This is a genomic window from Bradyrhizobium sp. USDA 4504, from assembly GCF_054063995.1.
Genome location: NZ_JBSSGV010000001.1, coordinates 5521943 through 5578586, shown reverse-complemented (window position 1 = coordinate 5578586; position 56644 = coordinate 5521943). Strand labels below are relative to the sequence as shown.

51 protein-coding genes and 1 pseudogene (1 of these 52 only partly in view) are annotated in these 56644 nt (G+C 64.8%); 27 read left to right on the top strand and 25 right to left on the bottom strand.

Going from position 1 to position 56644, the window contains the following annotated elements; translation table 11 throughout:
* The first annotated feature begins 46 nt into the window (after window positions 1-46).
* Together ACVMB1_RS26225 and ACVMB1_RS26220 are read left to right on the top strand one after the other, a co-directional pair.
* The gene (locus tag ACVMB1_RS26225) at window positions 47-1312 is read left to right on the top strand and encodes an ROK family protein (RefSeq protein WP_141340366.1); all 1266 of its coding nucleotides are present in this window, start codon (window positions 47-49) and stop codon (window positions 1310-1312) included.
* 80 nt (window positions 1313-1392) lie between these two features.
* Window positions 1393-2151 (top strand): SDR family NAD(P)-dependent oxidoreductase, encoded by a 759-nt coding sequence (locus ACVMB1_RS26220; protein ID WP_141340367.1) that lies wholly within the window; start codon window positions 1393-1395, stop codon window positions 2149-2151.
* Here the strand turns inward: ACVMB1_RS26220 and ACVMB1_RS26215 are convergent.
* From ACVMB1_RS26215 to ACVMB1_RS26205, 3 genes are all read right to left on the bottom strand, one after another.
* Window positions 2148-2969, bottom strand: a complete 822-nt coding sequence (locus tag ACVMB1_RS26215) for a MetQ/NlpA family ABC transporter substrate-binding protein (protein ID WP_141340368.1) — start codon at window positions 2967-2969, stop codon at window positions 2148-2150. The genes ACVMB1_RS26220 and ACVMB1_RS26215 overlap by 4 nt on opposite strands.
* 71 nt (window positions 2970-3040) lie before the next feature.
* Window positions 3041-4381, bottom strand: a complete 1341-nt coding sequence (locus ACVMB1_RS26210; protein WP_253638781.1) for an LLM class flavin-dependent oxidoreductase — start codon at window positions 4379-4381, stop codon at window positions 3041-3043.
* A 27-nt stretch (window positions 4382-4408) separates the two neighbouring features.
* Window positions 4409-5233 (bottom strand): class I SAM-dependent methyltransferase, encoded by an 825-nt coding sequence (locus tag ACVMB1_RS26205; RefSeq protein WP_057017431.1) that lies wholly within the window; start codon window positions 5231-5233, stop codon window positions 4409-4411.
* Between the two features lie 388 nt (window positions 5234-5621).
* On the opposite strand from ACVMB1_RS26205, the gene ACVMB1_RS26200 reads away from it, so the two are divergent.
* From ACVMB1_RS26200 to ACVMB1_RS26180, 5 genes and pseudogenes are all read left to right on the top strand, one after another.
* A complete protein-coding gene (locus ACVMB1_RS26200) occupies window positions 5622-7058 on the top strand; it encodes an FAD-dependent oxidoreductase (RefSeq protein WP_253638782.1) in 1437 nt (478 codons plus the stop codon).
* A 97-nt stretch (window positions 7059-7155) separates the two neighbouring features.
* A pseudogene (locus ACVMB1_RS26195) lies at window positions 7156-8086 on the top strand (TauD/TfdA dioxygenase family protein).
* Window positions 8087-8111: 25 nt separating this feature from the next.
* Window positions 8112-9167 carry an ABC transporter substrate-binding protein gene (locus ACVMB1_RS26190; RefSeq protein ID WP_076826947.1) on the top strand — a complete coding sequence of 352 codons (1056 nt, stop codon included), beginning with the start codon at window positions 8112-8114 and terminating at the stop codon, window positions 9165-9167.
* Complete coding sequence (locus ACVMB1_RS26185; protein WP_141340373.1) at window positions 9164-10030, top strand: ABC transporter ATP-binding protein; 867 nt, start codon at window positions 9164-9166, stop codon at window positions 10028-10030. Before ACVMB1_RS26190 ends, ACVMB1_RS26185 begins: the two co-directional genes overlap by 4 nt.
* Window positions 10023-10892 (top strand): ABC transporter permease, encoded by an 870-nt coding sequence (locus tag ACVMB1_RS26180; protein WP_200844439.1) that lies wholly within the window; start codon window positions 10023-10025, stop codon window positions 10890-10892. Before ACVMB1_RS26185 ends, ACVMB1_RS26180 begins: the two co-directional genes overlap by 8 nt.
* Before the next feature lie 12 nt (window positions 10893-10904).
* Here the strand turns inward: ACVMB1_RS26180 and epsC are convergent, their stop codons facing one another.
* From epsC to ACVMB1_RS26150, 6 genes are all read right to left on the bottom strand, one after another.
* Entirely contained in the window at window positions 10905-11858 is a 954-nt protein-coding gene (gene epsC, locus ACVMB1_RS26175) for a serine O-acetyltransferase EpsC (protein WP_141340374.1), read from the bottom strand.
* Window positions 11859-11877: 19 nt separating this feature from the next.
* Window positions 11878-12450 (bottom strand): flavin reductase family protein, encoded by a 573-nt coding sequence (locus ACVMB1_RS26170; protein ID WP_057017437.1) that lies wholly within the window; start codon window positions 12448-12450, stop codon window positions 11878-11880.
* Between the two features lie 137 nt (window positions 12451-12587).
* The gene (locus ACVMB1_RS26165; RefSeq protein WP_141340375.1) at window positions 12588-13817 is read right to left on the bottom strand and encodes an acyl-CoA dehydrogenase family protein; all 1230 of its coding nucleotides are present in this window, start codon (window positions 13815-13817) and stop codon (window positions 12588-12590) included.
* Window positions 13818-13859: 42 nt separating this feature from the next.
* On the bottom strand, window positions 13860-14864 hold the full coding sequence (locus ACVMB1_RS26160; RefSeq protein ID WP_050387474.1) for an NrtA/SsuA/CpmA family ABC transporter substrate-binding protein: 1005 nt from the start codon (window positions 14862-14864) through the stop codon (window positions 13860-13862).
* 10 nt (window positions 14865-14874) lie between these two features.
* The gene (locus tag ACVMB1_RS26155; protein WP_076826951.1) at window positions 14875-15600 is read right to left on the bottom strand and encodes an ABC transporter ATP-binding protein; all 726 of its coding nucleotides are present in this window, start codon (window positions 15598-15600) and stop codon (window positions 14875-14877) included.
* Window positions 15597-16352, bottom strand: coding sequence for an ABC transporter permease subunit (locus ACVMB1_RS26150; protein ID WP_141340397.1), 756 nt, complete (start codon window positions 16350-16352; stop codon window positions 15597-15599). The genes ACVMB1_RS26155 and ACVMB1_RS26150 overlap by 4 nt, the downstream gene beginning before the upstream one ends.
* A gap of 419 nt (window positions 16353-16771) precedes the next feature.
* Between ACVMB1_RS26150 and ACVMB1_RS26145 the strand changes: the two genes are divergently transcribed.
* Entirely contained in the window at window positions 16772-17863 is a 1092-nt protein-coding gene (locus tag ACVMB1_RS26145; RefSeq protein ID WP_141340377.1) for an LLM class flavin-dependent oxidoreductase, read from the top strand.
* 5 nt (window positions 17864-17868) lie between these two features.
* Here ACVMB1_RS26145 and ACVMB1_RS26140 read toward each other — a convergent pair whose 3' ends face one another.
* Window positions 17869-19209 carry an LLM class flavin-dependent oxidoreductase gene (locus ACVMB1_RS26140; RefSeq protein ID WP_141340378.1) on the bottom strand — a complete coding sequence of 447 codons (1341 nt, stop codon included), beginning with the start codon at window positions 19207-19209 and terminating at the stop codon, window positions 17869-17871.
* A 313-nt stretch (window positions 19210-19522) separates the two neighbouring features.
* Between ACVMB1_RS26140 and ACVMB1_RS26135 the strand changes: the two genes are divergently transcribed.
* Genes ACVMB1_RS26135 through ACVMB1_RS26120 form a run of 4 tightly spaced genes read left to right on the top strand, consistent with a single transcriptional unit; the run spans window position 19523 to window position 23298 of the window.
* Entirely contained in the window at window positions 19523-21151 is a 1629-nt protein-coding gene (locus ACVMB1_RS26135) for an FAD-dependent oxidoreductase (protein ID WP_141340379.1), read from the top strand.
* Window positions 21148-21468 carry a 4Fe-4S dicluster domain-containing protein gene (locus ACVMB1_RS26130; RefSeq protein WP_016840109.1) on the top strand — a complete coding sequence of 107 codons (321 nt, stop codon included), beginning with the start codon at window positions 21148-21150 and terminating at the stop codon, window positions 21466-21468. Before ACVMB1_RS26135 ends, ACVMB1_RS26130 begins: the two co-directional genes overlap by 4 nt.
* Before the next feature lie 50 nt (window positions 21469-21518).
* Window positions 21519-22643 (top strand): methionine ABC transporter ATP-binding protein, encoded by a 1125-nt coding sequence (locus ACVMB1_RS26125; protein ID WP_200844440.1) that lies wholly within the window; start codon window positions 21519-21521, stop codon window positions 22641-22643.
* The gene (locus ACVMB1_RS26120) at window positions 22633-23298 is read left to right on the top strand and encodes a methionine ABC transporter permease (protein WP_141340380.1); all 666 of its coding nucleotides are present in this window, start codon (window positions 22633-22635) and stop codon (window positions 23296-23298) included. The genes ACVMB1_RS26125 and ACVMB1_RS26120 overlap by 11 nt, the downstream gene beginning before the upstream one ends.
* Before the next feature lie 13 nt (window positions 23299-23311).
* Here the strand turns inward: ACVMB1_RS26120 and ACVMB1_RS26115 are convergent, their stop codons facing one another.
* Window positions 23312-24262, bottom strand: a complete 951-nt coding sequence (locus tag ACVMB1_RS26115) for an aliphatic sulfonate ABC transporter substrate-binding protein (RefSeq protein WP_199805249.1) — start codon at window positions 24260-24262, stop codon at window positions 23312-23314.
* Window positions 24263-24634: 372 nt separating this feature from the next.
* Here ACVMB1_RS26115 and ACVMB1_RS26110 point away from each other — a divergent pair, with 372 nt between their 5' ends.
* On the top strand, window positions 24635-25429 hold the full coding sequence (locus ACVMB1_RS26110) for a MetQ/NlpA family ABC transporter substrate-binding protein (protein WP_456815389.1): 795 nt from the start codon (window positions 24635-24637) through the stop codon (window positions 25427-25429).
* 28 nt (window positions 25430-25457) lie between these two features.
* Window positions 25458-26234, top strand: a complete 777-nt coding sequence (locus ACVMB1_RS26105; protein WP_168855415.1) for a MetQ/NlpA family ABC transporter substrate-binding protein — start codon at window positions 25458-25460, stop codon at window positions 26232-26234.
* 41 nt (window positions 26235-26275) lie between these two features.
* Here ACVMB1_RS26105 and ACVMB1_RS26100 read toward each other — a convergent pair whose 3' ends face one another.
* On the bottom strand, window positions 26276-27676 hold the full coding sequence (locus ACVMB1_RS26100; protein ID WP_057017448.1) for an LLM class flavin-dependent oxidoreductase: 1401 nt from the start codon (window positions 27674-27676) through the stop codon (window positions 26276-26278).
* Between the two features lie 417 nt (window positions 27677-28093).
* Here ACVMB1_RS26100 and ACVMB1_RS26095 point away from each other — a divergent pair, with 417 nt between their 5' ends.
* Together ACVMB1_RS26095 and ACVMB1_RS26090 are read left to right on the top strand one after the other, a co-directional pair.
* On the top strand, window positions 28094-29419 hold the full coding sequence (locus ACVMB1_RS26095) for an O-acetylhomoserine aminocarboxypropyltransferase/cysteine synthase family protein (RefSeq protein WP_141340384.1): 1326 nt from the start codon (window positions 28094-28096) through the stop codon (window positions 29417-29419).
* A gap of 33 nt (window positions 29420-29452) precedes the next feature.
* Entirely contained in the window at window positions 29453-30250 is a 798-nt protein-coding gene (locus tag ACVMB1_RS26090) for a MetQ/NlpA family ABC transporter substrate-binding protein (RefSeq protein ID WP_456815386.1), read from the top strand.
* A 94-nt stretch (window positions 30251-30344) separates the two neighbouring features.
* Here ACVMB1_RS26090 and ACVMB1_RS26085 read toward each other — a convergent pair whose 3' ends face one another.
* Complete coding sequence (locus ACVMB1_RS26085) at window positions 30345-31733, bottom strand: FAD/NAD(P)-binding protein (protein ID WP_168855357.1); 1389 nt, start codon at window positions 31731-31733, stop codon at window positions 30345-30347.
* A 582-nt stretch (window positions 31734-32315) separates the two neighbouring features.
* On the opposite strand from ACVMB1_RS26085, the gene ACVMB1_RS26080 reads away from it, so the two are divergent.
* A complete protein-coding gene (locus tag ACVMB1_RS26080) occupies window positions 32316-33050 on the top strand; it encodes a TetR family transcriptional regulator (RefSeq protein WP_456849359.1) in 735 nt (244 codons plus the stop codon).
* Here the strand turns inward: ACVMB1_RS26080 and paaZ are convergent.
* Both paaZ and ACVMB1_RS26070 read right to left on the bottom strand, forming a co-directional pair.
* A complete protein-coding gene (gene paaZ / locus ACVMB1_RS26075) occupies window positions 32983-35010 on the bottom strand; it encodes a phenylacetic acid degradation bifunctional protein PaaZ (protein ID WP_456849932.1) in 2028 nt (675 codons plus the stop codon). The two genes, ACVMB1_RS26080 and paaZ, sit on opposite strands and share 68 nt — an antisense overlap.
* A gap of 116 nt (window positions 35011-35126) precedes the next feature.
* Window positions 35127-35318, bottom strand: coding sequence for a hypothetical protein (locus tag ACVMB1_RS26070; RefSeq protein WP_141340388.1), 192 nt, complete (start codon window positions 35316-35318; stop codon window positions 35127-35129).
* A 24-nt stretch (window positions 35319-35342) separates the two neighbouring features.
* Between ACVMB1_RS26070 and ACVMB1_RS26065 the strand changes: the two genes are divergently transcribed.
* Both ACVMB1_RS26065 and ACVMB1_RS26060 read left to right on the top strand, forming a co-directional pair.
* A complete protein-coding gene (locus ACVMB1_RS26065) occupies window positions 35343-36332 on the top strand; it encodes a cupin domain-containing protein (protein WP_141340389.1) in 990 nt (329 codons plus the stop codon).
* Window positions 36333-36417: 85 nt separating this feature from the next.
* Window positions 36418-37536 (top strand): branched-chain amino acid ABC transporter substrate-binding protein, encoded by a 1119-nt coding sequence (locus ACVMB1_RS26060; protein ID WP_038382395.1) that lies wholly within the window; start codon window positions 36418-36420, stop codon window positions 37534-37536.
* Window positions 37537-37690: 154 nt separating this feature from the next.
* Here ACVMB1_RS26060 and ACVMB1_RS26055 read toward each other — a convergent pair whose 3' ends face one another.
* Window positions 37691-38095 carry a GFA family protein gene (locus ACVMB1_RS26055; RefSeq protein WP_057017457.1) on the bottom strand — a complete coding sequence of 135 codons (405 nt, stop codon included), beginning with the start codon at window positions 38093-38095 and terminating at the stop codon, window positions 37691-37693.
* 49 nt (window positions 38096-38144) lie between these two features.
* Entirely contained in the window at window positions 38145-38738 is a 594-nt protein-coding gene (locus ACVMB1_RS26050; RefSeq protein ID WP_057017458.1) for a TetR/AcrR family transcriptional regulator, read from the bottom strand.
* 66 nt (window positions 38739-38804) lie between these two features.
* Here ACVMB1_RS26050 and ACVMB1_RS26045 point away from each other — a divergent pair, with 66 nt between their 5' ends.
* The 5 genes from ACVMB1_RS26045 (at window position 38805) to ACVMB1_RS26025 (ending at window position 45443) form a co-directional block, all read left to right on the top strand.
* On the top strand, window positions 38805-39119 hold the full coding sequence (locus ACVMB1_RS26045; protein ID WP_076826962.1) for a monooxygenase: 315 nt from the start codon (window positions 38805-38807) through the stop codon (window positions 39117-39119).
* Window positions 39120-39985: 866 nt separating this feature from the next.
* Window positions 39986-41032, top strand: coding sequence for an aldo/keto reductase (locus ACVMB1_RS26040; protein ID WP_141340391.1), 1047 nt, complete (start codon window positions 39986-39988; stop codon window positions 41030-41032).
* Complete coding sequence (locus ACVMB1_RS26035; RefSeq protein ID WP_141340392.1) at window positions 41029-41883, top strand: amidohydrolase family protein; 855 nt, start codon at window positions 41029-41031, stop codon at window positions 41881-41883. The genes ACVMB1_RS26040 and ACVMB1_RS26035 overlap by 4 nt, the downstream gene beginning before the upstream one ends.
* Before the next feature lie 121 nt (window positions 41884-42004).
* Window positions 42005-44344: a Tex family protein gene (locus ACVMB1_RS26030; protein WP_141340393.1), complete on the top strand. Its 2340-nt coding sequence runs from the start codon at window positions 42005-42007 to the stop codon at window positions 44342-44344.
* 262 nt (window positions 44345-44606) lie between these two features.
* Window positions 44607-45443, top strand: coding sequence for an IS5 family transposase (locus ACVMB1_RS26025; protein ID WP_076824982.1), 837 nt, complete (start codon window positions 44607-44609; stop codon window positions 45441-45443).
* A 49-nt stretch (window positions 45444-45492) separates the two neighbouring features.
* Here ACVMB1_RS26025 and ACVMB1_RS26020 read toward each other — a convergent pair whose 3' ends face one another.
* Window positions 45493-46956 (bottom strand): catalase, encoded by a 1464-nt coding sequence (locus ACVMB1_RS26020; protein ID WP_253589226.1) that lies wholly within the window; start codon window positions 46954-46956, stop codon window positions 45493-45495.
* A 433-nt stretch (window positions 46957-47389) separates the two neighbouring features.
* Between ACVMB1_RS26020 and ACVMB1_RS26015 the strand changes: the two genes are divergently transcribed.
* The 3 genes from ACVMB1_RS26015 (at window position 47390) to ACVMB1_RS26005 (ending at window position 50105) form a co-directional block, all read left to right on the top strand.
* Entirely contained in the window at window positions 47390-47902 is a 513-nt protein-coding gene (locus tag ACVMB1_RS26015; protein WP_200844556.1) for a hypothetical protein, read from the top strand.
* Window positions 47903-48052: 150 nt separating this feature from the next.
* Window positions 48053-48745: a response regulator transcription factor gene (locus ACVMB1_RS26010; RefSeq protein ID WP_028333329.1), complete on the top strand. Its 693-nt coding sequence runs from the start codon at window positions 48053-48055 to the stop codon at window positions 48743-48745.
* The gene (locus ACVMB1_RS26005; RefSeq protein WP_141343221.1) at window positions 48732-50105 is read left to right on the top strand and encodes a sensor histidine kinase; all 1374 of its coding nucleotides are present in this window, start codon (window positions 48732-48734) and stop codon (window positions 50103-50105) included. The genes ACVMB1_RS26010 and ACVMB1_RS26005 overlap by 14 nt, the downstream gene beginning before the upstream one ends.
* 204 nt (window positions 50106-50309) lie before the next feature.
* Here the strand turns inward: ACVMB1_RS26005 and ACVMB1_RS26000 are convergent, their stop codons facing one another.
* The 7 genes in view from ACVMB1_RS26000 to ACVMB1_RS25970 are tightly spaced (at most 51 nt apart) and all read right to left on the bottom strand, a layout consistent with a single transcriptional unit that may run on beyond the window.
* Window positions 50310-50936: an FMN-dependent NADH-azoreductase gene (locus ACVMB1_RS26000; RefSeq protein WP_141343220.1), complete on the bottom strand. Its 627-nt coding sequence runs from the start codon at window positions 50934-50936 to the stop codon at window positions 50310-50312.
* A gap of 9 nt (window positions 50937-50945) precedes the next feature.
* The gene (locus ACVMB1_RS25995) at window positions 50946-52517 is read right to left on the bottom strand and encodes an isochorismatase family protein (protein WP_141343219.1); all 1572 of its coding nucleotides are present in this window, start codon (window positions 52515-52517) and stop codon (window positions 50946-50948) included.
* A 12-nt stretch (window positions 52518-52529) separates the two neighbouring features.
* Window positions 52530-53378: an MBL fold metallo-hydrolase gene (locus tag ACVMB1_RS25990; protein WP_026193286.1), complete on the bottom strand. Its 849-nt coding sequence runs from the start codon at window positions 53376-53378 to the stop codon at window positions 52530-52532.
* Window positions 53379-53429: 51 nt separating this feature from the next.
* Window positions 53430-54320 (bottom strand): amidohydrolase family protein, encoded by an 891-nt coding sequence (locus tag ACVMB1_RS25985; RefSeq protein WP_456814847.1) that lies wholly within the window; start codon window positions 54318-54320, stop codon window positions 53430-53432.
* Window positions 54317-55435: a vWA domain-containing protein gene (locus ACVMB1_RS25980; protein ID WP_141343217.1), complete on the bottom strand. Its 1119-nt coding sequence runs from the start codon at window positions 55433-55435 to the stop codon at window positions 54317-54319. Before ACVMB1_RS25980 ends, ACVMB1_RS25985 begins: the two co-directional genes overlap by 4 nt.
* Complete coding sequence (locus ACVMB1_RS25975; protein ID WP_028338483.1) at window positions 55432-56313, bottom strand: AAA family ATPase; 882 nt, start codon at window positions 56311-56313, stop codon at window positions 55432-55434. Before ACVMB1_RS25975 ends, ACVMB1_RS25980 begins: the two co-directional genes overlap by 4 nt.
* Window positions 56314-56322: 9 nt before the next feature.
* Window positions 56323-56644 carry the end of a xanthine dehydrogenase family protein molybdopterin-binding subunit gene (locus ACVMB1_RS25970; RefSeq protein WP_456814846.1) on the bottom strand. The gene runs 701 nt beyond the window's last position, so the window shows 322 of its 1023 coding nt (coding positions 702-1023); the start codon falls outside the window, past its right edge — the gene reads right to left on this strand; it ends in the stop codon at window positions 56323-56325.

The window sequence follows — 56644 nt, the reverse complement described above, 5'->3', positions numbered from 1 at the left end:
GTAGCCTGCGTTGAATAATTTCATCAAGCGAATTAAGAAGCGCAATATGAACGAACAGCCAGAGCCGTTGAGACGTGCTTCGAGCCTGGCCCGCGGATCGAACCCCGGCCGTCTCGTCGAGGTACTGCGACGCCAGGGGCCGTTGCCGCGGGTCGAGCTCGCACGCAGCACGGGCCTGAGCTTCCCCGCCATTTCGGCCATCACGTCGAAGCTGATGGCGGAGGACCTGCTGTGCGAAGCCGAGACAGATGCGGCGACGCTGTGGCCCGACGACGCCGACGAAGAGGACGCGGATGGTGGCCGTCGCCGCGGCCGGCCAGCAGTCCTGCTGACCCTGAATCCCGAATTTGGCCGCATCATCGCGGTCTCGCTGCGCATGAATCTGGTCGAGACACTGATCGCCGATTTCAGCGGCTCCGCCCTCGCGCAATCGCGACTTGAACTGGCGACGCGCGCGCTCGATGCAAGCGCACTATGCGAGCTCGTGATCGCACAGATCGACGCCATGCTTGAGGCGACCGCCACGCCGCGACATCGCTTGCTCGGAATCGGAATAGCGCTGCAGGGCATCGTCGACGGCGATACCGGCCGGCATCTTTGGAGCCCGGCGCTGTCGATCACCGACGTCGATCTTGCCAAGCCGATCCACCAGGCGTTCGCTGTCGAAGTCGTGATGGCGAACGACGCGGTCGCGGTCGCGCTGTCCCTCGCTGCCGCCGAACCGGCACTGGCGCAGGGCCTCACGGCCACGATCATGGTGGGCCACGGTGTCGGCATGGGCATCATTGTCGACGGTGAAGCGCGCTGGGGTGCCGGCGCTGGCAGTGAGATCGGTCATGTCAAATTGGCGCTGAACGGCCCGCAATGCCGCTGCGGTCAGCGCGGCTGCATCGAGGCCCATCTTGCCGACTATGCGCTTTACCGCGATGCCCGCACCTTTCTCGACCTGCCGCCGGCGGCGTCGCAGCAACCGTCCGAGGCGCAGATGGCTCTGTTGCGCGATCGGGCGCGGAGCGGCGATTCCCGTCTCGAGCACTTGTTCCAGCAGGCGGGTCACGCGCTTGCCGAAGCGGTCGCCACGACGATATCGGTGCTGCGCCCGCATCACGTCATCCTCGCAGGTCCTGGCCTGCAGGCATTCGACATGATGCGCGGTGCCTATGAGGAGAGGCTCGACCAGGCGGTGCTGCCGTGGCTGCTCAAGTCCACGGCGATATATGTGCGTCCAAGCGAGTCGGCGACCATCGTCGACGGCATGGTGCGGCGGACGCTGCGGGTCGTGGACCGCAGCCTCATGGAGACTACCGAGTGACCTCGGAATCTGTGGCCCCTTTGCCTGAGCCGCAGCAACGCAATCGACGCCCTTCAGGCGCCAAAATCGAGAGGATGCCAATGCAGGGCGCCATCTATCCAAGTCTCAAGGACCGGACCGTACTGATCACCGGCGGCGGTTCCGGCATCGGCGAGGCGATCGTCCGCCGGTTCATCGGCCAGGGCGCGCAGGTCGGATTCATCGATATCGATCTGACGTCGTCGGAGCAGCTACTGTCCGATCTCGGGGCACAAGCCCGCGTGCACTTCGAACATGCCGATCTGCGCGACATCGGTGCGCTGCGGCGCGCGGTCGCCGGCATCCGCGAGGCGCTCGGGCCGGTCACCATCCTGGTCAACAATGCGGCCCGCGATGATCGTCACGCGATCGAGGACGTCACACCGGAATTCTGGGACGAGCGGATCGCCGTCAACCTGAAGCACCAGTTCTTCAGCGCTCAGGCGGTCGCGCCGGACATGAAGCAGGCAGGGGGCGGTTCGATCGTCAACATCGGCTCGGTGAGCTGGGTGATCGGCCAGGGCAACATGCCCTGCTACACAACGGCCAAATCAGCCGTTCAGGGCCTCACCCGGGCGCTAGCCCGCGATCTCGGGCCGCACAACATACGGGTCAATTCCATCCTGCCCGGATGGATCATGACCCAGCGGCAGCAGGATCTGTGGTTGACGTCTGAAGGCGTGGCCGAACTGATGCAGCGCCAATGCCTCAAGCGCAAGCTCGTGCCTGATGATATCGCCCGCGTCGTGCTGTTCTTCGCCGCCGATGACAGCGGTGCCTGCACCAACCAGAGCCACATCGTTGATGGTGGCTGGGTCTAGCGCTTCAGGTAATCCGGCAAGGTAAACCCGTCATAGAAGCGGTCGGACAGGATCGTGGTCTTGAACGTCTGTGATTTGTAGCCGGCGACGATGTCCTGCGCCCACGGCGAGCCCGCATTGGCCTGCTTCACCGCGACCACATTGATATAGGGCGTTGTCATCTTCTCCAGGGCGAATGCATTGGTCAGCTTCAAGCCGCTGTAGATCGCGAAGTTGCCCTGGATGGCGGCGAAATCAACGTCATCGAGCGCGCGCGGCGCCTGTGCCGCTTCCAGCGGCACGATCTTGATGCCGCCGGGGTTCTTGATCACGTCGAGTTCGCTGACATCGACCGGCTTGGAGTCGCGAATCTCGACGAGGCCGAGATCGCGCAGGATCCAGAGCGCACGCTGCAGATTGACGGGATCGTTGGGCACGGCCACGGTCGAACCGGGCTTGATCGGCGAGCCGACCGGGTGCTTCTTCGAGTAAAGCCCCATCGGGGGCGTCGGGACGTGGACGATGCCGACGAGGTCGGTTTGCTGCCGCTCGTTGTACGAGTTCAGGAAGATCGTGTGCTGCATGACGTTGGCGTCGATCTCGCCCTTGAACACTGCATTATTGGCTTCCAGCCCGGTCGAAAACTCGACATAGCGGATACGGTAGCCCTTCTTCTCGAGTTCCGGCGCGACGCCAACCTTGAATTCGTCGATGTAGGGGCCCGGCACGAAGCCGACTTTCAGATCGGATTTGGCTGATGTCTCCGCGTGCAGGGCGGCGCCGGTCAGAGCACCGAGAATGAGCAGGGTCGAAACGAGCAGGACGCGCGCAGTGGTCATTGAACTCTCAAATCCTCAGGCTGTGGGCAAATAGCGATCCGGCCGACGCGGGGTCGGCGGTTTCGATCACGTCAGGCGATCGCCTTGATCGATCCGGAAAACACGCTTTGCGGCCGGCTCAGTCCGTAATGGTCACGCAGCGTCGTGCCGCTGTACTCGTCGCGGAACAGGCCGCGCTTGCGCAGGATCGGCACGACCTGCTCGGCGAAGATATCGAACCCGCCGGGTAGCCAGGGCGGCATCACGTTGAAGCCGTCGGCCGCGCCATTGTCGAACCAAGTCTGGATGTTGTCGGCGATCTTCTCCGGCGGGCCCGCGATCACCCAGTGGCCGCGCGCCCCGGCGAGACGCTGCACGAGCTGGCGGATGGTCGGCTGCTCGCGATCGACGATGTCGACCACGAGCTTGAAACGGCTGGCGACCCCGCGGGCGCTGCCGGTGTCGATCAGGTGGCGCGGAAAGGGACCGTCGAGGTCGAAGCCGGAGAGGTCGAGCCCGATCATCTGGCGAAGTTGGGTCAACGAGTATTCCGGCTGGATCAGCTCGTTAAACTCGTCCTGCAACAGGTCGGCTTCGGCCTGCGTGCTAGCGATGAACGGACTGATGCCCGGCAGGATCCTGACCTGATCGGGGCTGCGGTCGAACGCGCGTGCCTGCCGCTTGATGTCCGCATAAAACTCCTGGGCGCTCGCCAGCGTCTGATGCGCGGTGAAGATCGCTTCGGCATAGCGCGCGGCAAAGGCGCGTCCGTCATCAGACGAACCCGCCTGGACATAGACCGGCCGTCCCTGCGGCGTCCGCGAGATGTTGAGCGGGCCGCGTACCCGGAAGTGCTTTCCGACGTGATCGATCGGATGGATCTTTCCCGTATCGGCGAAAATGCCGGATGCGGGGTCGTTCACCACGGCGTCGTCTTCCCAGCTGTCCCACAGCCGCGTGATGACATCGATATATTCCCGCGCCCGCTCGTAGCGTTCGTGGTGAGGTGGATGCTCGGGCAAGCCAAAGTTCTGCGCCGCCTGTGCCGTGCTGGTCGTGACGATGTTCCAGCCGGCCCGGCCGCCGCTGAGGTGATCGAGTGACGCGAACAGGCGGGCCAGATTATAAGGCTCGGTATAGGTCGTCGACGCGGTCGCGATCAGGCCGATCCGTTTCGTGGCGACGGCGATCGCGGCCAGCCAGGTGATCGGCTCGAACCGGAAGCGTTGTGCGTAGCGAACATTGTCGGCGAGCGCGGGACCGTCGGCGAAGAAGATCGCGTCGAATTTCTGCGCCTCGGCACGCTGCGCCAGCTCCTGGTAATAGCTGACGTCAAGGATGCGATCCGCCGCAGACCCCTGGTAGCGCCACGCCGCCTCGTGATGGCCGCCGGGATAAATAAAGAGGTTAAGGGAAAGCTGTCGTTTGCTCATCTCGGATCTCGTGAGTTTTGCTGATTATTATTGGTGGGACGGCGCCTTGTGCGCAAACGCGAAGCGCAGGTAGCGCTCCAGCTTCAAACCTTCGGGCGTGCGCTGTTCTTCGACAAGGCGCGCGAAGGTGCGGCGCACCAGTTCGCGCTCGTGAGGGGTGAACGCTTCGAGGAAATTTCCGAATGCGCTCGCTTCCGACCACTGCAGCAGCGATGCCGCATCGTCGTGGATATCGATCAGCGCGCGCAGCTCGCTGCGGTAGCCGGCGAAGCCGTGTGCCGCGAACAGCGATTTGAGCTCCTCGTCGGTCGATCCGAGCACCGGGTTCGAGTCCTGGCGATCGCCGGCAAGACCCGCCTCGATGATGGCGCGACGAAGCAGCAGGCGCGACTGGTGCGGCCTGGACGGATCCTGCACATTCAATCCGAGGCGGCCGCCGGGCTTGAGCACGCGCCGGACCTCCCGCAGCGCGCGATCCTTGTCGGAGATCCAATGGAAGACGCTATTGAGATAGACTGCGTCGAACTGCGCGTCGTCGAAGCGCGACAGTTCTTCGGCGCGCCCGGTGGCGAACTGGAGGTTATCCCCCTGCCGAAGGCGCGCAATTTCGATGCGGCCGGCAAGTGGATCGATACCGATCACGCGGCCGTCCGGACCGACCAGTCCGGCGACGAATTCCGCAAGCCGGCCGGTTCCCGTCCCGATGTCGAGCACGTGCTCGCCGGTCTTGATGGCGAGCGGCCCGATCAGGAACTTGCCGTGGCGAAATTGAACGAGTCCCGCTTCATCATAGGAGCGGGCGAGCTCCGGGGTATCGTGTTCAAGGCTGATGTTGCCGGCAGTTCGCGGCATTTCGAGAGATCCATCGTTGCTCGCCGCGCGTCGACGTCAGGCGCGTGCGCTGCGTCAGACTCTATGTCGGCGGCGGTGAAATGAATTTGCGTTGTTGCGCGGCAAGCGAGCATGAACGTGACGAGTTCGTCGTTCACCGGAGATGACTGCGATCGCGCCGATCCCGGCGACGTATGATTTGGGAAGTTCTCCCGATCGATCGCGCCGATCCCGCACGTCGCAATGCACATGAGATGATCGGTCAGGCGGCGATCATCGCAAATATTTCAATGCCCGCGTTGTCCACGACGCGAACATTGCCTGCTATCAAAAACAAAGCTGGTTTCGTTTCATTGACTGAATGTCGATCGCTTTTACGATTTGTAACGTCAAAGCGAGGTGGTCATTCATGCCGCAATCCGATCCCGACAGCGTCGCCCGCGAGGCCCTCCGGCTGATCGGGGTCGACCCACAGAACTGGGTGCCTGATCGCGACGGAATCGATCACAACGTCGTCGTGGTCGGCGGTGGCCAGTCCGGCGCGGCCTTCGCGTTTGCGTTTCGGCGCGCCGGGATCGGCAAGGTCTCGGTGATCGACGCCGCCGCCGACGCCAGCAATGCCGGCGTGTGGCTGACGAGCGCGCGAATGCACAAGCTTCGCACTCCGAAGACGCTTCCAGGTCCGGAGCTCGGTCTGCCCGGTCTCGGTTTCCAAGCATGGTATGAAACGCGCCATGGCGCGGCGGCCTTCGACGCGCTCGATCGGATTCCGCGGCTCGACTGGGCGGCCTATCTCGACTGGTATCGCCGCGTGACAGGCGCCGGCATTCGTTACGGTACGCGGCTGCTCCGCATCGAGCCCGCAGCCGATCATTTGCGGTTACATCTGGAGCGGAGCAGGGTCACGACCATCGAGACCACGCGCAAGCTGGTGCTCGCAACCGGCTTTGCGGGTAGCGGGGGCGCTTATGTCCCCGACGCGCTGCGTGTCCTGCCGAAACGATTCCGTGCGCATACATCGGAGAAGATCGATTTCAGGACGCTGCGAGGTCTTTCCGTTGCGGTGATCGGGAGTGCTGCGTCGGCCTTCGATGCGGCGGCCGCAGCCCTTGAGGCCGGAGCGCGTGATGTTCATCTGTTTGCACGCCGGGAAACCTTGGCCGCGTTGCCGGTCATTCGGATCCGCGGCTACCCGGGAGCCTATGACAACTATGGCAGCTTGCCCGACGCGGTGCGCTGGCATCAAGCGATTCGGTTCAGGCAGGCTGGGTCGACCCCGCCGCCGGATGCGATCTCGCGCGCGGTAGCCTTCCCCAATTTTCATCTGCACCTGGGCGCACCCTGGACCTCGGCGCAATTGAAGGGGGTGCGGCCGGTCGCCATCACTCCGCAGGGCGAGTTCGCGTTCGATTTCGCGATTGCGGGAACTGGCTATTCCGTCGATCTGGGCGCGCAGTCAGAGCTCGGCGATTTCGCCGACGAAATCCTGCTGTGGCGAGATCGCTTCGTGCCGCCTGACGACGAAAAGGACGATCGCCTGGCGGCCTATCCTTATCTCGGGTCCGGGCACGAGTATCTGGAGAAAGTTCCGGGCCGCGCGCCGTATCTGAAGGACATTCACGTCTTCAACCCGGCAGCATTTGTCAGCTTCGGCCTGCCGATCGGCGACGTTCCAAGCTTCAAGCGCGACATTCCGGGGATCACGGCCAGGGTCAGCCGCGATCTGTTCCTGGCCGACCTTGCATCTCACGAGGCGCGCATCAACGGAGAGATCGCGGAGGATTTCACCGCCGAGCTCTATGCACCGGCTGTCTGGCGACCGCCGCAGCCCGTCGCGGCGGAATAGCGAGGATCACGACCACATCATTGATCTCCGCCGTCGTTTCCGCGACCGGCGCATGGCGGAGCCTTGTCCAGGGGATCGCGGCGACGAGACCAACATCATGAGCAAGACGACCACCATCGACAACGTCATTCCGCGCGCCGACATCGTCAAGCGTGCCGCCCGGCTTGGTGCCGAGATCAAGAATGTGAAGCTGTCGGGTGACCTTCCCGACGCGGTCATCCGTGCTGTCAACCAGGTGCTGCTCGAGCACAAGGTGATCTTCTTCCGCGACCAGGAGCACCTCGACGACGCCGAGCAGGAGCGCTTCGCGGTTAGGCTCGGCAAACTGGTGCCGCATCCGACCATCGGCCCGAGCAAGGGTACGTCGTCGATCCTCGAGCTGGACTCGGGGCGTGGTGGCGGCCGCGCGGACCAATGGCATAGCGACGTCACGTTCGTCGATGCCTATCCGAAGATCTCGGTGCTGCGCGGTGTGGTGATCCCGCCCTATGGCGGTGACACCGTCTGGTCCAACACGGCGGGCCGCCTATCTCGATCTGCCTCCGCCGTTGCGCAAGCTCGCCGACGAGCTCTGGGCGGTTCACAGCAATGCCTATGATTACGCGGTGAAGTCTCGCGCCACCGACGCCGACAGAAAGCATTTCGACGAGGTATTCACCGGGACGATCTATGAGACCGAGCATCCGGTCGTGCGCGTCCATCCCGAAACGGGCGAGCACACGCTGGTGCTCGGCAATTTCGTCCAGCGCTTTGTCGGCCTGCCGAAATATGACGGCCAGAAGCTGTTCGATCTGTTCCAGTCCCACATCACGGCTCCGGAGAATACCGTGCGCTGGAGCTGGCGGGCCGGAGACGTCGCGATCTGGGACAATCGCGCGACCCAGCACTACGCCGTCAATGACTACGGCGATCAGCATCGTGTGGTGCGCCGCGCCACCATCGACGGCGAGGTTCCGGTCAGCGTCGACGGCCGCCACAGCGTGACGCGGATCAAATCGCCGAAGCCGCAAGCGGCGAAGGCAGCCTGAGCATGTCGCCTATTGGAGCAACACAATGAATGCCATCATTCGAATTCTGCGCGCGCGGCGAGCCGCTGCGCGCCGGGCGGCGCGATTGCTGCTGGCCGGCGTCTTTGCGTTGGGCCTGATCGCTTCGGCCTTCGCCGAGCCACCGCTCGATAAGACCGAGATCCGTTATCAAGGCTGGGCCGGGCAGGTGACGTTCACCGAGCTCGCCGAGGACCTCGGCTACCTCGCGCCGCTCAAGCTCAAATGGGTCGGCAACACCATCAGCGGGCCGCAGGACATTCAGACCGTCGTCACCGGCGACATCGACGTCGGCGGCGCTTTCTATGGTGCGATCATCAAGCTGATCGCGGCCAAGGCGCCGATCAAGGCGGTGGTCGGCTACTACGGTTCCGACTCCAATACCTACTACGGCTACTTTGTGAAGGACGACAGTCCGATCAAGACGGCCCGCGACCTGATCGGCAAGAAGGTCGCGGTCAATACGCTTGGCGCTCATCTGGAGTTCGTGCTGCGTGAGTATCTGGCGCGCAACGGCCTTAGCGCCGGCGAGGCCAAGCAGGTGACATTGGTGGCGGTCCCACCCGTCACCGGCGAGCAGGCGCTGCGGCAAGGGCAGGTCGAGGTGAGCGCGCTCAGCGGCGTGTTGCGCGACAAGGCGCTGGAGCGTGGCGGGATCCGCTCGCTCTTCAACGATACCGATCTGTTCGGACAGTTCACCGGCGGTGCCTATGTGCTGCGGGAGAAGTTCATCAAGGACAATCCGAACACCGCCCGCAAGCTGGTTGAGGGGATCTCGCGCGCCATCCAGTGGGCGCAGACGACGCCGCCCGATGAAGTGCGGGCCCGCTTCGACCGGATCATTGCGGAGCGCAAGCGCAACGAGGATGCCTCCTCGATCAAGTACTGGAAGAGCACCGGCGTCGCGTCCAAGGGCGGCGTGATCTCGGATGCCGAGCTGCAGGTCTGGGTCGACTGGCTGGTCAAGGATGGCCTGCTCAAACCGGGCCAGATCAAGGCCTCGGACACCTACACCAACGAGTTCAACTATTTCCGTCCCGGAAAGACGGCGGAGGCGCGATGACGTCGGTCAAGATCAGCTTTGACAAGGTCCGCAAGGAGTTCGTCACGCGAGGCGAAGGGGGCCGGCCGGCGGGCTATTTCACCGCGCTCGAGGACATCACGTTCGACGTCCGCGCCGGCGAATTCCTCGCCCTGGTCGGTCCAAGCGGTTGCGGCAAGTCGACATTGCTCGATCTGCTCGGCGGGCTCGCGACGCCGACCAGCGGCCGCATTCTGCTCGACGGCCGGCCGATCGTCGGACCCGGACGCGACCGCGGCGTCGTGTTCCAGCAGTACGCGCTGTTTCCGTGGCGCACGGCCGCGCAGAATGTGGAGTTCGGGCTCGATATCGCCGGCCTCAAGCCGAAACAACGCGGTGAGATCGCGCGGCACTTCCTCGACTTGGTCGGGTTATCGGGTTTTGCTGACCGTTATCCGCATGAACTCTCCGGCGGCATGAAGCAGCGCGTCGCGATCGCGCGCAGCCTTGCCTATGATCCGGAGGTGCTGCTGATGGACGAGCCGTTCGCTGCGCTCGATGCCCAGACGCGCGAAACGTTGCAGGGCGAGCTGCTGCGGATCTGGCGGGCCACCGGCAAGACCATCATCTTCATCACCCACGGCATCGACGAGGCGGTCGTGCTCGGTCAGCGCGTGGCGGTCATGACGTCCCGTCCGGGGCGGATCAAGGAGATTGTCGACATCCCCGCGGCCTTGCGCAGCGAAGCCGAGGATGTGCGCTCGCTGCCGGAATTCGGCCGCGTGCGCCATGAGATCTGGAGCCTGCTCCGCGAGGAAGTGCAGAAAGCGCAGCTGGGGCAATCGGCGGGCAGGGTCAGCGCAGGCCGTGTCGAGCGTGAAGTAAAGGAAGTCGCTCATGTCTAGCCTGGAGATGCTGACATTGCTGGAGCTCGCGCATGGACGGCGAGACGAGCAAGCGGTGGCGGCGCGGTCACCGCTAGTGAGCGCGGTCCGCGCCGCGACCCGCGGTCTGGTAGCTTTCGGACGCCGCTCCCTGCTGCTGATCGCCCTTCTGGCGATCTGGGAGGCCGCGCCGAGGCTCGGCTTGATCGACGCGGTGTTTCTGCCGCCATTCTTTGATGTCATCGCCGCAGGCTGGCAGCTCGCGCAAACCGGCGAGCTCTATGACGACGCCTCCGCGAGCCTGCTCCGCGCCCTGAGCGGGTTTCTGGTGTCGGTCGTGTTGTTCGTCCCGCTCGGGCTGGCCGTCGGCTGGTACACAAGGCTCGGCGATCTGCTGAACCAGTTCATCGAGATTTGCCGCAATACCGCGCCGCTCGCGCTGTTGCCGGCGTTCATCCTGCTGCTTGGCATCGGCGAGCTCTCGAAGGTCACGATGGTGGTCTATAGCTGCGCATGGCCGCTCCTGCTCAACACCATCGCCGCGGTGAAGCAGGTCGATCCGCTCTTGATCAAGTCGGCGCGGACCATGGGCGCGACCCCGCAGCAGCTGTTCCGCAAGGTGATCCTTCCGGCGGCGCTTCCGACGATCTTTGTCGGCATTCGCCTCGCCAGTGCGTCAGCCATGCTGGTGCTGGTCGCATCCGAGATGGTCGGCGCCAAGGCCGGTCTCGGCTATCTCATCATCAACAGCCAGTACAGCTTCCTGATCCCGCAGATGTATTTCGGCATAATCGGGATCACCGTGATCGGGTTGGCATTCAATGCGGTCCTGGAGGCGTTGGAACGGCGCTTGATGCGATGGAAGGCACAGGTTGCGGCGTGATGAGATCGTGGTTCAGGCGCCGCTCGGGCTGTTTCGTGCGGTGGCCTGCGTCACAATGCTGTTCGGCGGCACGTCCTTGGTCAGCCAGACGTTGCCGCCGATGGTCGACCCGCGGCCGATCGTGATCCGGCCGAGTATGGTTGCGCCGGCGTAGATCACGACGTCATCCTCGACGATCGGATGGCGGGCGTCGCCCTTGATCACATGGCCCTCGTCGTCGGTCGGGAAATGCCGCGCGCCGAGCGTGACCGCCTGATAGATCCGGACGTTGTTGCCGATGATGGCGGTTTCGCCGATCACGACGCCGGTTCCGTGATCGATGAAGAATCCGGAGCCGATCCGGGCGCCGGGATGGATATCGATGCCGGTCCTTGTGTGGGCGATCTCCGACATCAGGCGAGCCACCAGCCGCGCGCCGATCTGGTAGAGCAGATGCGCAAGGCGATGGTGGATGATGGCGGCCATCCCCGGATAGCCGATCAGGATCTCGGGAAAATTCTGCGCCGCCGGATCTCCAACGAATGCCGCCCGCAGATCGTTGATCAGAAGTCCGCGGACCGACGGCAGTTGGGTCGCGAATGCGCGTGTCAGCTCGATCGCCTCTTCGTGCCCAAAGCCCGGCTCCAGCTCGTCGCCAACGAACAGCGCGCTGCGATGGATCTGCGCGCTGAGCGAATCCAATGCTGTGCTCAGCGTATTGCCGACGAAATAGTCGATGTTCTCGCCGTCGAGGTCCGATTGGCCGTAGTGGCGCGGAAACAGCGCCTCGGTGAGGCCGTCGAGGATCGCCTCCAGCGCGTCCCGCGAGGGCGCGCGGCGTGCCTCGCCGTCGCGCCGGATGCTATGGGTCTCCTCGCGGGAGGTGCGCAGCTCGGCCACGATCCGGTCGAGCTGCCAGCGGCCCGGTGGTCTGCTGACCGCGCCGGCCGTTGACGGAGGCGATGCTGGCGGCAATTCGCGTTTCATGCTGCACCCTTTCTCTGTTCTAACGGACATGCGCCAGAGGAATGCTGACTTCGGCCAATAGGTCGAGATCGGCCTCGTGATCGATCTGGACATACTGTCCATTCCAGTAAGTGAGGCCGGACAGCCGATGCGACAATTCCATGCTGGCGAGGCGGCCCACGATGATGCCATGGGAATGCCGCTCGATGATCTCCTCGACCTGGCATTCGATCATCGCAAGCGACCGCTGCAGCAACGGCACGCCCGAGGCTCCATGGGTCCAATCGGTGCCCTCGAAGCGTTCCCTGCCTTTCAGCCGGCCATTGCTGAAGCGCTCGGCCAGGGCCTGCTGGTCGGAGCCGAGGATGTTGACGCCGAACAGCCGATGGCGGGCGATCGGTGCGAAGGACGATGCCTGCCGGTTGATGCTGACCAGCAGCCGGGGTGGGCTGGCGCTGAGCGACGTCAGCGAGGTCACCGTCATGCCGGTGATGTCCTCACCCTGTCCTGCGGTGATGATGCAAACGCCGCCCGGGAGGCGGCGCATGACAAGGCGAAATTGACGCTCGATCTCGTGGTCGGCGTCCACAAGATGAATATCCGGCTTGCTCATCGGGATTCTCCCTTGCTTTGCCTCGCCGGATTGGACCTCGCCAGAGCGTTTTCGAGCGAAGTGGATACCGGTTCGCGTGAGAAAACGCATCAAAACAACAATCCAGAGCTCCGTTCCGATTCGATCGGAGTGGGGCTCTAGAAGAAGCCCTTGGCGGGTAGCGGCGTGCCGCTGATCTCGTATTGTCCGATCGAGCGCGCCTTGAAGGTGTTTGGATTGTGCGACGCCAGGGTGCGCGCGTTGCGCCAGTGGCGGTCGAAATTGGTCGCCTTCTTGGTGGCCGATGCACCGCCGACGTCGAACAGCAGGCTGCCGCTCCGGATCGCGAAATCGTCCGCAACGATCTTGGCCTTGGCCGACAGCAGCGCGGCCTTGTGCGCGGCCTCGACGGCGTTTTCGTCGCCTGCATCGAAAGCGTCGGTGGCGGCATGGAGCGCCTCCGCGGCCGCAAGCACCACGGTCTCGGCGGCGAATGCGCCGCTGGCGATCTGGCCGACGGTCTGTTGCAGCAGCGGGTCGTCCACTGGCACCTCACTCGGCGCGTAATAGAACGTCCGCTTGCGGGTCCGCACCAGGGCGCTGGCGTCGCGCAGCACGGCGCGCGCGATGCCGGCATTGATCGCAGTCAGGAACAGCTGGGCAAATGTGTTGGAGTAGGGAATGCCGTAGCCGGTATCCGGTGCATCGAACACGACCTCCTGGCGCTTGACGCGCACGTTGCGGAAGTGGGTGGTGCCGGTCGCCGTCAGCCGCTGCCCGAGACCGTCCCAGTCGTCGATCAGCTCAATGCCCTCGCGGTTCACCGGAATCAGCACGGCAGCATTGGTGGCGGATGTGTCGGCGGTGCGAATGAGGACGTAGTCCGAATACAGTGTGCCGGTGCTATAGTATTTCGTGCCGTTGAGCAGGTAGTCGTCGCCGTCGGCAGTGAGTGTCGTGTTCGGCGTGACATTGCCGACCTTCGGCGTGTCGAGCTCGGTCGCCGCGAGCCCGATGATCGCGCCGTCGGCAACTGCCTTCTGCCACTGCCTGTGCTGATCGTCCTTCGGCCGGCGCACCAGGCGTTCGACGACGCTGAAATGGTTGCGCAGGATATGCGCGACATTGGCGTCGGCCTCGCCGAGACTGATGACGATCTCGAACAATGCGCGAATCGACAGGCCGGCGCCGCCGGCTTCGATCGGAAGCCGCAACGCGCCGAGGCGGGCCTTGCGAATGAGATCGACTTGCGCGAACGGCAGGACGCGCTCGCGTTCGCGGTCGGCGGCGCCTTCCGCGATGCGGCCGAGCAGTGCGTCGATATCGGGTGCGCGGCTGTGAAGGCGGTCGGAAGGCTCCAGCGAGGTGGCGGACAGAGGCTTGTTCATTGGTATCACCCAAATGGCGTCGATTGATATGACTGCTACTGATCAGAGCTGGGCCAGGTGGTCGGTGACTTTGATCGGCTCCGGGAGCACCTTGCGCGCGACCAGCCAGTCGGCGGCCCTTTGCAGCTCGGCGAGGAAGTTTTCGTCGTTGGCGGCGAAGTAGCGATACTGCCGGTTCAGCGCGATGAACTGGTCGCGGACCTGGTCGCTGTACTTGCCGGCCTTCTGCGCGATGTATTCGGCATCCTTGCTGTTCGCGGAGATCCACTTGCCTTCGGCGCGGAAGGCGTCGTTGACGGCCCGGACCAGCGCAGGATTGTCGGTCGCAAATTTTCGGGTGGTCAGGTAGGACGTGTAGTCGATCTGGAACTCGAGATCGCGACCTTCCAGGAAGATGTCGTGCGCCTTGTATTCGAGCCGCGCGATATCGACGCCCGGGCTCCACATCGACCAGGCGTCGACCTTCCCGGAGGCCAGCGCCGGCGCTGCGTCCGGCGGGTTGAGATAGACGAACGTCACCTTGGAGCGGTCGACCTTGTGCTTCTCGAGCGCGGCAACCAGCAGGAATTCGCCGAGACCCGAACGGTTCACCGCCACCGACTTGCCGACGAGATCCTCGACCTTGTTTATGCCAGAGTCATCCCGCGCGATGATCGCCGTGGTGCGCGGCTCATAGACCACGAATTGGGTGAATACCAGCGGCGAGCCGGCGATGATCGCGGCGAGTGCCGGCGTCGTGCTGCCGCCGAAGCTGAAATCGGCGCTACCGCCGGTCACAGCCTGCAGCGTCGGCGCATGATTGGGGAACGGCCCGAGCCACTCGACCTTGATGCCGTCCCTGGCCAGCAGCTTCTCGAACTCGCCGCGCTCCTTGGCGATCAGATTGAGGCCGCTCAAACCCCAGGTCAGACGCACCGTGTCGGTGACGCGGCCGGTCGCCGCATGCGCCGGCTCGGACAGGTCAAAGCCGGCAAGCGCGCCGATGCCGAAGGCGGCGCCGCCAAGGAAGCTGCGACGGGTGGGGTTGGTGAACCGGGGGATAGACATTGAGTGGTCCTCAGGCAGGAATGGGGTGAGAGGTGTCGACGCCGAGCTCCGCCAGCAGGTCGGTGCGGGCGATCGGCGCTGCGCCGTTACGTTTCATGGGATGCTCGAACGCGATCCGGCCCTCGCGCATCACCAGGATGCGGTCGGCGAGCGCGATCGCCTCGTCGACGTCGTGGGTGACCAGGAGCACGCCGGGGCGATGGACGGCGACCAGCTCGCGCACCAGATCGTGCATGCGAATGCGAGTCAGCGCATCGAGCGCTGCGAACGGCTCGTCGAGCAAGAGCAACTCGGGTTCCTGCACCAGCGCGCGCGCCAGCGCCACGCGCTGCGCCTGTCCGCCCGAGAGGTTGCGCGGCCAGTCATCGAGACGGCCGCCGAGTCCGACCTCGGTGAGCGCGGTGGCGGCGCGCTGACGGGCGTCGCTCGCATTGAGGCCGAGCGAGACGTTGCGCCACAGACTGTCCCACGGCAGCAGCCGGTGCTCCTGGAAAACGACGGCCGGCCGCCGCGGTGCCGTGATGCGCCCGCCGTCGATCGCATCGAGGCCGGCCAGCGCCCGCAGCAGCGTGGTCTTGCCGCAGCCGCTTTCGCCGAGCAGGACGACGAACTCGCCGCGCTCGATGCGCAGGTTGAGGTTCTCGATCACCACGCGACTGCCATAGGCGCGATGCAGTCCGGTCACCACGACGGCCGGCGCAATCGCGGCCGGTGAGGGCACGGCGTGCAGCGTCATCGCGCGCTTCCATAGTTCGGATGCCAGGCCAATAGCCGCCGCTCCAGGGCGCGCGCGATGCCGTCGGCGGCGACGCCGATCAGCGCATAGATCACGATCGTCAGCACGATCACGTCGGTGCGCAGGAACTCGCGCGCATCCATGGCGAGAAAGCCGATGCCGGACTGGGCGCCGATGGTCTCCGCGACCACCAGCGCCAGCCACGCGGTCGCCAGCGCATAGCGCACACCGGTCAGGATCGATGGCAGGGCGCCGGGCAGGATGACGCGCCGGATCAGCTCGAGTGTCCCGAGGCCCTGGACGCGGCCGAGCTCGAGCAGCTTCGGGTCGACCTGCCGGATGCCCAGCGTGGTGTTGATGTAGATCGGGAAGGCGACGCCGAGCGCGACCAGGAAGATCTTCTGGGCTTCGCCGACGCCGAGCCAGACGATCACCAGCGGTAGCGCGGCGAGAAACGGGATCGCGCGGATCATCTGGATGCTGCGGTCGATGGCAGCCTCCGCGATCCGCGAGAAGCCCACGAGGATGCCGAGCGCGAATCCGACGCTGCCGCCGATCGCAAAACCGGCCGTTGTGCGCAGCAGGCTGACGCCGAGATCGTTCAGCAGGCTTCCGGACGTCGCCAGCTTGAATGCCGTCCGGACGACCTTGCTCGGTGCCGGCAGCACCTGCGGCGAGAGCCAGCCGGCCTGCGCCAGCAATTCCCAGACGATCAGAAGCACGACCGGGGCGAGCCACGACAGCAGCAGCATGCCGCGCCGGCCGATCTCTACTCGTGGCTTCCGGGACGGCGATGCCGTTTGAACGCTGCGCGGCGTTGAATCAAACGCGATCGATGACGCAGCCTGTTCGAGGTTGCTCAAGTCTGTTCTGTCCTCGTCTAACATTGCGCGCGAGCATCATTGATCGCGCGCGGCATGGTTCGCCGTTCTCTCGATGAACGGCGCGTCGCCGCACGAAAGAAGGCGTTGTTCATGTCGCGCAAACTGTCCCACGAATTTTCTCGAACAGAAATAGAGCCGTATTCCAATTGTCGCTGCGTCCGGAGTTTTCTGGTTTATCGGCGCGCGCGGCGCGGCAAGGAAAATCTTTTGATGCGCCGCTGCTTGATCTGTCGCCGTGCTTCTTTGAAAACACGCCGACGTAACGTCAGGGAAATCGGAGAGACGGCATGTCGACACGACCGCTTCGCTTTGGCATCTGGGCGCTGGTCCATGGTTCGCGCGCGGCCTATCAGGATCCGGAGGAGCCGTATGACGCATCGTGGGAGCGCAATCGCGACCTCGTGCTTGCCGCCGAGGCACTGGGCTACGATTCCACGCTGATCGCGCAGCACACCATCAATCCGCATCGGGAGGATTTCGATCAGCTCGAGGCCTGGAGCGCGGCGGCGGCCGTTGCGGCATTGACCAGCCGGATCGAGATCATCGCGGCCATCAAGCCCTATCTCTATCATCCGGTGGTTCTCGCCAAGCTCGCGCTCGGGATCGAGAACATCAGCCGCGGACGCTTCGCGATCAACCTGGTCAATGCCTGGAACCGGCCCGAACTCGACAAGGCCGGCATCGGCTTTGCCGAGCACGATGCCCGTTACGCCTATGGCCGCGAGTGGATCACGATTGTCTCGCGCCTGATGCAGGGCGAGCGGTTGACCTACACGGGCGAGCATTTCGACGTCCGCGATTATCTGTTGCGGCCGACGAGCCTCTACCGACCGCGACCCTTGATCTATGTCGGCGGCGAATCCGAGCCGGCGCGCGCTTTGGTCGCCGACCACGGCGACGTCTGGTTCATCAATGGTCAGCCGCTCGAGGATGTCGCGGGCCTCATTGCCGACGTGGCGGCGCGGCCGCGGACGTCGGTGCCGCTTCGCTTCGGGCTGTCCGCCTTTGTCATCGCGCGCCAGACGCAGGCCGAGGCCCAGGCCGCCTATGAGCGGCTGCTTGAGCTGTCGCGGAAGGACGCCTCGATAAAGGTGATCCAGCGACAGAACACCGACCCGAAGGTCGTGATGATGCAGACCATGCAGAAGTCGGAGCGGATCGGCAGCAACGGCGGCACCGCTGCCGGGCTGGTCGGCAGCTATGATGACGTGGCCGCCCGAGTCGGGGCGTTCCATGCCGCAGGCATCGAGTTGTTCATGCTGCAGTTCCAGCCTTTCGAGGCCGAGATGGAGCGCTTTGCGAAGGAGATCATTCCGCGCGTCCGCGCAGCGTCATCTGCTGCGAATGACACCCCACCACTGCTGGCGAGCTCGCGGTAACTGCGTCACGCGGTTGCGGCGGCTTCCGTCCGACGCGCAAAGCGGCTGATCGGCCGAGGCAGGCCAAAATGCTCACGCAAGGTGGTGCCGGCGTAATCGGTTCGGAACAGATCGCGGCGCTGCAGGATCGGCACCACGTTGTCGACGAAGACCTCGAGCCCGGTCGGCAGCACGTCCGGCATCAGATTGAATCCGTCGGCCGCGCCGGCCTTGAACCAGGCCTCGATGTCGTTGGCGATCTGCTCGGGCGTGCCGACGATGATGCGGTGTCCGACCCCGCCGCCGAGCGCGCGCAACAACTGCCGGACGGTGAGGTTGCCGCGGCGCGCAAGGTTCACCGTGCCCTGGAACATGGTGTGGTTGGCGCTGGCCGGTAGCGGCAGCGGATCGGGTAGCGGCTTATCGAGCTCAAGGATCGCAGGATCGACCTGCAATGTGCCCGCGAGACGCGCCAGGCTGTACTCGATCGGAACCAGCTCCCACAGCTCATCCTGCCGCCGTCTCGCCTCGGCTCCGGTGCTGCCGATCACTGTGGCAAGGCCCGGCAGGATGACGATGGAGTCGCCGGCGCGGCCGTAGGTCGCGGCGCGGGCGCGCAGATCGCGCGCATAGGCGACGCCTTCCTCGATCGTCTGCGCCAGCGTGAACACGGCCTCGGCCTGCGCGGCAGCGAGATCACGGCCGTCGTGCGAGCCGCCGGCCTGCACGGTGACCGGGCGGCCCTGCGGCGAACGCGGCACGTTGAGCGGACCGGCCACAGCGTAATGGGCGCCACGATGCGCGATCGGATGAACCTTCGACGTATCGACAAATCGCGCCGAGGACTTGTCACCGACAAAGGCGTCGTCCTCCCAACTGTCCCACAGCGCATGGACGACCTCGGCGAACTCTTTGGCGCGCTCGTAGCGGGCCTTGTGCTCCAGCACGTTGCTGAGGCCGAAATTGCGGCTGGCCGACGCGTCGGCCGTGGTCACCGCATTCCAGCCGGCGCGGCCGCCGCTCGCGAGATCCAGGGTCGCGAAGCGGCGCGCGATGTTGTACGGCTCGTTGTAGGTGGTCGAGGCGGTCGCGATCAGCCCGATATGGCTGGTCGCCGCGGCCACCGACGCCAGCACGATCGTCGGTTCCATCGACATGAAGGAGCGGTAGTCGATGCGGTCAGTGATCGCCGGTGTGTCGGCAAGGAAGATCGCATCGAGCTTGCCGCGCTCGGCGATCTTAGCCACGCGCACATAATGGCCGACGTCGAAGCAGGCGCGAGGATCGCTTTCGGGCAGCCGCCACGCCGACGCATAGACGCCGGAGTGCAGCAGGTTGACATTGAGGTGAAGCTGACGATCGGACATGGCTGCCACGCATTGAGGTGAGACGACTCACGAAGTACCGCCTGTCAGGCCACATGAAAACGAACGGCCGGCGCGTGCACGCAAAAAGAAATATCCGTCTCCGCTGCGCGATCTGCGGACAAATCCGGTGTCGATCTTCTGCGATGAGCGGAACATCCCCTCCGCCGCCGCATGAATATTCTGCCACGTGCCGCGGCAGGGGAAGCTTCGTCCAAGTCTGCGCAAATATCTGAAATTGCCAGGGCAGCCTGCGCGCGTAACGATGCTGTTGCGGCGCGTTGCAAGCAATCGGTGCCTCCCGGAGAACTGAACCATGACAGTCCACGAGCGACGCGCCGAACAGCGAACCGCGCCAGGCGGTTCGGTCGAATTCGACGCCGACGTGCTGGTGATCGGCGGCGGACCGGCAGGCACGTGGGCTGCGGTGAGCGCAGCCGAGTGCGGCGCACGCGTCGTGCTCGCCGACAAGGGATTTTGCGGCACGTCGGGTGCCACCGCGGCTGCCGGCACCGGCGTCTGGTATGTCGATCCCAATCCGGCGCTGCGCAAGGCCGCAATGGCCAATCGCGAAAAGATGGGCGGGCACCTGCAGGATCGCCGCTGGATGGCGCGCGTGCTCGACCAGACCTACGAGGACAGCAATCGTCTGGCCGCCTGGGGTTACCCTTACCCGGTCGACGACAGCGGCACATCGCAGCGCAACTCGCTGCAGGGGCCGGAATACATGCGCCTGATGCGCAAGCGCACCAAGCAGGCCGGCGTCACCATTCTCGATCACAGTCCGGCGCTTGAGCTGCTGGTGGATGACGACGGCTCGGTTGCGGGAGCCAGCGGCGTGCGCCGCCAGAAGCACGATCGCTGGATCGTGCGCGCCAAGGCTGTCGTCATGGCGACCGGCGGCTGCGCGTTCCTGAGCAAGACGCTGGGATCGAATGTGCTGACCGGAGACGGCTATCTGATGGCCGCGGAGGTCGGGGCCGAGTTCAGCAGCATGGAATTCTCGAATCCCTATGCGATCTCGCCGGCGTTCGGCTCCGTGACCAAGACACTGTTCTACGGCTGGGCGACCTTCAGCTACGAGGACGGCAGCGTCGTTCCCGGTGCGGCATCCAAGGGCGGGCGATCGGCGATTGCGCGCGCGTTGCTTCAGGGGCCGGTTTACGCGTGCCTCGACAAGGCCGACGACGACGTGCAGCGTCACATGCGCGCGTCGCAGCCGAATTTCTTCCTGCCGTTCGATCGCACCGGCATCGATCCCTTCAGGGAGCGTTTTTCCGTCACCTTGCGGCTCGAAGGCACCGTGCGCGGCACCGGCGGCCTGCGCATTGTCGACGACAGCTGCGCCACCAGCGTGCCCGGGCTCTATGCCGCCGGTGATGCAGCGACGCGCGAATTGATCTGCGGCGGCTTCACCGGCGGCGGCAGCCACAACGCCGCCTGGGCGATGTCATCGGGGACCTGGGCCGGATGGGGCGCTGCTGGCTATGCAAGGCAGCTGGGCCCGGCGCGTCAGCGACGACTGGCGTCCGCCGGCACCGTCGCGTTCCGGAGCAATGCGGGTCGCGCGTTTGAGCCCGCCGCGCTGGCAAAGGCGGTCCAGGACGAAGTCTATCCGTATGAGCTGAACTACTTCCGGCACGCCTCGCGTCTTGAAGGCGCCCTCGAGCGGCTCGATGCGGCGTGGGTCGATGCATCATCGGCCGATGCGGCGAGCAAGGACGATCTGCTACGTGCCCGCGAGAGCGCGGCCATGCTGGCGACGTCACGCTGGATGTACCGCAGCGCTCTGGCGCGGAACGAAAGCCGCGGCATGCATCGCCGCGACGACTATCCCGATCAAGACGACCGCCAACGCCATTACGTGACGAGCGGCGGCTTGGACGAGGTCTGGACCACGGTGCGGCCGCATGCCGAGGCCAGCTATGCAGAGGCCGCGGAATGATCGAGGTGATCGACGCCGAGCGCTGCACGTCCTGCGACATCTGCGTGAATGTCTGCCCCACCAATGTCTTCGACAAGACGGAGGGGATTCCGGTGATCGCCCGTCAGGGCGATTGCCAGACCTGTTTCCTCTGCGAACTGTATTGTCCCGAGGACGCGCTTTACGTGTCGCCTTACGCGGAGGAGCCTCGCCCGACCGACGTGGTCGCGTTGCGGCAGACTGCCGCGTTGGGCAGCTACCGCCGCGCGGTCGGCTGGACCGACGAGACGCGCGATCTCCGCGGCATCGACCGCAGCTATCTGCTCTTTGGTCATTGAGCCCGGGCTGCGCCCGGCGACCGAAGCCATTTCCCAATTGGACCGACTGAATGAATGTACATCAATCCCTGACGACGGCGCAGCCTGTTGCGCCGCTGCCGCCCATTCCGCTCGCATCAGGCGCGAGCGATGCCATGATCCGCTTCGAGGCCGTCTCGAAGGTCTATCCGGCCTATCGCGACAAGCCGAGCGTCCATGCCTTGCAGGCGATCGACTTCGCGATCCCGCGCGGCTCGATCACCGGCGTGATCGGCCGCTCCGGCGCCGGCAAATCGAGCCTCGTCCGCCTCATCAACGGGCTTGAGAAGCCGTCGAGCGGCCGCGTCGTCGTCGATAACAGCGAGATCTCGGCGCTTGCCGGTCGCGAGCTGCGCCTGGCGCAGCGCTCGATCGGCATGATCTTCCAGCACTTCAACTTGCTGTCGTCGCGGACGGCGGCGGGCAATATCGCCTTGCCGCTCGAGATCGCCGGCTGGTCCACGGCCGACATCGCCGTCCGTGTAGCCGAGCTGCTCGAGCTCGTCGGCATTGCCGACAAATACGATCGTTATCCCTCGGAATTGTCCGGCGGCCAGAAGCAGCGCATCGGCATCGCCCGCGCGCTGGCGACTCGGCCGAATGTGCTGCTGTCCGACGAGGCGACGTCGGCGCTCGATCCGCAGACCACGCGCGCGATTCTGGACCTGCTGGCCAACATCAATCGTGAACTCGGGGTGACGATCGTGTTGATCACCCACGAGATGTCGGTGGTCCGCCAACTCGCCAAGGAAGTCGCGGTGATCGACGGCGGCCAGGTCGTCGAACGCGGCCATGTCGCGGAAATCTTCACGCATCCCCAGCATCCGGTCACGCAGGCGTTCCTTTCCGAGGTGATCGGGGACAGTGTTCCGGTCTCGCTGGCGAGCCGCCTTTCGCCACAGCCGGTTGCCGGCGGGCAGACGGTCCTTCGCGTGCAGGTGCGCGGTACTGAAGCCGGCGACACCGTGGTGGCGCGGCTTTCGCGCGAACTGTCCCATGACGTGGCGCTGCTATCGGCCCGCATCGATGAGATCGGCGGCCAGCACGTGGGCTCGCTAATCCTTGGCATTCCCGGCGGTGAAGCCACGGCCAGGCAAGTCCTGGCCTATCTTTCTCAGCATGACATTCTGGTGGAGCGTCTCGGCTATGTCGCGTGAACTCATCAACCTGATCGTTCAGGCCACGGGCGAGAGCCTTTTCATGGTCTCGGTGGCTGCGCTGGTTGCGACCGCGCTGGGCCTTCCGCTTGGCGTCTTCCTGGCGACCAGCCGGAAAGGGGAGCTGTTTGCCGCGCCGCCAGCCAATGGCGTGCTCGGCGTCATCGTCAATGCGGCCCGCTCGACGCCGTTCATCATCCTGGTGGTTGCGATCATTCCTTTCACGCGGCTGATTGCCGGCACCTCGATCGGATCGGGCGCGGCAATCGTGCCGCTCACCATCGCGGCAACGCCGTTCATTGCCCGTCTGGTCGAGGCGGCGATCCGCGAGGTCGATGCCGGTCTGATCGAGACGGCGTCCTCGTTCGGTGCAAGCCCGTTGCAGATCGTGTTCAAGGTCTTGATCCCGGAGGCGTTGCCGGGCCTGGTGCTGGCCTTGACACTCGCGGTGGTCAGCCTGCTCGGCTACTCCGCAATGGTCGGGGCCGTCGGAGGCGGCGGCCTCGGCGACCTCGGCATTCGCTATGGCTATCAGCGCTTCATGCCCGAAATGATGCTGGCGGTCGTCGTCGTTTTGATCGCGCTGGTTCAGACCGTGCAGACCGCCGGCGACTATCTGGCGCGCCGCGTCAACCGCCGCCTGCGTCATCGCTAAAGGCGCGGTGGCGTCACGATCCCTTCGGTGCCCAGATCTTGACGTCGCCGGTATCGACCTTGCGTGGCAGCAGACCTTCCGCCGTGAAGGTATCGGCGATCTTCTGCTGCTCGGAAAGGCCGGCCGCGGTGACCACGCCGACCTTGTAGGAGCGATGGCTGTTGGCCTCCTCCACCGTGGCGGCGTCGATGCCCCACAGGCCGGCGAGCAGCGCCGCGGCCTCGTTCGGATTGGCTTTGATCCAGGTGCCGGTTTCCACCAACCTGGCAAAGATGACATTCAGTGCATCGGCCCGCTTTTCGGCGATCGCGGCCGAGGCAAGATAGTAACGCTTGTAGTTGGCGAGCCCGCCGCTGCCGTCGGTCAGGATGCGCGCGCTGGACTGGCGTTGCGCGCTGCTGAGGAACGGATCCCAGGCGACCCAGGCGTCGACATTGCCGCTGACGAATGCCGCGCGGCCATCGGCCGGCGTCAGATAGGCCGGCGTGATGTCCTTGAAGGACAGTCCGGCCTTGGCAAGTACCGCTAGCAGCAGGAAGTGGCTGCCCGCGCCCTTGGTGACCGCGACCTTCTTGCCCTTGAGATCGGCCGGCGCTTTGATTGCGGAATCCTTGGGCACCAGGATCGCCTGCGCCGATGGAGAAGCGGCTTCCTCGGCGACGTAAGCGAGCTTGGCGCCGGCGGCCTGGGCGAAGATCGGCACGGTGTCGGCGACGTCGGCTCCGAAATCGATGCTGCCGACATTGATGGCCTCGAGCAGCGGCAGGCCGCTGGTGAACTCGTGCCACGACACGGTGATGCCGAGCGGCGCCAACGCCTTCTCCAGCGCGCCGTTGGTCTTCAGGATAGCGGTCAGCGTCGACGATTTCTGGTAGCCGATCCGGATTTCCTCGGCGGCCGCAGGCCGAACGAGCGAGGTCATCGCAAGCAGCCCGATGGCGGCGACAGCAAGACGGCGCGACATCGCAGTCGCCGATGATGCGGCCTGCGCTTGCGGGATGGGGCGGGCAAAGATGGGCATGGCAAGTTGTCCTTAGCCGGTTCGATCTGTTGCCATTTGTGTGCAATCGGTGCGCCGGAGGCAATCGCGGAGAAGCCGTCCGAACGAGTGCAATTTTCTCTGCAAGCGAAGTCAGCGAGAAAAGTATTTTTGGCCTACGCGTTGCCGCCGGCATCGGCAGATAAGTCGCTCGCTGCGCCAAGATACCCGGCCGGCTCCATTCTCTTTTCATCGCGGCCACAGCAGCGGCGACTCGTCATCGGGAAAAATTTGGATTCTCATTTCATTGATTTCGTCCCCGGCGCGAGCGATGAGCTTGATAGCGAGTTCAGTTCCATGGAGACCAAGATGTTGCTTCGATCCATTTTCGCTCTTGCAGGCGCTGTTGCGATCTGGTCGACCGCCGCCGCGGCAGAAACGATCAAGATCGGCGTGACGCCCGGGCCGCATGCACAAATCCTTGAGGCCGTGAAACCGATCGCGGCGAAGAGCGGGCTCGAGCTTCAGCTTATCGAGTTCTCCGACTATGTCGTTCCGAACGCGGCGCTCGACGCCGGCGACATCCAGGCCAACTCGTTTCAGAACCAGCCTTATCTGGACAACCAGAAAGCCGATCGCGGCTACAAGATCGAGCAGGTGGGGCTGACGGTCAATTTTCCGATCGGCGCCTATTCGCGCAAGCACAAGAACTGGGCCGACGTTCCTGACGGAGCCAAGGTCTCAATTCCCAATGATCCGACCAATGGCGGCCGGGCGCTGCTTCTGCTGCGCGACAAGGGCGCAATCAAGCTGAAGAGCGACGTCGGCTTCAAGCCGACCGTTATCGACATCGCCGACAATCCCAAAAACCTGAAATTCGTCGAGGTCGACGCAGCCCAGGCGCGCCGGGCGCTCGACGATGTCGATGCGGCGGTCATCAACACCAACTATGCGACACAGGCCGGTCTCGATCCGGTCAAGGATCCGATCCTGCGCGAGGATCCGAAAGGGCCATACGTCAATCTGATTGCGGTTCGCTCCGCCGACAAGGACAAGCCGTGGGTCAAGATCCTGGTCGACAGCTACCACACGCCCGAGATCAAGGAATTCGTCCAGACCAAGTTCAAGGGCGCGGTGCTGCCCGGCTGGTAGTTGCCGCTCCAATTGCTGAGGGATGATGATGCGTATTCTGATGACGGCGGTTGCCGCGGTAACGCTCCTGGTCGGCACCGCGAGGGCCGAGACGGTCCGCGTTGGCGTCACGGCCGGACCACACGCCGAGATCCTCGAAGTCGTCAAGAAGGTGGCTGCGGGCCATGGGTTCGACATCAGGGTGGTCGAATTCACCGACTATGTGATCCCGAACCAGGCGCTCGCGCTCGGGGATCTCGCGGCCAATTCGTTCCAGCACGAACCTTATTTGAAGAACCAGATATCGAAGACCGGCTGGAAGATCGTCAAGGTCGCCAACACGATTGCGTCGCCGCAGGGTGTCTACTCGTTGAAATACAAGAAGCTGGCCGATCTTCCGGATGGCGGGCGGGTAGCAATCGCCAACGATCCTTCCAATGGCGCGCGCGGCCTGATGATCCTTGCGCTGCACGGCGTGATCAAGCTCAAGGACCCCAACAACGTCGCGTCGACCATTGCCGACATCACTGACAATCCGAAGCATCTGCGCTTCGTCGAGCTTGATGCCGCGCAGTTGCCGCGTTCCCTGCAAGATGTCGATCTGGTCTCGATCAACAACAATTATGCGGTTCAGGCCGGGCTCAATCCCGCCACCGATGCAATTGCCCGCGAGGCGGCCGATGGCCCGTGGGTCAACATCGTTGCCGTGCGCGAGGCGGACAAGGACAAGCCCTGGGTCAAGCAGTTGATCGATGCCTACCATTCCGAGGAGGTCAAGGCATTCCTCGAGAAACGCTTCAAGGGCACCTACATCGCAACCTGGTGACGGGCGTTGACCGCCCATCGCCAGGAGGTTTCCAGGCCGATCTATTCGGCGGCTTCGGTGCGCGCTGCCGTCGAGGCGCGGCGGAAGCCGGCGCCGGGATGCGTGGCGTCAAGATAGGGTCCGCGTCCGGGGAACAGCTTCTCGCGGAGCGTGCCTTCGCGATAGGCTGTCTTGTAGACTCCGCGTGACTGCAATTCCGGCACGACGAGGTCGACGAATGACGTCAGTGATTCCGGCGCGACGAGGCGGAACAGGTTGAAGCCGTCGACGTCGGTTTCGTCGGCCCAGGCGATCAGCTCATCGGCCACGTCCTGGGGTGAGCCGACCACGAATGGCGAGCGTGCGCCGATCCGGCTCAGCGTCGCGAGATCACCGACCTTGACCGGCCGCTCGCTCCGCAACGTGAAATTCTCGACCATCGACTGGATCGCGTTGCTCTCGACATATTGTACCGCCTGATCGGGACGATAGTTCGAGAAGTCGATGCCGGTCCAGCCCGAGAGCAGAGCCAGCTGGCCGGCTTGATCGACATACCCTGCGTACTCCTCGAGCAGATCGTTGGCCTCCGCGCGCGTCGGGGCAACGATCACGGTCGCGCCGGCGAACAGGCGGATATCATAGAGATCTCGTCCGAACGCCTTGGCCGCTTCCCTGATCTCGCGTACGGCACGGGCCAGAATGGGCCTGGTCTGGCCGTTGAGGAAGATCGCCTCCGCGTGCCTCGCCGCGAAGGCGCGGCCGCGCTTCGAGGTTCCCGCCTGATACAGCAACGGTGTGCGTTGTGGCGAGGGTTCGGCGAGGTGGATGCCGTCGACCTGGTAATGAAGTCCCTGGTGCCGCACATTGTGGATCCTTGCCGGATCCGTGAACACGCGCGCTGTCCGGTCACGGCGAACGGCGCCGTCCTCCCAGCTGCCTTCCCACAGCTTATAGCTCGCAATGAGAAACTCCTCGGCCGCCTCGTAGCGTTCATCATGCGCGCGGTTGGCCTCAAGGCCCATTCCGCGGGCGCCGCTGTCGAGATAGCCGGTGACGATGTTCCAGCCGATCCGCCCGCGAGTGAGATGATCGAGCGTCGAGAAGCGGCGGGCGAACTGGTAGGGATGCTCGTAGGTGAGGTTGGATGTGATGCCGAAGCCGAGATGCTTCGTTGCGTAAGCCATGGCGGAGACGAGCAGGGTCGGCTCGGCGTTCGGCAATTGAACGGCGTGACGCAGCGCAGTGTCAGGACTGCTGCCGTAGACGTCATAGATACCAAAGACGTCGGCGAGGAAGATGCCGTCGAGCAGGCCGCGTTCGGCGGTTCTGGCGTAGTCGACCCAATAGTCGAGCGAGTTGTAGTTGAGTGAAGTGTCGCGCGGATGCGACCAGAGGCCGGCCCAGTTGTGGCTCGGCGCCATCATGTTGAACGCGTTGAAGCGAAGTTCCTTTGGTCTGGTCATTGCGCAATTTCGCTAATTGAGGACTGAGAGGTGATTTATCACGTCAGCTGCGCGGTTTTATTTTCTATATGGAAAGACAGGATCAAAATCGTGCTTTGTCTTCGATCCGGCGCAGCAGAGATTCGTTTGTTCGACGTCGTCGTGCTGTTCGAAATGACGGTATGCACGACATTGCGTACTGATTTGCAGGCGCGATCGGCAGATGACTCATCAGCTCCACTGAGCCGTTCAAACCGGCGGAGCAGTGAAACAAATGTTACGCGACAGGCGCCGCGGCTGAAAAATTAGCGACGCCATCAGACGCGCCGCCAGCACGCTCATCGCTATTTTCTCCGATGTCTCGACAGTCGCGGACGCTGCTGCGCATCATTCTTTGCCTTTTGATGCTGGGTCCACGGATTTCAGGAGAATTTCGAGATGCCGATCGAAACCAAGAATGTCGAGACGCTCGCCTTGCATGGCGGATCGTACCGGTCTGACCCGGCGACCGGCGCCGTCGCCGTTCCGATCTACCAAACGACGTCCTTTCAATTCGAGAATACCGATCACGCATCGCGGCTGTTCGCCCTGGAGGCGATCGGACAGATCTACACCAGGATCAAGAATCCGACGGCTGACGCGTTCGAGGAGCGCCTGGCCGCGCTGGAAGGCGGCGTTGGCGCGCTGGCCGTGGCGTCGGGCCAGTCGGCGACGGCCTACGCGATCTTCAACATCGCGCAAGCCGGCGACAATATCGTCTCATCGACCGATCTGTACGGCGGCACCTGGACGCTGCTGTCGCAGACGCTGAAGCAGTTCGGCATCGAGGTTCGCTTCGTCGATCCGGCCGATCCGGAAAACTTCCGCCGGGCGACCGATGCGAAGACCCGGGCCTATTTCGCCGAGACGCTGCCGAACCCCAAGCTCAACGTCTTCCCGATCAGGGAAGTCGCGGATATCGGCCGTTCGCTCGGCGTGCCGCTGATTCTCGACAACACCGCCGTCCCGCTCATTGCGCGCCCGTTCGAGCACGGCGCAGCGATCGTCGTCTATTCCGCGACAAAGTATATCGGCGGCCACGGCACGTCGATTGGCGGAGCGATCATCGACGGCGGCAATTTCGACTGGGCGGCGCACGCCGAGCGCTTCCCGCTGCTGACGCAGCCGGACGATGCCTATCACGGCGCGATCTGGACCGAGGCAGCCAAGCCGCTGGGTCCGATCGCCTACATCCTGCGCGCGCGCGTGAAGCTGCTGCGCGATCTCGGTGCCGCGGTCGCTCCCCAGAACGCATTTCAGTTCATCCAAGGACTCGAGACCTTGCCCCTGCGGCTGCGTCAGCACAACGAGAACGCGATCAAGGTCGCGAATTTCCTGGCACGACATCCCGCCGTTTCGCACGTGATCTTCCCCGGACTGCAGAGCGGGGAGGACCGGCGCCGCGCCGATCTCTATCTGAAGGGCGGCTATGGCGGGCTGGTCGGCTTCGAGCTGAAGGGGGGCGTCGAGACCGGCCGTCGTTTCATCGATGCGCTGAAACTGTTCTATCACGTCGCCAATATCGGCGATGCGCGCTCGCTGGCGATCCACCCGGCGTCGACCACCCATCAGCAGCTGAGCGCCGCGGAACAGCTCGCGGCAGGCGTGACGCCCGGCTACATCAGGCTTTCGGTCGGCATCGAACATCCCGACGACATCCTCGCCGACCTCACCCAGGCATTGGCCGAGGCTGAGGCGGGAAGCAGCGGCCGCAAGGCGGCCTGATCGATCCCTGAAGACGGAGTTGAAACCGAGACCATGAAGACATTGTTGCGCCTGGCGCAGGCGGCTGGCGTGCTGCTTGCCATGACTGCGGCCGCCGTTGCGGACGAACCTCTCAAGATCGTGACCAGCGCCGGCCCGGTCGGTCAGCTGGCTGGCTTTGCCGCCAAGCTCGCCAGGGATAAGGGGCAGGACGTCAAGATCGTCGAGCTGTCGGACTGGGTCGCGTTGAACGAGGCGGTGAACAGCGGCGACGTCGACGCCAACCTGTTCCAGCACGCCACCTATCTCGCGATCCAGAACAAGCAGCGCGGCTTCGACCTGGTCCAGGTCGACAAGGTCGGCGTGATCGCGCCCGTCGGGCTGTTCTCGAAGAAGATCAAGTCGCTCGAGGAGATCAAGTCCGGCGACAGCGTTGCGATCCCGAACGAGCCGCTCAACGGCGCGCGTGGCTTGATCCTGCTCGAACGCGCCGGACTGATCAAGCTGGCGCCGGGCAAGGGTTTTTCGGTCAATCGGTTTGATATCATCGAAAATCCCAAGAACCTGAAGATCGTCGAGCTCGATCCGGCGCAGACCTACCGGTCGCTCGATGACGTCACGCTTGCGCTCGTCAACATCACCTATCTGATACCGGCCGGCGGTGATCCAAAATCGGCGCTGGTGATCGACCGCACGGTCGATGACGGTCTCGTGCTGCGCTTTACCGCGCGGCCGGACAAGAAGGACGATCCGCGCCTGAAGGCCTTCATCCAGGTCTTCAATTCACCCGAGGTCAAGCACTTCATCGAGGAGAAGCTGCCGGCGTTCATTCCGGCCGGCTTCGGCAGCTAGAGCTTTCCCGAGCGAAGTGGACGCCGGTTCGCGGCAGGAAAGCGCGTCAAAACTGGAATCTGGAGCTCCGTTCCGATTCCATCGGAACGGGGTTCTAGACGCGCGCGAGGGATGCGAGTCGCCGCCCCTCGTCGGAGTGAACCAGCAGAGCGGCAAGCTCGGCGCATTGGTTGCGGATGTCGGGAATTGCGCTGATTTCCCAGAACGCGGCGCGCGTGAGCGGGCCGACGGCATACAGGCGGCGCGATGGGACGCCGTCGTGACCGATGATCGCGCAATTGCGATCGGTTTCGATGCCGATGCGGAGCGGATCGACGCGCGCCAGGCCAAGCTCGAGCAGGCTGCGCACCGCGGGATTGGCGGTTGCGCGCGGATCCTTGACAATGCCGGAGCAGTCGACGATGGCGCCGACATGCATGCGACGGAGCCTGCTCTCGCCGCGCCGCCGGTAACTGACGATCGCGCCTGTCCGGTCGGGCTCGGCCGAGATCAGCTTTGCGGCCATCGGGGTGAGCCGGCCTCCATAGATCGCTTCAGTGATCCGGACCTCCACTTGCGGCGCCATCCGATGCCGATGCACGTCCCACCAGGCGCGTGCGTGCTCGAGGAACCGGCGCTTGGACGAAAGCGGGAGCTCACGCCACAGTCGCTGGGTATGGGGGCGAAGCCCATCGATCACGCTGCGCCAATCGCCGCCCGCTGCGATGTGCCGGTCGATGCGGCCGCGAAGCCAGCGAAGCAGGCTGCCGATTCCGGAGCCGAAGGGGACCTCCGCCTCCTCGATGTGCACGGCGTCGACCCGGCGGTGCGGTTTCGCGAGAAGGCCTCGGCGCGACATCGCAACGATCGGCCCGCGATGTCCGTCGCGCAGCAACGACAGCACGTAATCGACCATCGTCAGGCCCGTGCCGAGGATCAGGACGGTCGCGTCGTCGGCGATCGCAGCGGCAGACGGTGCTGCCCAGGGATCGGCATGTCCCGGACTGTTCGCGCGTGGATCGTGTCCGGTTGCGAGAACGACGATGTCGCCGATCAGCTGCCGGCCGTCGTCGAGGCTGGCGGTGACGTCGCCTCGCCGTTCGCGGATCGCGATGCATCTGCCGTGCACGATCGACAGGCGTTGGATGTTGGCCTGATCGGACGCCTGTTGCTCGAGCAGACTGGCAATGTAGTCACCAAAGATGCGCCGCGGCACGAAGCAATAGGGATCAGGGCAGAGCGGCGCGTCCGCCCCGCGCGAGATCAGCCAGTGCCAGAAATGGTCCGGCTGGTCGGGCAGCGCACTCATATTCGCGACCCGTACATTGAGCAGATGATCCGGATTGCCGGTATGATAGGCGATGCCGCGCCCGATGTCGGGACGCTGCTCGATCAGGCTGACACGGACATCGTCCGTCGGTTGACGCAGTAGCTGGTGCGCCAGCAGGACGCCGCTTGCACCGCCGCCGACGATGATGACGTGACGCGCTCGAGGAGCTGTCATGCTATCGCTCTGTGCGTGATCCTGCCGCACGACATGTGCGGCGTGGGCAGACTGACGTCGGCGTGGCGATGGATCACATCTGCTGCGGTCTCGACTGGGCATGCGTCGCGCCAACGAGCGATCAGCCGTGAGGACCAAACAGAAAGAGTTCGTGCATGTCCTTGCCGTCGGGGTTGGCGGCGCGGGCCAGCCGCCGCTGCCATCTCTTCAGCCGACGGGCCGCGCGACGAAGGACGTGGAGCCAAGAGGATGTCCGCACCCAGAGCCTCCTTCGCATTCCGAGCCGTTCGATGAACGATAACACGCTCCTGTTCGGGACGCGCGCGAAACTCGGCGGCGCCGCGAACTTTGCAATCAGACGCGCATGGCGAGGCGATTTGCAGCAGAGAGATGCTCTCGCGACGCGGCGCCAGGAAAATTCATTCCGGGCAATGTTGCCCGATCGCCGGGCTTATGGAATTGTCCGACCGGATGGTCAATAAATAGCGGTTCGGAGGCGGGGCTGTGGTCCCGGAACCTTGCGACTATTGACTGACATCTCTGGACGATGGCCGAACGGCCGCCTGGTGAAACGGACAAGACATGGCCCGATCGCGCGCCAAGGACTATGACGACAAGCGCCTCTTGATGCTGCATCGCTCGGCCCAGCTGTTTGCCGCATCGGGATATGTCGGCACGTCGATGAACACCATCGCCGATGCCTGCGGGGTTTCGAAGGCGCTGCTCTATCACTATTATCCCGACAAGGAAGCGATCCTGTTCGATATCCTGTCGTCGCACCTCGCGAAGCTGGTGGCCGCGGTCCGCAAGGCGAGCGCACAGGCCGGCGATCCGGTCGCGCGCTTCAGGACGATCGTTGCGACCCTGCTCGAGCTCTACCGGCATGCCGACGCCGAACATCAGGTCCAGATCTCAAGTCTCAAGCTGTTGCCGAAGGACAAGCAGCAGCCGCTGCTCGCAAGCGAGCGGATCCTGGTCGGGATCATGTCGGACGCACTCGCCGCCGCCGTGCCGGCGGCGAAGCACAAGCGCCTGCTCAAGCCGCTGACGATGAGCGTCTTCGGCATGCTGAACTGGCATTACATGTGGTTTCGCGAGGGCGGGCCGATGACCCGCGCCGAATATGCCGGTTTCGTCGCGCAGCTCGTGCTGGCCGGCGCCGACGATGCCGCGGCCGGCGCCACCCGGCCGCGCGGCAGGGCGAAATCGGCCGGCGCGGCCGACAGGCCGAGTTGCTCTGACGCGCCTCTTAACCCCGCATCGCGTTCATGGTCAGCAGCTCGTAGGTCGCCGCGGTTTCGCCGGTGCCGGTCGTGATCTCGACGTCCCAGCGTACCTCGCCATATTGCTTGTTGCGCGGCATCTTCTCCTTCGCCGTCAGCCGCACCTGGATCTGTTCGCCGGGCTGGACGGGTTTGACGAAGCGCAGCGAGTCGAGGCCGTAATTCGCCAGCACCGGCCCGTAGTCGGGATCGACGAACAGGCCGGCCGCAAACGACAGCAGCAGATAGCCATGCGCGACGCGGCCCGGGAAGAAAGGATGCCCCTTGGTCGCTTCCTCGTCCATATGGGCGTAGAAGGTGTCGCCCGTGAAATGCGCGAAGTGCTCGACGTCGTCGAGCGTGACCTGCCGCGACTTCGAGACCAGCGTGCGGCCGATCTCGAGATCGTCATAGTGATAGCGGAACGGATGCAGGTCGCCTTCGAGCATCGGGCTGCCCTTGAACCAGCGGCCGGTGACGCCGCTCAGCATCGCCGGCGATCCCTGCAATGCGGTGCGCTGCATGTAGTGCTGGAGGCTGCGGACGCCGCCCAGTTCCTCGCCGCCGCCGGCCCGGCCGGGGCCGCCGTGAACCATCTGCGGCATCGGCGAACCGTGTCCGGTGTGCTCGCTCGCGCAGTCGCGGTCGATGATCGCGACGCGGCCGTGAAAACTGCCGATGCCAAATGCCAGTTCGGTCGCTGCCGGGATGTCGTGCGTGTAGATGGATGCGACGAGGCTGCCGCCGCCGCGATTGGTCAGCGCGATGGCCTGCTCCAGATCGTCGTAACCCATCACGGTGCTGACAGGGCCGAACGCCTCGATCGCGTGGACTGCGGATGCGGCGAGCGGCTTGGCGCAATGCAGCAGCAGCGGCGGAACGAAGGCGCCGCGCTTCGCGTCGGCATCGAGCGGCGCGAAGTTGCCGGGATCGCCGGCCACCAGTTCGGCTTCGGCGCGAAGCTTCGCGACATGGGCAAGCACATCGCTGCGCTGGCCGAGCCCGACAAGCGGCCCCATCCTGACCTTGTCGTTTTCGGGATTGCCGATCGTGACCTTGGCCAGACGGTCGCGCAGCGCCGTGATCACGGCATCGAGTCGTGCCGACGGCACCAGCGCGCGACGGATCGCGGTGCATTTCTGGCCGGCCTTGACCGTCATCTCCTTCGCCACTTCCTTGACGAAGAGGTCGAACTCCGGACTTCCCGGCACTGCGTCCGGAGCGAGGATTGCGGCGTTCAGCGAATCCCGTTCGGCGATGAACCTGACCGCCTCGCGCGCGATGACCAGATGCCGCTGCAGTTTTTGCGACGTGTCGGCCGAGCCTGTGAAGGACACGACGTCCTGGCAGGTCAGATGGTCGAACAAGTCGCCGGTCGATCCGACGATGAATTGCAGCACGCCTTCGGGCAGCGCGCCGGATTCGGTGATGATCCGAACCAGCTCGTGGGCGACATAGGAGGTGACCGTCGCGGGCTTGGTCACGACGGGCACGCCGGCCAGCAGCGCCGGCGCCAGCTTCTCCAGCATGCCCCAGCACGGGAAGTTGAATGCGTTGATGTGCACTGCGACGCCGTGCAGCGGCGTCACGATATGCTGACCGGCGAATGCGCCAGCCTTGGAGAGCCCTTCGACGTTGCCATCGAGCAGGAATTTGCTGTTCGGGAGCTCGCGGCGGCCCTTGCCGGCATAGGCGAACAACGTGCCGATGCCGCCGTCGACGTCGATCATTGCGTCGGTGCGGGTTGCGCCTGCGTGGAATGACAGTTTGTAGAGCCGGTCCTTGTGCTGGGTCAGATAGTCGGCCAGCGCCTTCAGTAGGCCCGCGCGCTGATGGAACGTCAGCTTTCTGAGATGTTTGCCGCCGATCGCGCGGCCATAGGCGAGGATCTCGCGCATGTCGAGATCGCTCCTGGTGGTGACCGCCACCACATCGCCGGTGACGGCACTGTGAATCTCGGCTGCCGGTTCGCCCGGGCCGGACCATTTTCCGCGCACGAAGCTGTCGAGCTTCATGACGTTGCCCGCCGTCCGTGCACCACTGGATTGAGGCTGTGTCATCGCAATTGGACCTTCTGACTTGTGATCAATGATGCGTCTCGCCTTGACGGCGGAATGTTCAATCCGAACGTTCAAGCTTTGGCTCGTCCGACAAAGCGCGTCGCGCGCTTTTCGAGAAAGGCGTTGAGCGTCACGACGCGATATCCGGTGCGGATATCGGTCAACACCAAATCGCTGACCATGATGACCTCCCGTTGCGGCTTCTGGTGGCCGAAGGTTGCGTGACGTGCGCTTGGATTACTATTGACCGTCCGGTCAGTCAATTATAATCCGCGTAACGGCTTGGGATGACGACACCGGGCAATATCGAGCGAGCACGATTTCGGTCTCGGTTGCGATTTCAGATCCGACAAGAACGTCAGGATGATCCGGCCGAGCATCGCCTGTCGGCCAGCAAAGCGCCGACGCGTAAGCACGGGACCGTGCTTACGCGCGGTGTCATGCTGCCACAAATCGGCCGAATATCACCGGCCACCTCCTGCCGCCATGAGGATCAGCCGGTGACGATGCAGTCGCCGGATATCGCCGGGTTTCGGTTCTCGACCGCGGATTTCGGCGAGCGCGACCGCTTGCCGATCTTTCGCGAGCAGATCGGGCGGATGATCGTGAAGCTCGATCCGGAGCCACTGAGCGTCGGCGCGTTCCATGCCGAAGCCAATGTGCGCGAGCTGCCTGGGCTCGGGATCGTGTCCTGGGCGTGCAGCAACCTCAAGATCGCACGGCCGCGCGAGCTGTTCGACGGCAATGACGACCTTGTGCTGACGATCATCACGAGCGGCAACGCCCGCGCGTCGCAGCGCGGCCGCGACATCGAGCTGGGCCCGGGGCAGGCCGTGCTGGAGTCGAGCGCGGAGGTGGGCAACATGGTGGTCCCGGTCTCGCCGAGCCGTTTCGTCGGTCTCAGGCTCCCGCGCAAGGCGCTGGCACTGCTGGTCCGCGATCCCGAGGACATGCTGAACCGGTCGTTGCCCGCGAACACCGAGGCGATGCGTCTGCTGGCGCTCTACATCAGGGAGCTTGACGACAGCTACCAGCTCGCGACGCCCGAGCTGCGCGGCGCCGTCGTCCGGCATCTGGTCGATCTCGGGCGACGTCGCAAACAGCGCTCTCGGCCAGCCTGTGTGCTGTCGCGCACCCAACATCGCCGCCCAATCACGTCCGCTGCGGGCGATTTCAGACGTCAATGCACGACAACGTGTTTCACATTGTTGCCCGATGTCGCATATGTCCAATCCCCCGTCGCCTCAGTCCGAGCCTGCCGATCGTCTCGCGCTTAAAAGGCAGCCCCCGGTGATCGTTGCAATCGGCGGATTCGTCGACTGCGATGCATTGAGGCGACTTGAGACCATCGAGGAGAATGTGATGAAGTTTGCACTTCGAGGATATTTTCTTGCGCTCGGCGCGAGCCTGGCCTTGTCCGGCGCCGCCATGGCACAGGATATCAGTGTTGCCGTGGTCGGGCCGATGACCGGCTCCGAGGCGAGCTTCGGCCAGCAGTTCAAGAACGGTGCTGATCTCGCGATTGCCGATATCAATGCGGCGGGTGGCGTGCTTGGCAAGAAGCTGAAGCTGGAGGTCGGCGACGATGCCTGCGATCCGAAGCAGGCGGTGTCGGTTGCCGAGAAGATGGCAGGCGCGAGGATTCCGTTCGTCGTTGGGCATTTCTGCTCATCGACCTCGATCCCTGCGTCGGACGCCTATGCAGAGGGCAATGTGCTGCAGATCACGCCGGGCTCGACCAATCCGCAATTCACCGAGCGCGGGTTGTGGAACACGTTCCGTGTCTGCGGCCGGGATGACCAGCAGGGCACGGTTGCGGCCGCCTACATTATCAAGAACTACAAAACCAAGAACGTCGCGATCATCCACGACAAGACGACCTACGGCAAAGGCCTTGCCGACGAAACGAAGAACGCCATCAACGCCGCGGGCGTGAAGGAAAAGCTTTATGAGGCCTATACCAAGGGCGACAAGGATTTTGCCGCTCTGGTATCCCGCTTCAAGAAAGAGTCGATCGATTTCGTCTATGTCGGCGGCTATTATGCCGAGGCTGCGTTGATCCTGCGCCAGATGCGCGAGCAGGGCGTCAATGCTGTGCTGATGGGCGGCGACGCCCTGGTCGACAAGCAGTTCGCCGCGATCGCAGGTCCGCTTGCCGAAGGCTCGCTGTTTACCTTCTCGCCCGACCCGCGCAAGAAGGCGACCGCGGCCGCGACCTTGAAGAAGTTCAAGGACAAGGGCATCGATCCCGACGGCTACACGCTCTACAGCTATGCCGCGTTCCAGATCTGGAGCCAGGCCGCGGCCCGTGCCCAGACCACCGACGCCAAGAAGGTCGCGGCGGCCATCAAGGCCGGAAGCTGGGATACCGTGCTCGGCAAGATCAGCTATACGCCGAAGGGTGACATCACCCTGATCGACTACGTCGTGTACCGCCGTGACAAGGACGGCAACTACGCCGAATTGCCGGCCGGTCAATGATCGCCAGAGCGTTTTCGAGCGAAGCGGATACCGGTTCGCGTGAGGAAAACGCGTCAAAGCAAAATCGAGAGCCTCCGTTCCGATGCAATCGGAACGGAGGCAACCCTGGCCAGGCTGAATCGTTTCCCGCTGCGCCCGTGGTCGGCGCATCCGGTCACATGTTCCGGGGAAAGCGCGCAGCGCCGGGGATCGGCGCGAGCCATGCGACGGCGCGATCGGTATAGATCTCGGCCTGCGGCTGCAATCCCTCCATGCTGTCGAGCGTGCCGGCTTTCACCACGACCTTGCCGGGCATCAATGCGGTCTTCGCCAGCAGAGGGGACCCGCAGCGCCCGCAGAAATGACGATGGACCGGATGGCCGCTGTCGCCCTTGTCGACGAACGCCACCGTCTCGCCCGACTGCTGGTAGTCGGTTTCGCGGATCACGAGGTTGAATGAAAACAGGCTGCCGCTTTGCCGCTGGCAATGTGTGCAATGACATATCGCGATGCTCCGCGGTTCGCTCTTGAGCGTGTAACGCACCGCGCCGCACAGGCAGCCGCCGTTCCGTTCCTGCATGCTGGTTTCTCCCATTCGATGACGCCGTCGCCGCGACAAGGACGCCGCCTCAGGCGTCGCCAATCACGGCATCGATGAATGTGGTGGCCGACTCCCTCAACTGCTTGCGGCTGTATCCGGCGCGCTCCATCACGGCGAGCCCGCGCGTGAACGTCACGATGACGCGCGCCAGCCGGTTTGCATCGGCCGTGCTGCGCCTGTTCGGCGCCGCGCTGATGGCTTTGCCGACCAGTTGCTCGAGCCGGGTGAGCACGTCCAGCACGCGCTGACGCACATCCGCGCTCGAAATGGCAGCGTCCAGCGCAGTGCGCGTCGTCAGGCAGCCCCGCTGCGGCGTGCCGTTCGTCATGTTGACGATGATCATGTCAAAGAAGTCCCTCAGTCTCGCTGAGGTATCGCCCTGCGCCAGCGCGCTGCCGGCCGCGTCCAGGAATTGCGCGGCATACTGATCGAAGGCGCGCAGGAAGATCGCTTCCTTGTCGCCATAGGCGTTGTAGAGGCTGCCGCGCTGGACGCCGGTCGCGGCCGCGAGGTCCTGCATGGTCGCATCGTGCAGGCCCTTGCGCCAGAACACGTCGAGCGCGGTTGCGATCATCTCGTCCTCGTCGAACTGACGCACGCCCACCATTTCGATCCACTCCATCGGCTCATTGTTGACACAATCGTCAATATTGACAATGATGTCAAGAATGAACCCGAGGAGATCCGGATGATTACCGCTGTCACGACGTTCAAGCTGCCGAAGCCGATCACGCGCGAGGAAGCCCGCAGCATCTTCCTGAGCACCGCGCCGATCTATCGCGGCATTCAGGGGCTGTTCCGAAAGACCTATTTGCTGTCCGAGGACGGGATGACGGCCGGCGGTATCTATTTCTGGAACTCGAGGGTGGAGGCGGAGGCGCTTTACACCGATGCGTGGCGCGCCCGCGCCCGCGAGAAATATGGCGCCGATCCGACGGTGACCTATTTCGAGAGTCCTGTGGTGGTCGACAACCTTGCCCATCAGATTGTTGCCGACGATTAGCAACGACGCGGCGGAGGCGGATGCGCATCACGGGTGCGCGGCGGCGCTGGGACCAGCTCGCGCGCGATCCAGACCGCCGCCGGCCCATGGCGAGCTCGGCAACCGCCGCGACGGATTTCAGCCAGATAGGCGCGAGCTTCGGTGACGGCGGCAGGTGGTTCGCGATCTGCCGGCGAAACAGCTCGTCATCGGGCAGTCCCGTGATCGGAGCGGTGAATGCTTCCTGCGGCAATCTGCGCCGCCACAGCGGAATGCCCGCCGCGGCCGCGGCGTCCGCGAGCGAGCGGCCGTCGATGACGCATGCGCGTGCGCGCGCCGACGCGATCCCGGCTCGCGGGACCGCCAGCGCGAACAACAGCGCAGGAAAGCGCGCAGCAAGGTCCGCAAGACGCGTGTGCCGCATGGCAGCGCGCGGACCCTTCCCTGAACGTGTGGATGATACCTCCGCAGCTGATGTTCGAGCAGCACGGAGCGTGTGGCTCGCGACGAGAGGTCACCTGAAGCGTCGAGGTCATGACAAAAGTTCCGCAAGCGCGGAGCCCAAGGCCCGCGGCAGATTCGATTGCGGGTGGGTGTTGCGATTTTACCCGGGATCCGATCCCGGGACGCGCGTCAAATATCGCGCGGCGAACCCGGGAAGCGCACAGACCTGAACATCGTCGCCTCCTGCGTTGAAGTTGCGGAGCGCTCCCATAGCCTATTTCCCGCCGATAGGCAACGTGAAGCTGTGCATTGCATTTTAGCGATGTGGTGCGTGCGCGATGAGAGACCACACCGCGGCGTCGGCCGCCAAGGTCTCTTCACGATCCCGGTCAACGACGCTAGTCTGATGAGGGGCTAACAAGAAACGCAGGCGGGAGGCCATAATGACCCAACAACAATCCTCCGATCCAGGCTCCCCGGCACTGCCACGCCGCAGGCTCGGCCGCACCGGGCTCGATGTCTCCATTCTCGGCTTCGGCACAGCACCGCTCGGCGACCTGTTCGCACGGCTCGACGACACTGCTGCGATCGCAGCAGCGGAGCGGGCGTTTGCGCTGGGCGTCAACCTGCTGGATTCCTCGCCGCTCTACGGCCATGGCCTCGCCGAACACCGCAGCGGCACCGCGCTGCGCCGCGTGGCGCGCGACGACGTCGTCGTCTGCACCAAGGTCGGGCGCTGGATGGACCCGTTCCACGGCCGCGGCGACGGCTCCAATTTCGCCGGCGGCGCGCCGCATCGCGCGGTGTTCGACTATTCCTATGACGGCACCATGCGCTCGGTGGAGCAGTCGCTGCTGCGGCTCGGCACCGATCGCATCGACCTGCTGCTGATCCACGACGTCGACGTCTGGACCCACGGAGCTGACGCGATCGAGGCGCGGTTTCGCGCGGCGATGGAGGGCGCCTATGTCGCGCTCGACAAGTTGCGTTCCGAGCGCGTGGTCAAGGGCATCGGGATCGGCGTCAACGAGGCCGAGATGTGCGTGCGCTTCGCCAAGGCCGGAACGTTCGACACCATGCTGCTTGCCGGCCGCTACTCGCTGCTCGAGCAACCCGCACTCGCCGAATTCCTGCCGCTGGCGCAAGCAAAGGACATCGGCATGATGCTCGGTGGCGTCTTCAACTCCGGCATCCTGGCGACCGGCGCGGTTGCCGGCGCCAAGTACAATTACAGGGATGCGCCGCCGGACGTGATGCAGAAGGTGGCGGCGATCGATCGGGTCTGCCGCGCCCACAACGTGGCGCTGCCGACCGCGGCGCTGCATTTCGCGCTCGGCCATCCGGCGGTGGCAAGCCTCGTGCTCGGCGCGCAGACGCCGCAGGAGGTCGAGCGCAACGTCGCCGCGTTGTCGTCGCCCGTGCCTGCCGCGCTGTGGCGCGACCTGAAGAATGAGGGGCTGCTCGACCAGCATGCGCCGGTGCCGGCATGATGCGGATCGACGCCCATCACCATGTCTGGACCCTGGCGCGCGCCGATTACGGCTGGCTGACGCCCGAGCGCGGGCCGATCTACCGCGACTTCGGCCTGGCCGATCTCGCGCCGCATCTCGCCGCGGCCGGGATCGAAGGCACCATCCTGGTGCAGGCCGCGCCGACCGAAGCGGAGACGGCATTTTTGCTCGATACCGCAAAGGGCGCCGAGCAGGTGCGCGGCGTGGTCGGCTGGGTCGACTTCGACGCCGCCGATGCCGCGGCGCGGATCGACGCGTTTGCCGGGCGCGAGCTCCTGGTCGGTCTGCGGCCGATGGTGCAGGACATCGCCGATGACGACTGGCTGCTGCGCCCCGAACTGGCGGCGCCGCTCGAGGCCATGGCGCGGCATGACCTGGTCTTCGACGCGCTGGTGCTGCCGCGCCATTTGCCGCGGCTCATTCAGGTGGTCGATCGCCATCCGGACCTGCAATTCGTGCTCGACCATTTCGGCAAGCCGCACCTTGCGACCGGCGACATCGCGGCCTGGAAGGACGACATCGCAAGCCTCGCCACACGATCCAACGTGGTCTGCAAACTCTCGGGTCTTGCGACCGAGGCGGCACCGAACTGGCAGGTTGCCGATCTCAGCGAGGCCGTCGATCATGCACTGGCATGTTTCGGGCCGCAGCGGATGCTGTGGGGCAGCGACTGGCCCGTCGTCAACCTCGCCGGCGGCTATGCGTACTGGTTCGCAGCCGCGGAGTGCCTACTTGCTGATTTGTCAAGTGAAGCAAGAGCTGCGATTTTCGGCGGCAATTCGGCGCGGGTTTATTTGTCAAGCCGCGGACGGCCAACATCCCGGAAATAGATTGCAGCCCGCGCCCAATTTGATCCACAGCGCGTCTTGATGAATCAATCCGGGATGGTTCATAAGCGACCTCCGCGCCATCGGTGATCCGGCGGCGCAACGGAATTTCAGAGAGACAGGCGTGGCAAAGATTCATCATCAGATTGCGCAGGAGCTGGGGGTTCGCGACGAACAGGTCGAGGCGGCGGTGACGCTGCTCGACGGCGGCGCCACGGTGCCGTTCATCGCGCGATACCGCAAGGAGCTCACCGGCGCGCTTGATGATGCCCAGCTGCGTACGCTGGAAGAGCGGCTGACGTATTTGCGCGAGCTCGAGGAGCGCCGTACCGCGGTGCTCAATTCGATCCGCGAGCAGGGCAAGCTCGACGCCGCGCTCGAGGCTCAGATCATGGCCGCCGACAGCAAGGGCCGGCTCGAGGACATCTATCTGCCGTACAAGCCGAAGCGTCGCACCAAGGCCGAGATCGCCAAGGAGGCCGGCCTCGAGCCGCTCGCCGATCAGCTTCTGACGCAGCCCGAGAGCGATCCGAACGAGGCCGCGACGCCCTTCGTCAATGCCGAGAAGCAGGTCGCCGACGTCGCCGCGGCGCTCGACGGCGCGCGCGCGATCCTGGTCGAGCGCTTCGCCGAGGATGCCGACCTGATCGGCGCGCTGCGTGAGGAGATGTGGTCGAACGGCATCATGGCCTCGACCGTCCGCACCGGGAAGAAGACCGAAGGCGAGAAGTTCAAGGACTATTTCGATTTCTCCGAGCCGCTGCCGAAGTTGCCGTCGCATCGCATCCTGGCGCTGTTCCGCGGCGAGAAGGAAGAGATCCTCGACCTCGCCATCAAGCCGGAGGCGCAGGAGCCGGTCGTAGGCCAGCCCGGCCTCTACGAGCTCAAGATCATGAACCGCTTTGCGATCTCCAACCAGGGCCGCAAGGGCGACAAATGGCTGACCGAGACGGTGCGCTGGGCCTGGCGCACCAAAATCCAGATCCACCTCAACATCGATTTGCGGCTGCGGCTGTGGACGGCGGCCGAGACCGAGGCGGTGCGCGTGTTCGCCTCGAATCTGCGCGACCTCTTGCTCGCGGCGCCGGCCGGCGCGCGCGCCACCATGGGGCTCGATCCCGGGTATCGCACCGGCGTCAAGGTCGCGGTGATCGATGCGACCGGCAAGGTGGTGGCGCATACGGCGATTTTCCCGCACGAGCCGCAGCGGCGCTGGGATGAGGCGCTCGCCATTCTCGGCAAGCTCGCGATCGAGCATGGCGTCGAGCTGATTGCGATCGGCAACGGCACCGCCTCGCGCGAGACCGACAAGCTCGCCGCCGAGCTCGTGAAGCGGCTGCCCGAGCGCAAGATGACCAAGATCGTGGTCTCCGAAGCCGGCGCATCGGTCTACTCGGCCTCGGCCTTCGCCTCGAACGAATTGCCCGACCTCGACGTCACCATTCGCGGCGCGGTCTCGATCGCGCGGCGCCTGCAGGATCCCTTGGCCGAGCTGGTCAAGATCGATCCGAAGGCGATTGGCGTCGGCCAATACCAGCACGATCTCGGCGAGGCCAAGCTCGCCCGCTCGCTCGATGCCGTGGTGGAAGACTGCGTGAACGCGGTCGGCGTCGATGCCAATACCGCCTCGGTGCCGCTGCTCGCGCGGGTGTCGGGCATCGGCCAGGGACTGGCGCAAAGTATCGTGCAGCACCGCGATGCCAACGGCCCGTTCAAGTCGCGCAAGGCGCTGAAGGAGGTGCCGCGGCTCGGCCCGAAGGCGTTCGAGCAGTGCGCCGGCTTCCTGCGTATCAGCAATGGCGAGGATCCGCTCGATTCATCCGGCGTGCATCCGGAAGCCTATCCGGTCGTGCGCCGCATCCTCGAGGCGACCAAGAGCGACATCAAGGCGCTGATCGGCAATGCCGACGTGGTGCGGGGTCTCAAGCCGCAATCCTTCGTCGACGATACGTTCGGATTGCCGACCGTCACCGACATTCTGCGCGAGCTGGAAAAGCCCGGCCGCGATCCGCGTCCGGCGTTCAAGGCGGCGGTGTTCAAGGAAGGCGTCGAGGAGGTCAAGGACCTAAAGAAGGGCATGATCCTCGAGGGCACCGTGACCAACGTCGCCGCATTCGGCGCCTTCGTCGATATCGGCGTGCACCAGGATGGGCTGGTGCACATCTCGGCGATGTCGCGGAATTTCATCAAGGACCCGCGCGAGGTGGTGAAGCCCGGCGACATCGTCAAGGTCAAGGTGCTGGACGTCGAGGTCGCGCGCAAGCGCATCGCGCTGACGCTGCGGCTTGACGACGAGATCGGGCCGAAGAAGGACAATGCGGCGCCGTCGCGCGATTTCTCCCGCGGCTCCGGCAAGATGACGTCGTCGGCTCCGCGCCGGCCGCAGGAGCAGTCCGGCGGCGGCGCGCTCGCCGACGCGCTGCGCCGCGCGGCCGAGAAGAACGGACGCGGCAAGCCGACCTGAGCCGCGGAGGAGGGCTTCGAGCCGAGTTCGCCGCCTTGTTCGAAATCGACCACCTGACGCTTCTGGCTGAGTTGCCTAAGCTGTCCCCGTCATCCTGAGGTGCGAGCTCTTGCGAGCCTCGAAGGATGCACGGCCCCATTTCTGGCCGATTCATCCTTCGAGGCCCGCTCCGCGGGCACCTCAGAGCCTGACTGAAAAATGGGTGAGTGATCTCAGTGGGGTGTGATTCCATCGGATTTGCAAAGATTCGAGGGAGAGCACGATGCCCTGGACCAAGATCACTCGGGAGCAATATCGGCGGGACGATCTGCGTTATGCAAGCGATATGACCGATGCGGAGTGGGCGGTGATCAGACGCCTGTTGCCGCGAGCGAACCGGCGCGGCCGGCCGCGTAAGACGGAGCTGCGTCGTGTGATCGAAGCGATCCTCTATATCGTTTCGACCGGCTGCCAGTGGCGGGCGTTGCCGCAGGAGTTCCCGCCCTATTCGACGGTGCAGGGCTATTTTTATAGATGGCGGGATACAGGCCGGTGGCAGAGGATTGTCAGCGTGCTTGTCCGACGGGCGCGAAAAAAGCTTGGACGGACACCGAAGCCGACGGCAGCCGTGATCGACAGTCAAAGTGCGCCAACCACGCAAGCTGGCGGACCGCGCGGCTACGATGCAGGCAAGCGCATCTACGGCCGCAAGCGGCACATTGTGACGGATACCAATGGCCTCCTCCTTGGGGTTCATGTTCATCCGGCCAACGTTCAGGACTGCCATGGCGCCGTACCGCTGCTGAAGAACGTGCGGATGAACTTCCCCCGGCTGCGCCACGTCTTTGCCGACCGGATCTACCGCGGAAATCAACTCCTCGACGCGCTCTCAGACTGCGGTCCATGGACTGTCGAGATCGTCGAGCGGCCCCAAGGCGTCAAAGGCTTCCAGCTTCTGCCGAGGCGGTGGGTGGTTGAACGCACATTCGCTTGGTTCGGCAGATGCCGCCGCCTCGCCAAGGATTTCGAGGCGACGGTGGCAACCGAAGCTGCCTGGCTGCTGATTGCACACATCAGGCTCCTGACCCGCAGACTCGCGGCCGCAGCTAAGGTTGGGTGATTTATGAGTCAGACTCTCAGGATGACGGGGCCGAAGGGGGCCGTCCCGGCTACAGCTCTCCGGCAGCAAACCTCGCCAGCGCATCCGCGACGCCCTTGCCGTAGGCCGGGTCGGCCTTGCTGCAATTCGCGACGTGCCGTTCCTGGATGTGCTTCGACGCGTTGCCGACCTGACGGGCGGTGTTGTCGAACAGGGCCTGCTTTTGCGCGGCATTCATCTTGCGGAACAGGTCGCCCGGCTGCTGCCAGTGGTCGTCATCCACGCGATGATCCCAATGCGCGGCCGCGCCTGACAATTCGAGTGGCGGCTCGTTCAGCTGCGGCTGATCGGTCCACTCGCCATGGCTGTTCGGCCAGTAGGTCAGCGTGGCGCCCAGATTGCCGTCGGTGCGCATCGCACCGTCGCGGTGATAGCTGTGGAATGGGCATTTCGGCGCGTTGACCGGGATCTGGTGGTGGTTGACGCCGAGCCGGTAGCGCTGCGCGTCGCCATAGGAGAACAGGCGGGCCTGCAGCATCTTGTCAGGTGAATAGCCGATGCCGGGCACGACATTCGCCGGCGTGAACGCCGCCTGCTCGACCTCGGCGAAGAAGTTCTCCGGATTGCGGTTGAGCTCGAAATACCCGACCTCGATCAGCGGATAATCCGCCTTGGGCCACACCTTGGTCAGATCGAACGGATTGAACGGGAATGCCTTGGCCTGTGCATCCGTCATCACTTGGATAAACAGCGTCCAGCGCGGGAAGTCGCCGCGCTCGATGCTCTGGAACAGGTCGCGCTGGTGGCTCTCGCGGTCCTTGCCGACCAGCGCCTCGGCCTCGGCATCGGTCAGGTTCTGAACGCCCTGCCGGGTGCGGAAATGGAATTTCACCCAGACGCGCTCATTGTCGGCATTGATCATGCTGTAGGTGTGGCTGCCGAAGCCGTGCTGGTGACGGAAGCTTTTCGGGATGCCGCGCTCGCTCATGACGATGGTGACCTGGTGCAGCGCTTCCGGCAGCAGCGTCCAGAAATCCCAGTTCATGTCGGGGTCGCGCACCCCCGTGCGCGGATGCCGCTTGATGGCGTGGTTGAGGTCGATGAAGCGCAAGGGGTCGCGGAAGAAGAACACCGGCGTGTTGTTGCCGACCACGTCCCAATTGCCTTCATCGGTGTAGAATTTCAGCGCGAAACCGCGAATGTCGCGCTCGGCGTCCGCCGCGCCGCGCTCGCCGGCGACCGTCGAGAACCGCGCGAACATCGGCGTCTGCTTGCCGATCTCCGAGAACATGCTGGCCTTGGTGTAGCGCGTGATGTCGTGGGTGACGGTGAAGGTGCCGTGCGCGCCGGCGCCCTTGGCATGCATCCGCCGCTCCGGGATCACCTCGCGGTGAAAATGCGCCAGCTTCTCGATCAGCCAGACATCCTGCAGCAATGCGGGTCCGCGCGGCCCCGCCGTCAGGATGTTCACATTATCGGCAACGGGGGCGCCGGAGGCGTGGGTCAGAAACGGTCTTTTGGTCTCGTCGCTCATCGAAAGCTCCTTGCTGAAGGTCAGCACTTCGCCGTCCCGGCGCCCGCAGGGAGGCCAGGCGAAAGGTGATTGCATCGCGGGTTGGATGACGGCCGCGGGGAGGGCAGAGTCCGGTGATTGACAAATTGTGAAGCGGGTCTGCGATCCCTCGACGCCGTCGTTGTTCTCCGACAGCTGCAGGATTAAGAACCGCGGCCGATCGATTCAACGAGCGCTATCCGCCGATTCCAGCCAAATGTCCGTCGATCCCGGCCAACGCAATCGTGGCCGCCGGTCCGGGCAACTGCCGCTCGGTATGCCGGCACGCGAATTCTAAATCCGGTGTCAGAATCTGGCGCATTTGTCAGTTGAAGTCGGGCATCGGCTTGCGTCTTCTGATCATGCTCGCGTGCGGCGATACGAGTTCGCCGCGGTCCCAATCAGGGAGGATTTCATGAAGAACAGGCTTCTCACGTGTCTCACGGCAGCGACGCTCGCTGTCAGCGTTGCGCTTGCACCCGCTGCCCTCGCCAGAGGCGGCGGTGGTGGTGGCGGACATGGCGGAGGTGGCTTCGGTGGCGGCCACGGTGGTGCCATGGGTGCCATGGGTGGTGGCATGCACGGTGGCGGCTTTGGCGGCGGCATGCATGGCGGTGGTTTCGGCGGCGGAATGCGTGGCGGTGGCGCGGCGTTCGCCGCCATGGGCGGCGGCGGGCATTTCGCGGGCGGGCACGTTGGTGGTCCCCGCTTCGTCGGTGCACCGGCGATCGGCCCGCGCTTTGCCGGCGCCAGATTCCACGGTTCGCGCTTCTTCCATCATGGCGGCTTCTTCCGCCACCACCGCTTCCATCGCTTCGCATTCTTCGGCGCGCCCTATCTCTACGCCGGCTATGACTACGGCTGCTACCGCAGGGTATGGACGGCTTACGGTCTGCAATGGGTCAATGTGTGCGGGGACTATTGGTGATAGCCCAACCAACCGCACCGTTGTCGCGGTCGTCGCCAGACGTTCCATCCTGCCCCGGAATGGGATAGTCTGGCGGCGATCGTCGCGGGGCGGCCGCTCGGAGAGTTTGAGAACTCGGAGAGTTCGACACAACTCAGAGAGTTCAGGAATATGACCGGTGCTCACCGCCGCATTCTCGTCGTCGAGGACGACCCGGAAACCGCGGATCAGCTCGTCGAGGAGCTCACCACCAGCGGTTATGATGTGGATCTGGCGGCGAACGGCCGCGAGGCGCTGAGCCAGGGTGCGGCGCGCGACTATGCCGTGATCACCATCGATCGCATGCTGCCCGACATCGACGGCATCACGGTGATGCGTCAGATGCGCGACGGCGGCATCGCAGTGCCGTTCCTGATCATCAGCGCGCTCGGCGAAATCGACGACCGGGTGCGTGGCTTGCGCGCCGGCGGCGACGACTATCTTGTCAAGCCGTTCTCCTTTGTCGAACTGCTGGCGCGGCTGGAGGCGCTTGGCCGCCGCAGCGAGACCGTTGCAAAGGAGACCATCCTGCGGGTCGGCGATCTCGCGATCGATCTGATTTCGCGGACGGCGAGCCGCCGCGGCCGCAGGATTCCGCTGCTGCCGAAGGAATTCCAGCTGCTCGAATACCTGGCGCGCAACGAGGGCCGCGTGGTGTCGCGCGCCATGCTGCTGCGGCATGTGTGGGACCTGCACTTCGATCCCTCGACCAACATCATCGACGTCTATGTCGGACGTTTGCGCCGCAAGGTCGACGACCAGCAAGCATATCCGCTGATCCACACGATCCGCGGCATCGGGTACTGCCTCCGTGCTCCTGGCTAAGACCCTCAAGTCGTCGACGTTCCGCCTGGCGTTGATCGCCATCGGTGTCTTCGGCCTGATCGTCTCCGCGATCTTCGCCTATGTCTACTGGTCGACGTTGTCCTATGTGCGCGACAGATCCGACCGCGCGATCATGACCGAGCAGGCGAGCCTCGATGATGCCTATGCGCGGTCCGGCCGCGATGGACTGACCGCGTTGATCGCGCAACGCGTCGCGGACAAGGGCTTTGCCGATCATGTGTATTTGTTAGTCGGTCCCGGATCGACCGTGCTGGCGGGAAATCTCAGACAGTGGCCGGCGGGCGCTGCCGAGAAGGGATGGGCTGAATTTCGTGCCTCCCTGCCACAGCTTTCCTCGGGCCCCTCCCTGCTGCGAGGCGTGACGGAAACCCTGTCAAACGGCGATCGGCTGCTGGTCGGCCATGACATCAGCGATCTCGACGGCTTCATGGCGCAGATCAGGGCCGCCGGCATTGCCGTCGTCGTGCTGATCATCGGGCTTGCGGCTGCTGCCAGCATCGGCGTCACGCGGCGAACCGTCGGCCGGATCGAGTCGATCAATGCGACCAGTCGCGCTATCATGCTCTCCGGCCTCGACCAGCGCATCCCGCTTCGCGGCAGCCATGACGAATGGGATCGCGTCGCCGAGAATCTCAATCTGATGCTGGACCGGATCCAGACCTTGATGGGAGACGTCAAGCAGGTCAGCGAAAATATCGCCCACGACCTGCGCACGCCGCTGACCCGGATGCGCGGCCGGCTCGAGAAGGCCTATCACGCCCCGCGGAGCGGCGAGGGGGATGCTGCGCTGATCGGCGACACCATCGCCGATCTCGACGCGGTGCTCGGGATGTTCGCGTCGATCACGCGGATTTCCGAGATCGAGACGCGAGCTCGCAAGGGTGCGTTTCGCACCGTCAATCTCGTCGAGATCGCCGCCGAGGTGGTCGAGCTCTACGATGCCGCGGCTGAGGAGGTTACCACCCGGCTCGACCTTGCCGGCGATCGGGCGGTGCTGGTTACCGGGGACCGCGACCTGCTGTTCGATGCGATTGCCAATCTCGTCGACAACGCCATCAAGCATGGCCGCGCGGGTGGGCGGGTGACGGTGACCTGCGACAACGATGAGCGAGGCGCGGTGATTTCGATCGCCGATGACGGCCCCGGGATACCCGCCGAGCAGCACGACCGCGTCTTCAAGCGGTTCTACCGGCTCGAGCAGAGCCGCTACACGCCGGGCAACGGCCTCGGCCTCAGCTTGGTCGCGGCGGTCGCGAGCCTGCACGGCGCACGGATCGAATTGCGCGACAATGCGCCGGGATTGTTGTGCAGGCTGGTCTTTCCCGCCGCGGAAACGTAGGGATGGCCGAGGGCGTCTGTGGTTCTACCCCTGGGTGCCGATGCACGGCTCACACCTCAGTCAACACACGTCGTCGTCGTGGCGAAAGCCTAGGACCCATTACCCCGAATGACAATTGTGATGCTGCGCTGGGCCCACGATCTCGTTTACATTCAGATTCGGTGGTTATGGGTTTCGCCAGGACGACGATGTGGTAAGAGCAGGTCAAAACCTCCCCGCCATCTCCACCAGCCGCCGGTGCGCCGCCTCGCGGGCGGCGCGGATCGGCTCGGTGGGCCCGGTGGTAGGGCCGATCGGTACGAAGCGCACGTCGCTGATGCCGATGAAGCGCAGCGCCTCGCGCAGATAGGGCGTTGCCATGTCGATGCGGCCGCGGTTCATGCCGGTGACGAAGTCGCTGCCGCTTGCGAGGATCACGATCGTCGGGCGGTCCTTGAACAGCGGCAGATAGCCCTGCGCCGAATCGAAGCGGAAGGCCAGCCCGGGCTGGATGATGACGTCGAGCCATTGCTTGAGCTTGTAGGGAATGCCGAAATTCCACATCGGCGTCGAGATCAGCACGCGATCGGCCAGCGACAGCCGCAGCGCGAGGCGCTCGACGATTGCGAAGGCGTCGTGCTGCGAACTGGTGAAGCTCTTGCCGTCGATCCGGGCGTATTTGGCCTCGAGCAGATATCCCTCGAATTCCGGCAGCGGCTCGCGCCAGAGGTTCATCGCGTCGATCTCCCAGTCCGGCCGCGCATGACGGAAGCGATCGAGAAAGGCACGCGCGCCGGCCGCCGATTCCGAATCGGGGCGCGGTGAGCAGTTAAGGTGCAGCAGCTTCGGCACCGCGCCTCCCTAGCCGAGTGCCTTGATCACGGTGTCGGCGTTGGTCACGACGGAGACGTTCTGGAGCGCGAAATTGATCGCGGCGTTGTGCCAGTCGGCATTCATGGTCGAGCAGCAATCCTCCGGCACGATCATGAAATAGCCTTTGTCGGCGCCGGTGCGCGCGGTGTGCTCGACCGACATGTTGGTCCAGGCTCCGGTATTGATGATCATGTCGCGGCCGGTTGCCTTCAGGATGGTCTCGAGCCGGGTGCCTTCCCAGGCGCTCATCCGCATCTTCTCGACCACGAAGTCGCCCGGGCGCGGCTCGAGTCCCGAGACCGGTGCCGCGCCCCAGCTGCCGCGCACCATCGCCTTGCTGTCGACCAACCCCTCGAACAGCGGCGCGTTCAAGGTGATGCCGGGCGCGCCCGGCTCGACGACGAACCAGACATGGATGATGGCGACGCCGCGCGCCCGCGCAGCCTCCGCCACGCGGCGGACATTCTCGACGACATGCTGCTGGCGGGCGTGCGCGGGCGCACCGGACTCGGCGAACGCGCCGCCGTCCATGATGACGTCGTTCTGCATGTCCTGGATGATCATCGCGCAGCGTTGCGGATCGAGCTGCATCTCACCGGCGGCGAGATTCGGCGCAGGCCTGGACGAAGCGGCACCCGCGCCGCCGCGCTTGCCGCTCATATAGGGCTCGTGGCGCGGGCCGACCTTGGTCGGGATCGCATAGACCGAATGGGTCGCGGTCAGATAGAGCGTGCGGAAGTCGGCGCCGCCCCAGACGAGGTTGGCGACGAGCTCGGGCAGGCGGACCTTGCCGAGCAGGTCGGCGGCGGGCGAATAGACCCAGACGCCGCCGGGCGCGGTGACCCAGACATTGCCGCGCTGGTCGCATTTCATGCCGTCGGGCAGGCCGGGCTCGAGCTCGGAGCGGATGCCGGAGGCGAACACGCGCGGATTGGTGAGCGAGCCGTCGGCATTGACGTCGAAGGCGCGGATCAGCGCCTGCACGGTGTCGTTGACATAGAGGATGCGCTCGTCGGGCGAGAAGCACAGCCCGTTCGGCTGCTCGAACAGGTAGCGGTCGACCAGCAGTTTCGGCGCGCCGCCGCCGGGCGGCACGCGGTAGACGCCCTGGAAGCCGAGCTGGCGCGGCCGTTCGACGCCATAGACCGGCATGCGGCCGTACCAAGGATCGGAGAAATAGATCGCGCCGGAGGAATGCACGCAGACATCGTTCGGACTGTTGAGCTCCTGGTTCTCGTAATGCGAAGCCAGCACCTCGCGCCGCCCGTCGGGCCGCTCGCGGATCAGCGAAGACGTCGCGTGCTCGCAGACGATCAGATTGAGGTCCGCGTCATAGGTCATGCCGTTGCATTTGTTCGATGGCCGCCTGACCTCGACGACGCCGCGCCGCGCATCCCAGCGCCGGCGCACATCGCCCGGCATGTCGGAGAACAGCAGGAAATGATCGGCCGGATGCCAGATCGGTCCCTCCGTGAAATCGAAGCCGGTCCCGACCTGGCCGACCGGCGCGTAGGGATCGATCAGGTCTTCGAACTCGCTGCGCAGCGTGACATGCGTCATCGCCTCGATCCTCTACGCCGGGAACCAGTTGCGCTGCGGCAGGCTCTGCACGACAGGCCCGGGTACCTGGTCATGCAGGCGGCCGACCACCATGCCGCCCTCGATCTTGGCCGGGCGATCGTGCACAGGAAGCAGATAGCGGGAGCTCGAGAGCAGCTTCTTGATCGCTGCCTTCTCGGCGCGCTTGCTGGTGCCGTGGTTGCCCGTGGTGCGCGGCTCGGCGTCGTGGATCTCGTTAAAGGGATTCACGATCTGGTCGTTGAAATCATAGATCACGTCGCCGCAGATCGTCGCAATCCCGTCGGCGGTGTGGACATGGATGTTCATCGAGCCTTCGGTATGGGCGTTGGCAGCGTCGCAATAGACGCCCGGCATCAGCTCGACCGGGCCGGTGATTTCGAGGTCGAGAAAGCGCAGCGCGCTCTTGGTGTGCAGGCGGTCGATCAGGTGCTTGATGTCCGGCGCCGGATACTGCGGGTGCATCAGGCCCGAGACGGAGTATTCCAGCTCCTTGCGGTTCAGCACGACGGTCGTGTTCATCGGGAACAGGTCGTCCTTGCCGGCATGGTCGATGTGCAGGTGGGTGTGACAGACGAAGCGGACGTCGCCCATCCGCACGCCGTGGCGGGCGAGCTGGTTCTCGATCATGTTCTCGTGAAACTGGAGCCCGCGCATGCCGAGCGTCTCCATGATCTGGTTGGAGCGATAGCCGGTGTCGACCAGCACGGGATAGGGGCCGCCGAGGATCAGGAAGCCGAGCGTCAGCACGCGGCGGGTGCGGCCGCAATTGTGCCCGAGCACGAGGAAGCTCGATTCCAGCTCGATATCGCCATAGTCCAGAATCTTGATCTCTAGCGGCATCTGTCTCCCTCCCAATTCGTGTTCGTTGTTATGTTCGACCCCGCGGTGCGGCTATGGCTGTAGCCGATAGACCCGCGCCGCCGTCGTGCTGAAGATCGCATCGCGCTGTTCGGGGCTCAGCCGTTCGGCTGCCGCCTTGAAAGCGGCGACGAGTTCGCGATAGCTGGTCCACAGCTTCTCGATCGGAAAGTTCGAGCCGAACAGGCAGCGGTCGGCGCCGAAGATCGCGACGGTATCGGTCACCACGCCGGCGATATGCGCGGCATCGTTGCGATGGATGAAGGTGCCGAGCCCGGACAGCTTCGACACCACATTCGGACATCGCGCGAGCCGCGTCATCCCGCTGCGCCAGGCGGCGCGGCCCTGCGGCGACAGTGCCTCCAGCATGCCGGCATGCTGCAGGATGAAGGTCACGTCAGGGCAAGCCTCCGCGAGGCCGGCCGCATCGGCCATCTGCGGCGCGAATACCTGCAGGTCAAAACTCCAGCCGTAGTCGGCGAGGTGGCCGACATTGCGCCGGATCACGGGATCATTGCAGAGATCGGCACGCGCGGCGAAGCGGTACAGCGGGTTCTCGTGCCAGTGCAGCTGCATGCGCACGCCGTGCACCAGCGGATAGCGCTTCAATCGATCGAGTTGCGGGCGGACGTCGGCGACGGAGAAATCGGCATAGGCGACGAGGGCGTGCGGCCAGCCGTGCTGGTCCGCGGTCTGCTGCACCCAGGCGGCTTCGTCCTCGAATTGGCCGTTCGGCCAGTTGGTCTGGACATAGACCGAGCGGTTGACGCCGGTGCCCTTGAGGTCGCCGAGATACTCCTCGATCGGATAGTCGCGGCGGATCGGCTCATAGGGGCCGAAGATGCGCGGCTGCATCGGGCCGGACAGCCAGGCGAGATCGGCCTGCCGCCAGATGTGATGATGTCCGTCGACAATGCCAGTCACGCGGCTCTCCTTGTTCCAAGCGACAGCAGATGCGCGACAACAGCCGCGCTGGATCCGCCGTCCACGAGATCGTCGACAAAGCGCTGGATCGCGATCAGCGCCTCGGTTTGCGGCGTGAAGCCGGGCGAGGTTGCGAGCGGCGTCAGCCAGCTGACGCGCCAGGCCCGCCGCGACAGTTTTGCCACGGCATCGCGCAGCGCAGCCGGATCGCCGCGTTCCAGGCCGTCGGAGACGATCACGACCGCGGCGCCGCGGGCATATCCGCCGAACCGCGGCACGGCGAGGAACGCCTGCAGCGCATCGCCGATCCTTGTGCCGCCGTCCCAGTCGCTGACCAGGAAGGAGGCCGCGTTCAGCGCCTGCTCGCGCCGCTTCAGCCGCAGCGCCGGCGTGACTCGGGTCAGTCTTGTGCCGAAGGTGAAGACCTCGACATTGCCGGCCGCCTGCACCAGCACATGCGCGAGCTTCATGTTCTCCTCGGTGCGTGCCTTCATCGAGCCGGAGACGTCGATCAGGAACAGGATCTTGCGCGGGCGCTGGCGGCGTCGCATCCGCCCGAGCCGCAGCACCTCGCCGTCATTGCGGACGCTGTCGCGCAGCGTGCGGCGCAGATCGGCGAACGGACCACTGCGTGCACGGCGGCGCCGGTGGCCGCGCCGTCGCGGCAGGCGCCTTGCCGCCTCGCGCGACAGCTTTCGCAGCGGATCGCTGGTCGCGGTCTGGGCAAAGCGGCGCTCGACCAATGCCTCGGCGCGCGCCGCGGCGAGGCCGGACTCATTGGCCTCGTCGGCAAGCGGCGGCTCGTCCTCGCCGCGGCCTTCCTCCTGCAGGCGAACGGTCTCCTCATCCTCACCCTCGGCCTGCTCGATCGCCTCGGCGCCGCGGAAGTGGATGTCGAACAGCCGGTCATACGTCGCCCGGCGCTGGGGCGGCGGCGCCAATGTCGCGAGCCCGGCCAGGCGGATGTGCTCCAGGCTGCGCGGACCGAGCAGCTCGATTGCCGCGAGGAAGCTCGTCGTCTGCTCCGGCGCAACCGAAAAGCCGTTGGCGCGCAGCAGCGCGACGAACGAAACAAATATCCGCGCGGCGCGCGGCAGCTGCAGGTCGTCGTTCACGCGGCCGCCTCCGCGATGATCGCATCGAGCCGGGGCGAAATGAAATGCAGATCCTCCTCGTCCTTCAGCGCGACGCCGATCGAGCGTTTGAACGCGTCCGGCCAGCGCGCGCCGCCCTTGTTGAGCAGGGTCGCGGCCTCGGCCCAGTCGACCGCCTCGGCGATCCCGGGCGCCTTGCTCAGCGGCTCGCGGCGCAGCCGGCCGACGGCGGCGACCACCGCGCGGGCGGTGGCCTCGGCGACGCTGGACGCCCGCATCATCACGATGCGCGCCTCGCGCTCGGCATTCGGATAATCGATCCAGTGATAGACGCAGCGCCGCCGCAGCGCCTCGTGCAGATCGCGCGTCCGGTTCGACGTCAGCACCACGACCGGATGCTCTGCAGCGCGCACCGTGCCGCGCTCGGGGATCGAGATCTGGAAGTCGGAGAGGAATTCGAGCAGGAAGGCCTCGAACTCCTGATCGGCGCGGTCGATTTCGTCGATCAGAAGCACCGTCGCGTCGGGCGCGCGCAGCGCGGCCAGCATCGGGCGCTCGATCAGGAAGGCGTCGCCATAGATATCGATGCTCTCCTCGCCGGCCTGCCGGATCGCCAGCATCTGGCGCGGATAGTTCCACTCGTAGAGGGCAGCGGCGGCGTCGATGCCTTCGTAGCATTGCAGGCGGATCAGCCTGCGGCCGAGCACGGCGGCGATCGCTTTTGCAGCTTCGGTCTTGCCGACACCCGGCGCGCCCTCGAGTAACAGCGGCTTGCCCAGCGCAAGCGAGAGATAGGAGGCGGTCGCGATGCCGTCGTCGGCGAGATAATAGGCCGCGCGCAGCGCCTTCTCCAGCGCCTCTGGGCTGTCGATGCCGACGATGTTGCTGCGGACCGGCATGGAGAAACCTCAGCGCCGTGGCTGCGGACGCGCGCCGCCTTGCGCCCTGATGGCGCGCAACACCTTTTCCGGCGTGATCGGGAGATCGTCGATCCGCACCCCGACCGCGTTGAAGATTGCGTTGGCGACCGCAGGCAGCACGGGATTGGCGCACATCTCGCCCGGTCCCTTGGCGCCGAACGGACCGTCGGGCGCCGGGCGTTCCAGCACCGCGATGTCGTGCGGGCAGATGTCGCCCGGACCCGGCATCAGATATTCGACGAAGTCGCGCGGACCGTGCACCGGCTCCGGATAATAAGGCTCCGGCGTCTCGTAGAGCGCGTGGCTGACG

Coding starts and splice junctions, on each gene's coding strand:
- ACVMB1_RS26225 (WP_141340366.1), top strand. CDS start 47: ATGAACGAACAGCCAGAGCCGTTGAGACGTGCTTCGAGCCTGGCCCGC.
- ACVMB1_RS26220 (WP_141340367.1), top strand. CDS start 1,393: ATGCAGGGCGCCATCTATCCAAGTCTCAAGGACCGGACCGTACTGATC.
- ACVMB1_RS26215 (WP_141340368.1), bottom strand. CDS start 2,969: ATGACCACTGCGCGCGTCCTGCTCGTTTCGACCCTGCTCATTCTCGGT.
- ACVMB1_RS26210 (WP_253638781.1), bottom strand. CDS start 4,381: ATGAGCAAACGACAGCTTTCCCTTAACCTCTTTATTTATCCCGGCGGC.
- ACVMB1_RS26205 (WP_057017431.1), bottom strand. CDS start 5,233: ATGCCGCGAACTGCCGGCAACATCAGCCTTGAACACGATACCCCGGAG.
- ACVMB1_RS26200 (WP_253638782.1), top strand. CDS start 5,622: ATGCCGCAATCCGATCCCGACAGCGTCGCCCGCGAGGCCCTCCGGCTG.
- ACVMB1_RS26190 (WP_076826947.1), top strand. CDS start 8,112: ATGAATGCCATCATTCGAATTCTGCGCGCGCGGCGAGCCGCTGCGCGC.
- ACVMB1_RS26185 (WP_141340373.1), top strand. CDS start 9,164: ATGACGTCGGTCAAGATCAGCTTTGACAAGGTCCGCAAGGAGTTCGTC.
- ACVMB1_RS26180 (WP_200844439.1), top strand. CDS start 10,023: ATGTCTAGCCTGGAGATGCTGACATTGCTGGAGCTCGCGCATGGACGG.
- epsC (WP_141340374.1), bottom strand. CDS start 11,858: ATGAAACGCGAATTGCCGCCAGCATCGCCTCCGTCAACGGCCGGCGCG.
- ACVMB1_RS26170 (WP_057017437.1), bottom strand. CDS start 12,450: ATGAGCAAGCCGGATATTCATCTTGTGGACGCCGACCACGAGATCGAG.
- ACVMB1_RS26165 (WP_141340375.1), bottom strand. CDS start 13,817: ATGAACAAGCCTCTGTCCGCCACCTCGCTGGAGCCTTCCGACCGCCTT.
- ACVMB1_RS26160 (WP_050387474.1), bottom strand. CDS start 14,864: ATGTCTATCCCCCGGTTCACCAACCCCACCCGTCGCAGCTTCCTTGGC.
- ACVMB1_RS26155 (WP_076826951.1), bottom strand. CDS start 15,600: ATGACGCTGCACGCCGTGCCCTCACCGGCCGCGATTGCGCCGGCCGTC.
- ACVMB1_RS26150 (WP_141340397.1), bottom strand. CDS start 16,352: ATGCTGCTGCTGTCGTGGCTCGCCCCGGTCGTGCTTCTGATCGTCTGG.
- ACVMB1_RS26145 (WP_141340377.1), top strand. CDS start 16,772: ATGTCGACACGACCGCTTCGCTTTGGCATCTGGGCGCTGGTCCATGGT.
- ACVMB1_RS26140 (WP_141340378.1), bottom strand. CDS start 19,209: ATGTCCGATCGTCAGCTTCACCTCAATGTCAACCTGCTGCACTCCGGC.
- ACVMB1_RS26135 (WP_141340379.1), top strand. CDS start 19,523: ATGACAGTCCACGAGCGACGCGCCGAACAGCGAACCGCGCCAGGCGGT.
- ACVMB1_RS26130 (WP_016840109.1), top strand. CDS start 21,148: ATGATCGAGGTGATCGACGCCGAGCGCTGCACGTCCTGCGACATCTGC.
- ACVMB1_RS26125 (WP_200844440.1), top strand. CDS start 21,519: ATGAATGTACATCAATCCCTGACGACGGCGCAGCCTGTTGCGCCGCTG.
- ACVMB1_RS26120 (WP_141340380.1), top strand. CDS start 22,633: ATGTCGCGTGAACTCATCAACCTGATCGTTCAGGCCACGGGCGAGAGC.
- ACVMB1_RS26115 (WP_199805249.1), bottom strand. CDS start 24,262: ATGTCGCGCCGTCTTGCTGTCGCCGCCATCGGGCTGCTTGCGATGACC.
- ACVMB1_RS26110 (WP_456815389.1), top strand. CDS start 24,635: ATGGAGACCAAGATGTTGCTTCGATCCATTTTCGCTCTTGCAGGCGCT.
- ACVMB1_RS26105 (WP_168855415.1), top strand. CDS start 25,458: ATGCGTATTCTGATGACGGCGGTTGCCGCGGTAACGCTCCTGGTCGGC.
- ACVMB1_RS26100 (WP_057017448.1), bottom strand. CDS start 27,676: ATGACCAGACCAAAGGAACTTCGCTTCAACGCGTTCAACATGATGGCG.
- ACVMB1_RS26095 (WP_141340384.1), top strand. CDS start 28,094: ATGCCGATCGAAACCAAGAATGTCGAGACGCTCGCCTTGCATGGCGGA.
- ACVMB1_RS26090 (WP_456815386.1), top strand. CDS start 29,453: ATGAAGACATTGTTGCGCCTGGCGCAGGCGGCTGGCGTGCTGCTTGCC.
- ACVMB1_RS26085 (WP_168855357.1), bottom strand. CDS start 31,733: ATGACAGCTCCTCGAGCGCGTCACGTCATCATCGTCGGCGGCGGTGCA.
- ACVMB1_RS26080 (WP_456849359.1), top strand. CDS start 32,316: ATGGCCCGATCGCGCGCCAAGGACTATGACGACAAGCGCCTCTTGATG.
- paaZ (WP_456849932.1), bottom strand. CDS start 35,010: ATGAAGCTCGACAGCTTCGTGCGCGGAAAATGGTCCGGCCCGGGCGAA.
- ACVMB1_RS26065 (WP_141340389.1), top strand. CDS start 35,343: ATGACGACACCGGGCAATATCGAGCGAGCACGATTTCGGTCTCGGTTG.
- ACVMB1_RS26060 (WP_038382395.1), top strand. CDS start 36,418: ATGAAGTTTGCACTTCGAGGATATTTTCTTGCGCTCGGCGCGAGCCTG.
- ACVMB1_RS26055 (WP_057017457.1), bottom strand. CDS start 38,095: ATGCAGGAACGGAACGGCGGCTGCCTGTGCGGCGCGGTGCGTTACACG.
- ACVMB1_RS26050 (WP_057017458.1), bottom strand. CDS start 38,738: ATGGAGTGGATCGAAATGGTGGGCGTGCGTCAGTTCGACGAGGACGAG.
- ACVMB1_RS26045 (WP_076826962.1), top strand. CDS start 38,805: ATGATTACCGCTGTCACGACGTTCAAGCTGCCGAAGCCGATCACGCGC.
- ACVMB1_RS26040 (WP_141340391.1), top strand. CDS start 39,986: ATGACCCAACAACAATCCTCCGATCCAGGCTCCCCGGCACTGCCACGC.
- ACVMB1_RS26035 (WP_141340392.1), top strand. CDS start 41,029: ATGATGCGGATCGACGCCCATCACCATGTCTGGACCCTGGCGCGCGCC.
- ACVMB1_RS26025 (WP_076824982.1), top strand. CDS start 44,607: ATGCCCTGGACCAAGATCACTCGGGAGCAATATCGGCGGGACGATCTG.
- ACVMB1_RS26020 (WP_253589226.1), bottom strand. CDS start 46,956: ATGAGCGACGAGACCAAAAGACCGTTTCTGACCCACGCCTCCGGCGCC.
- ACVMB1_RS26015 (WP_200844556.1), top strand. CDS start 47,390: ATGAAGAACAGGCTTCTCACGTGTCTCACGGCAGCGACGCTCGCTGTC.
- ACVMB1_RS26010 (WP_028333329.1), top strand. CDS start 48,053: ATGACCGGTGCTCACCGCCGCATTCTCGTCGTCGAGGACGACCCGGAA.
- ACVMB1_RS25995 (WP_141343219.1), bottom strand. CDS start 52,517: ATGACGCATGTCACGCTGCGCAGCGAGTTCGAAGACCTGATCGATCCC.
- ACVMB1_RS25990 (WP_026193286.1), bottom strand. CDS start 53,378: ATGCCGCTAGAGATCAAGATTCTGGACTATGGCGATATCGAGCTGGAA.
- ACVMB1_RS25975 (WP_028338483.1), bottom strand. CDS start 56,313: ATGCCGGTCCGCAGCAACATCGTCGGCATCGACAGCCCAGAGGCGCTG.